Source organism: Marinobacter koreensis (assembly GCF_023156285.1).
GTDB lineage: Bacteria > Pseudomonadota > Gammaproteobacteria > Pseudomonadales > Oleiphilaceae > Marinobacter > Marinobacter koreensis.
In genome coordinates this window covers 628,642-686,312 of record NZ_JAKZAJ010000001.1, presented here as the reverse complement: position 1 = coordinate 686,312, position 57,671 = coordinate 628,642, and the positions used below count along the sequence as shown (strand labels likewise).

Below are 57,671 nucleotides of genomic sequence, written 5' to 3'. Positions count from 1 at the left end.
CGAATCCATGGCAAAACAGCTGAAAAATGGCATTACCATCAACGCCATTGCACCGGGCTTCATCGAAACCCAGATGACGGCCGCCATGCCAATCACTATCCGTGAAGCGGGCCGTCGCATGAACAGCCTTTCTCAGGGTGGCCAACCGGTCGACGTGGCCGAAGCCATTGCCTGGTATTGCAGCCCTGCTTCCAGCGGCGTCAACGGCAACGTGGTTCGGGTGTGCGGACAATCCTTGATTGGGAAATAACCGGAACGACGGGGCGGGCAACCGCCCCTTTTTTCAGACACAAAAAAAGAGGGCCGGTTAAAAACCGGCCCTCTTTTGAATTCTGGTGGGTGGTGCAGGGATCGAACCTGCGACCCTCGCCTTGTAAGGGCGATGCTCTCCCAGCTGAGCTAACCACCCGGGAAAAATGGCGGAGCGGACGGGACTCGAACCCGCGACCCCCGGCGTGACAGGCCGGTATTCTAACCAACTGAACTACCGCTCCGCATCAATTCCGGCTTTGAAGCCAGGAACCTGAAACCGGATGGGGTGATCCGGTGATGCCTGAAAGACTCTGAATTGGTGGGTGGTGCAGGGATCGAACCTGCGACCCTCGCCTTGTAAGGGCGATGCTCTCCCAGCTGAGCTAACCACCCCAACCGACCTTCTAGAGGCTTTCAAACGCTTGCTCTCTCAAGCAAGTGAGAGGCGCATTTTAAGCATTTCGTTGGCGGTGTCAAACCTTTTACGGAAATTTTCTCGAAAAATGCCCAAGCCATTAAAAATCGGACAATTTTCGGCTCATGGCCGCCTATTTATTGATCAGACAATCACGCCTGATCCTGCTCCGATCCGCTCTTCACCTGGCCCGCCCGGGCGGCTTTCTCCCGTAGCGACAGCTCACTCACCCTTGCCCGTCGTTCATCGGGTATTGCGCGACTGGCAAGTGACACATTGAGCTCATCGAGACGGCTGCGCCACTCACTGAGGCGCGCCGTGAGCCTCGGTATCAGATCTCCGGTCAGCCTTTCCACGCGCCCCTGACGTTCTGATTGGATTTTCCGTGACATTGTCTCAGCTTCCTGCACCACTTGGCTGGGCAGAGTTTAGTCAGGGATTGCCTTTACGACAATTGGCCAAAGCCGCACTCGAGTCGTCGCCCGGGCCAATGATCAGAAGATCCACCACCCGCCGGATTCTTCCTCTTCCCGCCGCTCTCGCTCTTTCTGGAGCTGGGCGTAATTGGACTTGAGCTCGCGGATTTTCCGGTCAGTTTCCAGCGGCACCGTCGGCCCGCCACCGAATGGCCAATACCAGGGCGCGGGTTCGTACTTGCCCTCCGCCTCAAGTCGCTGGATTTCAAGCTCACGTTCTTCCTGCAGGAATTCCAGGGTTTTCTCGTAATCCTTGTCTTCATTCACCTCGACAATGGACGCCGCGGCGTGGTTCGGTGCCAGCATGTCGCTGTTCAGGAAACGCGTCGAAATGAGTTCGTCGGCCTGCATGGCGTAATCACGGGTCACCAGCTGCAGGTCACCCTGCGCCAGCGGGTCTTCCGGATCGAGCGCAGGGTTTGGCTCCTCGGGCTCCGAAAGCTCATTGTAGCGGAGGTAATAGATGTGCCCGGGCTCCACCTTGAGCGAGGCGTCCGCAATTTTGCTGAGCGCGAATGAATTGACACCTTCGAGCCCCAGCAGCGGCCGTCTCATGGTGATGTGCCGTTCGCCGGGACTGACCTCCAGCCACGTGTAGCTATCATTGCGGATGTTGAAATAATGTACGTCGTCTATGTAAACGCTGGGCGCTTCCAGTTCATCGGCCGCCCACTGGGAATCCGTGCGGTAGAAATACAGGAGCGCGTTGTTCTGATTCCACTGATCGTTGGGGATATGCACGAAATCGTGCCCGGATACGGGATGCAGGAAAGACCCCGTACTCTTGCCGATTGACTGATAAACCGTGCATCCCGACATCGAGAGGGCAAGCATCAGCGCTACCGCCCACCCGGGACGGGTGGCCGGGGCAATCCCTCGCGGCAAGGCATTGGAGAATGACTTTCTCATTGTTCTGACTCTTCGTCCCAGTACGAGTGGGCCGATAATAACAACTGCCTGGCGTCAGAACTGAGAGCTACCGCAAGAGATGAATACAAACCGTTACAAAGCGAGCCATCTCTTGCGGCGACATGCGTCGACCTACTTCCCGGCGACCTGTGCCTTGAGGCGATCAACCTCGTCGGACAGGCGCACCAGTCGCGATGTCAGCTGCGAGCGCGACGCATCAATGGCTTCAACCGTCTTCTGCAGCGATGACAGTTCGCCCTTCAAGGCTTTCACCATTGACGCCTCTGCGACACCATTCGATTGCTTCTCGAGGGCAGAAATACGACTTTCCATGCCGTCGATGCCCAGCTTCTGCTCCTGCTCAAAACGTCGGATACGCTGATCGACCCGCTGGTCGACCTCCGCCATCTGCTGTTTCAGATCCGCAACCGTTGCGTTGATCTGGCCGGTCTTGTCCTCAACCGAGGCCAACGAGGTCTGGGTCTGCTTTTCCAGCGCAGCGATATCGGCTTTCAGCGAGGATTGCAGCTGTTCCAGCGAAGCCTCCAGTTGCCCGACCGACTTTTTGCTGGAAGCCAGGTCCGAGCTGAGAGACTTCAGGCGTTCCTCGTGGTCATCCAGACGGGGCTTGTTCTTCTCATTCGCGAGCACCCACAGTTTCCGGATCTCACTGTTTGCAGAGGCAACCGACTTCTTGTTCGAGGCAATCTGCTCCGAAAGCGATGCCCCCCTTTCCTGAAGATTTTCGCCGGTCTGGGAAAGCTCCCCCTCGAACCGGGCCAGCGCCAACTTGCTTTGGCGGGCCCAGTAGTCAGCTTCCTCCAGCTGCGACTCCAGCGCCTGGATACGCTGGTTCTGCAGGTACCAGCCGCCTGCACCCACGATTGCCAGCAACACCACAACCAGCCAGAGCATCGCACCACCGCCACGCTTATTCGCCCCCGCTACGGGTTGCTTTTTCCCGGGCGTAGCCGGCCTTCCCGGCTTCGATGGTGTTGGGCGTTTTTCTTTCCGGACCTTGTCGCTGGACCGACCAATCGGCGCATCGGCTCGTAACTCATCATCGTCTGGGCGGATGGGTTCCATTACTACTCCTGGACGTGGATATCAGACTGCGATAATACATGCAGTTATAAAACAGATGAAATGCAGACCACGCGGCTCCGAGGTTTGCAAGGTAAGTAGGCAAAACATACAATGGCCGGCTTTCCAATTATCTCAGGATGTTGCTTATGCAGCCGCTTGTAGGACTCATCATGGGCTCGAAATCCGACTGGCCCACCATGGAACACGCCGCCAACATGCTCGACAAGCTTGGCGTACCCTATGAGACCAAAGTTGTCTCCGCCCACCGTACACCGGACCTGCTGTTCGACTACGCCAAATCCGCTGCGGATCGCGGACTGAAGGTCATCATTGCGGGCGCAGGCGGCGCAGCACATCTGCCGGGCATGATCGCATCCCAGACACCGGTTCCCGTGTTGGGCGTTCCGGTCCAGTCCAAGGCCCTCAACGGACTGGATTCTCTGCTTTCCATCGTCCAGATGCCCGGCGGCGTTGCGGTCGGCACACTGGCCATCGGAAAGGCCGGCGCCACCAATGCCGGCTTGCTGGCGGCACAGATTATCAGCACATCCGACGACAGCGTCCGAAAAGCGGTAGAAGAGTTTCGCTCGACCCAGACACAGACAGTCCTCGATAATCCAGACCCAAGCGAGCAATAAGACCAGATCCTTCAGGCAAGGCTGATGCCCTGAACATGGGAGAAGGGAGTCTTGGGGGTATCCTTTCCAAAACACGCTACGAGCACATCCATGTGCGCTTGTTTCGGGCCATCCTTGGCCCTCTACAGTTTTGGAAAGGATACCCCCAAGACTCCCCGAACTTCATATAATAGGCGCACAGAGATAGAGCTGGGCACATCATCGCCAGAAGCCATGAAGCTGAAAGATTCTCTTGCAGTGCGAACTGGCGGATTTGCACAAGATCAGGTTGAGTGGTCCCCAACCCGCTCATACTCCCGAACTCAGGATTAAAATGCTAAACGGCCATACCATGGCAGGAGAACACAAATGAGAATTGGTGTACTAGGCGCCGGCCAACTCGGGCGCATGCTGGCCCTCGCCGGATACCCGCTGGCCAAGACCTTTGTATTCTACGACATGTCCGGCAGTCCGAGTGCCGGACTTGGCGAAGTGATCATCGACCGGGACGGCAAATACCTGGACGATTTCCTGTCCAGGGTAGATCGGGTGACCTACGAATTTGAACATCTCCCGGTCGAGGTTGCCGAGGCACTGGCAAAAGAAAAGCCGGTACACCCCTGCCCCCGCGCCCTGCAGGTTTGCCAGAACCGGGAAGCCGAGAAAAGCCTCTTCGGGCAACTGGGCATTCCAACCCCTCAGTGGAAAGTAGCCGACAGCGCAGAATCCCTGAAAGCAGCTGCCGAAGAACTGGGCTGCCCGGTGGTTGCCAAATCCATCACGGAAGGCTACGACGGCAAGGGCCAGGCGGTCCTGAAAGATCCTGAAGAGGCCACAAGCGCCTGGGAGAGCATCGGCCACCAGCGGGTAATTGTGGAAAAATTCGTCAACTTCAGCCGGGAAGTCTCCATTATTGCGGTGCGCGCCGAAGACGGCGATGTCGCCTTCTACCCGATGGCGGAGAACACCCATCACGAAGGCATACTGCGCTATTCCATCGCCCCGGCCCCATCACTGGCACCACACATCCAGGAAGACGCCGAACGGTATATCCGGGCTCTACTGAACGAAATGGACTACGTCGGCGTATTGACTCTCGAGCTCTTCGAAACCGACGATGGGCTGGTGGCGAATGAGATGGCACCCAGGGTCCATAATTCCGGACACTGGACGATTGAAGGCGCGATGACCAGCCAGTTTGAAAATCATATCCGGGCGGTCAGTGGCCACCCGCTGGGAAATGTGGCGCCTCGTGGTCTAAGCTGTATGATCAACATCATTGGCGAACACGGCGACATCGACAGGATACTTGAATTGCCCTACGCCCATGTCCATCTCTATAACAAGGGCGAACGCCCGGGACGAAAGCTGGGGCACATCAACATTCTGGCCGACAGTTACGAGGAGCTGGTATGGCGGGTAAGAAATTGCGCGCAGTTTCTGCCGGGCTGTCCCGAGTTTACAAGTTCCTTAACGCCAAGGGGTTGATTTGACTCAAATCGACCCTATATTGCGTAGTCGTACATTCACATAAACAGAGAGACAGGGAGAACGACCTCATGGCATTTGAACTTCCCGCACTGCCTTACGAAAAAAACGCACTGGAACCGCACATCTCTCAGGAAACACTCGAATACCATTACGGTAAGCACCACAACACCTACGTCACCAAGCTGAACGGCTTGGTGGAAGGCACTGACAATGCCAACAAGTCTCTGGAAGACATCATCAAGAGCTCCAGCGGCCCGCTGTTCAACAACGCCGCCCAGGTTTGGAACCACACTTTCTACTGGCACTGCCTGAGCCCGAACGGTGGCGGCGAGCCCACTGGCGCAGCCAAGGAAGCCATCGAGAAAGCCTTCGGTTCTTTCGAGGACTTCAAGAAGGAATTCAACGACAAGGCCGCCAACAACTTTGGTTCTGGCTGGACCTGGCTGGTGAAGAAGGCCGACGGCAGCGTTGCTATCGCAAACACCAGCAACGCCGAAACACCGCTGACCGGTGCGGACAAGCCGGTTCTGACCGTTGATGTCTGGGAGCACGCCTACTACATCGACTACCGGAACTCCCGCCCGAACTACCTCGAAGCTTTCTGGAATCTGGTCAACTGGGATTTCGTGAACGAAAACCTGGCCTGATCGATCCCTGATCGCCTTCTTGCGGCGGCCTTTCCAGGCTGCCGACGAAACGCCCGCCCAGCGCGGGCGTTTTTGTATCTATGGGGCACGAAAAGCGAACAAATTGAAACACGCGCGCCGGGACATCTTTGAAAAAATCTCCGATACTCAATGCAGTAACATTAAAAATAAACCATACTGATCTGGCTGGCGCGCCATGGGCCTCCCTCCCGGGATACGCGCACACGGATCACTGGATACGGAACAGCGGCCTGAAATGACGCATTCCTTTGAAACGGAACACCACCTGGGATATCGCATCCTCGGCTGGACACTGGCCATTGCGCTGGTCACCGGCGTGGTGGTGAGTGCCGTGCAAGTCGCTCTTGATGTCCAAAGGGTGTCCGATGAACTCGATGGCGACGCGCGACAGACCATTGCGATGGTTCAGGACGCCGCCACCCAGGCCGTTTTCAGCATCGATTCGGAACTGGCCCAACAGGTCGTTGATGGCCTGTTTGCCAAGGCGGCCGTTCACAGGGCCCGGATTACTCATCCGGACGGGCAGACCCTCGGCGAGCGCCGGAGCCCCCTGACCGAGGCCGGCTTTCGTCCCCTTACCGATCCGATCTTCGGCCATGAGCGCGAATACCGCCAACCGCTGATACGGCCAAGCGAACCCAACACTATCTACGGCTATCTGGATATCCAGTACGATACCGCGCCCGCGGCCAAAACCTGGCTCAACCGGTCCGCCGTGACATTTGGTTCGGTCATTGCAACTGCCCTCATCCTCGGCGTCCTTCTGTACGTGGTGTTCCACCTGCTACTGACTCGCCCTCTCCTGCGAATTGTCCGCTCGGTCAAGCAGGTCGACCCGGAGAACCCGGATGACCGGCTACTTGCAATGCCGGAGGGCCACAAACGGGATGAGCTCGGTTTGTGGATCAATGCCACCAACAATCTCCTGGTTGCCATTGCGGACAGCCAGAAGCGGCATCAAGAAGCCGAAGACCGGGTATCCCGGCTGTCGAAATACGATCAGCTCACGGGGCTACCAAGCCGGGACACGTTCATGGAGGTTCTCCAGCGAAACATCGACGAGGCCCAGCATCGAAACTACTCACTCGCCCTGTCTGTAGTCGGTATCGACGATTTCAAATCACTGAATGAACAAAGCGGTTTCCGGGTTGGCGACAAGGTGCTCCAGTCCATTGCCGATCGACTGACCAGCAAATTCGGCTCCGGCCGTTTTGCGCTTGCCAGGCTTGGCAGCGATCAGTTCGCAGTGCTTGAGAAGGAGCTCAATGACGGCTTCCAGGCAGCGGATTCAGCGGACAGGATCCTCAGCTGCATCCAGCTGCCCGTCTCGATTGATGGCCAGATGTTTTCCACGACTGCCACTATGGGCGTCGCGCTCTATCCTTCCGATGCGTCCGAGGCGGACCGGCTGCTACAGAGTGCCGAACAGACTATGACCCTGGCCAAGCAGCATGGCCAAAACCACTTCCAGTTCTATGTGGCCAGCATTGACCAGGAGATCCGGGACCGCAAGCTGCTGGAAAAGGACCTCAACAGTGCGCTGGACAAGCACCAGTTCCACCTGGTCTATCAGCCGCAAATCAACCTGGAAACCAAACGGGTGATTGGCGCAGAGGCACTGATCCGGTGGGAACACCCGGAGCGTGGACTGGTTCCGCCGGACCACTTCATTCCGGTGGCAGAAGCCAACGGATCCATCGTCGACATCGGTCAGTGGGTGCTGGATCAAGCCTGCTGGCAGGTCGCCCGCTGGGCAAAGGATGGTCAGCCCCTGAGGATGGCCGTGAACCTCTCTGCGGTGCAACTGGCACAGGACACTATCGTCGAGGATGTTCTCAATACGCTTGAGCGCCACCATATTCCAGCGGGCCGGCTGGAGCTGGAGGTCACCGAAACCAGCTTCATGACCAACCTGTCCGACGCGGTCGAAAAACTGCACGCGCTCCATCGGGCCGGCATCAGCATTGCTGTGGATGATTTCGGCACTGGCTACTCCTCTCTGACGTACCTGAAGCAGATGCCGGTGCAACACCTGAAAATCGACAAACAGTTCATCCGGGATCTGCTCATTAACGAGGAAGACACCCGGATTGCGAACACCATTATCGATCTTGGGCGCAGCCTCAACCTGACTGTCGTCGCCGAAGGCGTGGAGACGGAGGAACAGGAATACTACCTGTCACAACGTGGCTGCAAACTCGCCCAGGGGTACTTCTTCAGCAAGCCCCTGCCCGCGGATGAATTTGAGACTTTCGTTCAACGCTTCCACCAGCAGATCGTGGAAAATAACACCTGATTCACTACCCAGAGGAGCACCCATGGGCACGACCGTAATCGGCCTGGCAGTTATCGCCGTTGTCGTTATATACCTGGTATTTATCTACAACCGACTGGTTTCGCTGCGAAACGAGTTCAAGAATGGCTTTGCCCAGATCGACGTCCAGCTGCAGAGACGGCATGACCTGATCCCGAACCTGGTCGAATCCGCCAAAGCCTATCTCACTCATGAGAAATCCACCCTCACCCAGGTGATGGAAGCGCGCAACAACGCTGTCAGCGCACAAAAGGACGCGGCCAAGGACCCCGGAGACAGCACTCGCATCCAGCGTCTTGGCAGCGCTGAGAACCTCCTGACCAAAGCCCTCGCGAATTTTTACGCGGTGGCCGAAAACTACCCGGATCTGAAAGCCAACGAAACCATCCAGCAACTGATGGAAGAGCTGTCCAGTACCGAGAACCGGGTGGCGTTCTCGCGGCAGGCGTATAACGACGGTGTTATGAACTACAACATCTTCCGGGAGAAATTCCCGAACAACATCATTGCCGGAATGTTCGCGTTCAAGGAAACCGCCCAGTTGCAACTGGAGTCTCCGGAAGCCCGCCAGGCACCGAAAGTTTCCTTCTAAGGGCTGAATCATGGCCCACCCCGGTTTTTTCCAGCGCCAGGCCCATGCCCGGCGCAACACAGGGCTTCTGGTACTGCTGTTCAGTACTGCGGTGATCCTCATTACACTGGCGGTCTGCGTCGTCGGATATTTCGTGACGCGGAGTGAAACCTCCAATCAGCCCTTCCTCCACTGGCTGCTCTCCACCCACGGCCTGGTCACCGCGGGCGCGGTAGTCACACTGATCGGGATCGGCACCCTGGTTCGCTGGGTAGACCTGGCGGGGGGTGGTGAACGGGTTGCGAAAATGGTCGGTGCGCGGGCCGTTGCGCCGGACACCACCGATCGGGACGAGCGCAAGCTCCGGAACATAGTCGAAGAGATGGCCATTGCCAGCGGCGTTCCGGTCCCCGACCTTTACATCATGGACAACGAAACCGGCATCAACGCCTTCGTTGCTGGCTACACACCCGGGGAAGCCGTGATGGTGGTCACCCACGGCGCCATTACCCAGCTGACCCGGGACGAACTCCAGGGCGTGGTCGGCCACGAATTCAGTCACATCCTCAACGGCGATATGCGGCTGAACGTCCGCCTGATCGCGCTGCTCGCCGGCATCCTGATGATTGGCCAGATCGGCGGGTTCCTGTTGCAGTCCTCCTTCCATCGGCGCCACTATGTCTCACGCTCCAGCCGGGATAACCGGGGGCAGGCAGCGCTGGGGCTGGTCGGCCTGGCGCTTCTGGTCATCGGCTATGTGGGGGTATTTTTCGGCCGGCTGATCCAGGCAGCCGTCTCGCGACAAAGAGAAATGCTGGCGGATGCTTCCTCGGTGCAATTTACCCGAAACCCGGAGGGTATCGGCAGCGCGCTCTTCAAGATCGGACTTAAAGGCGGGTATCTGGATACCACGAGCCACGCCAGCGACATGAATCACATGTGTTTTGGCGAGGCCACCCGCATGAAGTTCAGCGCTTTGCTGGCCTCCCACCCTCCCATCGAAGAGCGTATAAACACGATCCAGCCAGGACTGATTGCACGGTTACGGAGCCGCCTGAGAGATACCCACCCGAGCGGAGAAATACACCGTGGGGCGGCGGCATCCAGCGCAAACCGTGCCGGTCTGACTCAGGTGGCCGAAGAGGTGTTTCAGCCGGTGCGGGGCCACCGTACAGCCTCAATCTCTGCAGCTGCCCCGGTGAACGCCGCCAACCTGTCGAAACAGGTCGGCACGGTCAGCGCCGAAGGCGAGGATTTTGCGATTCGTTTCCTGGAGCGGCTGCCCGCCACTTTCAAAAGCCTGCTTTACACCCGCGCTGGAGCCGTTCAGCTTTGCTACGCGCTTCTGGTTGCGAATTTGCCCCGGGAGCAGCAGAAAGAGCATCTGGCGCTGATTCCCCCGCATCCCATTCTCGGTTGCGAGCCGGAGCTGCTCGAAAAGCTGATACCCGCGCTGAAGATTATTGGTGACGGGGTACGCTTCCCCGCGCTGGAACTGGCGATGCCGGCCCTTCGCAAACTGGACCCGGAAGAGCGGGCCGGCCTGATCAGTAACGTCCGCAAACTGGCGGCGGCGGATCAGCGAATCAGCCTGTTCGAACTCACCCTGACCAGCTTCCTGTCACGCCATCTGGGCAAGAATGCCGGTCGCGTCGTACCGACACGCTACAAACGGTACAAACCCGTGTTGCCAGAGATCCAGCGCCTGCTGAGCCTGATGGCCCGAGCCGGCACTCAGGATCAGACCGAGGCCGAGACGCTCTATCGGCAAGCCATGGCAGGGTTCATTGATATGGGGAAAGGGGACGCAGCACCGGGCCTGGAGAAAGTCACCATGAAGCAGCTTCAGCAAGCGCTTATCGCCCTGAACAGCCTCTCGCCGCTACTCAAGCCAGCGATCATTGACGCCTGCGCCCACTGCGTCAGCCACGATGGAAAAGTCGAAATCAACGAGTACGAGTTGATGAGACTGGTGGCCGACCAGCTCGACTGCCCCATGCCTCCCATGTGAGGCCCGGGGCGGCCGGCGCCACCCAAATCTCTATTGAGCCTGAGCCCCCTCTTCGGATGAGTGGTCAAACAGGCGGTCGATCGCCGGTTGTTTGTCGCTCTTCGGAAGGCCAAGCTTCTCCCGGGTGCCCAGGTCCACATCCCAAAGCGCCTTGTACTTGCGGTTGGTTGCTGCGTGAGCCTCGCCTTTACCGAGCATGATCGTCGGACGCAGGAAGACCAGCAGGTTGCGCTTCACCCGGTTGCGGGATTCTGAGGAGAACAGCCTTCCCAGAACAGGAATGTCGCCCAGCAGGGGCACCTTGCTCTTGGTGACCTGAAGATCGTCGCGGGTGAGTCCACCCAGCACGATGGTTTCGCCATCGTCCGCCAGCACCGTCGTCTTGATTTCACGCTTGTTGGTGACAATGTCCGAGGCGTTCTCGATGCTGTCTGCCACGCTTTCTGTGGTCTGCTCCACAACCAGGCGCACCAGCCCGTCGGCGCTGATGGTGGGTGTTACTTTCAAGGTCAAACCCACATCACGACGCTCAATGGTGGTGAAGGGATTGGTGGCGCTGTCGCCGGTGGATGTGTACTGCCCGGTACGGAACGGTACGTTCTGACCCACCGTAATCTCCGACTCCTGATTGTCCAGGGTGATGATGCTGGGCGTGGAGAGCAGATTTGCGGCACTGGAGGTGGCCAGCGCCTGAAGCAATACGCCCCAGCTCACCCCGTTTTCGTTGCGTTCTCCTGCGCCAACCGTGATGCCACCCACTGCGGGTGTAATAACAGAGTTCGACAGGATGGCCGACAGGACATCTCCCAGGCTGCGCCCCACATTGCCGAAGTTGGTCCCGGCTACCGGTGTCGAACTGCCGGACTCATCGCCAACCGCTAATTGCACACCCAGGTCACGGCCCAGCTCGTCACTGATCTCGACAATGGCCGCCTCGATCATGACCTGCGCACGACGAACGTCCAGTTCGTTAACGATCTGTTCCGCTTCCTGCATCAGCGAAGGGTCACCGCGCACCACCAGGGCATTCAGCCCCTCGTCGGCGAAGACCGAGAAGTTGTTATTGGGATTGCCCGCGGTGCCACCGGAAGAACCTCCGGTGCCACCTTCCTTGATCACCTCACCCATGACGCCTTTCAGGATGTCGGTCAGATTCTTGGCATCCGCGTGCTTCAGACGGAGCACCTTGGTCGTCCCTCCGGTAGCAGAGGGCTGGTCCAGCTTGGCAATCAATTCCCGCATTTTTTCCCGGAACGACTCGTCGCCGCGCAGGATGAGGCGATTGCTGCGCTCGTCTGCAGTTACACTGTATTTTCGGGCCGCATTATCCGCCCCGGCCTTCCCGAGTTCATCCGGGGCCAGCTCTTTCAGGAGGGTCACCATGTCACCGACCCAGGCTTCCTTGAGCTGAATCACCTCTACTTCGTATTTAGAAGGGCTGTCCAGTTCACGGACAATCTGTTCGATGCGTTCAATATTGGAACGGTGGTCACTGATGATGAGGGCGTTGGCGGCGGCCACACCCGCCAGGTGCCCGTACTTGGCCACCAGGGGCCGCAGGATCGGCACCAGCTCAAGCGCGTTGGCATTATCAACCTGAATGACGCGGGTGATGAGCTGTTCCGAGGGCGTTGTCTTGAAGCGCTTCAGGGATTCGGCGGACTGCTTGGCATCCACCTGCTGAACGATCTTGATGACCTCTTCCCCGGGAATAGCGGTAAACCCATGGACATTCAGGACGGCAAGGAAGAGGTCGTAGATCTCATCCTTGGTCATGGGCGCACTGGACAGAACCGTCACCTTGCCCTTTACCCGGGGATCCACCACAAAACTGTACCCGGTGATGTCCGCCACCTGGGTCACAAATGCCCGGATATCGGCATCCTTCAGGTTGAGCCGCCAGGTTTCCTCCTGCCCGTGAGCCATGGACATCAGTGGAAGCAAAACAAGCAGAGCAATGGCTCGCAGAAAGTTGGTCTTGTGGTTATACATCTGGCGATTTGTCCTGTTTCGTTGAACCCGTTCAGCGCCACTGCTCGGGTATGGCATAACTGATAGTAAGAATACTTCCGTCACGTTCGATTTCGATGTCCAGCTGGGACTGGTTTTTCCAATCCTCGAGCAGTGACTTGTCCTGCTCGATATCTCCCAGGCGCTGACCATTGATCGCGGTAATCACGTCGCCAGCCTGGAGATTGACGGCGTTGAGCATGGCATTGGAGCCGTCGTAAACGTACCCCGACGTACCACTGTCATCGACCGGCTTGAGCCCATAAGGGCCCAGTGCCGCCGCTCCCCGGGTATCGAGCTGGGCCCTGGCGTCAGCAAGGAACGTTGCCGCATCAGATTCTGCCGGCTCGGGGCTTGCCTCTGCAACCATTCCGGTATCGGCGGCATCCTCAAACGTAAGCGACTCGTAGCGACCATTGCGCCGCAGCAGAATGCGACTGGCCTCCACTTCGACCAACTCTGCATTGCCCGGAAGCACATCCCCCACGCGATAGTAGGCCGTTTCCCCGTTGCTTCCTGCAACTATAGCACCGGACTCCTCGGAACGTTGGCCCACCAGGACACCCTCCAGCCGCAGACGAAGACCCGTTTCTGGCGCAGACTTCTTGACGACATCCGCCACGCCCGAATTCGCTGCGGGCCGCCCGAAAAAATCATAGCTTGCCATCGGATAGTCCAGGGAGGGGGCGGCGCCGGCGCTCGCTTGCGAGGGCGCGATCGGGACCGGCCTGTCATTCCATGCAAGCAACCAGGTCACCCTGGCCAGCGCAATGCCCAGATACAGGACCAGAGTCACGAGGAGCAGGTTTGCCAGTATTCTCGAGATGCGTTCACCGGCCGCAAGGGACACCATTCTACAGCCCTCCCGGCACAAGCGGTTGCCGAACCCGGAACACCACATCCCCGGGCCTGGCGGATTCCGACCACGGTTGACCCGCAAGATCCACCATTCGTTTGTAAACGCGTATTTCCATCATACCGTTCCAGAGAAGGCTTGCGTCTGCTGCGGGACCGGTCCCGCCCTGCTGCGCAACCGTCAGGGCAACGCCGCCATCGGTGGTGGAAAGGTCGGCGTCCATCGGGGGAAAATCAGCCGAGCCGGTCTGATTGCCCATTGGCCAGGTCACCCTGCCACCCGCCCAACGGGCATGGCCGTCGGCTTCCGTTACCCGATTATCCGCCCAGGTTGTCCGAAGCCGGTCGATCACAACGTCTCCCTCGATCATGGCGCCGCCACTCTTACGGATCAGATCCCGGAATTCCGCCACGCCGATCCGACCCGAGGCTTCAACGTCGACCTGACCAGGCCAGCCAAGGTTCACTGACCCGCGGAGCGAGGATTGGGAGGTATCCAGATGAAAATCGACAGGCAGAACCCATTGGCCGGACGACGGCCACCCGAGTTGCCAGTCGACCCGCACGGGGTAACCCGCAAGCACCACACCGGCGGCACCATCCCAGAGTTTCCCGGAGACCTGACGCACCTGCACCTGGCCTGGAAGGCGAACATGGGGTGACGCTTTTTGCCAGACCCAGCCTGCTGGCACAAACACCACCAACGCCGCCGCATAAACGAAAGCACCCAGCAGAATCAGCAATGCAAGCTTGCCCGGGCGAAAAAAGGATTTTGTTACGGCGTCGCTCATTAATTGACTACACACAAAAACAGACCGGAGACCGAGTCTAGCAAAGGCGTATCGCAAGTTCATGACAAAAAAACAAAAACCCCGCGCCAGCGTGAACCAGCGCGGGGTTTTCGAGGATTGCTCGGGCCGGGACTCAACAAGTGAGCCCCTACCGGGAGCGGGCGCGCATTACATCATGCCGCCCATGCCTCCCATACCGCCCATGCCACCCATGTCCGGCATGCCGCCGCCGGCACCTTCTTCCTGCGGCTCATCCGCAACCATCGCCTCAGTGGTGATGATCAGGGATGCCACGGAAGCGGCAGCCTGCAGCGCGGAACGGGTGACCTTGGCAGGATCCAGGATACCCATTTCCAGCATGTCGCCGTAGGTCTCGGTGGCCGCGTTGTAGCCGTAGGCGCCTTCGCCGTCACGAACCTTGGCAACGACTACGGAAGACTCGCCACCGGCGTTGAATACGATCTGACGCAGGGGGGCTTCCATGGCACGGCGCAGGATGTTGACACCGGCTTTCTGCTCTTCGTTGATCGCGTCGACCTTCTCCAGTGCCGCAATGGCACGGATCAGGGTGACACCACCGCCAGCCACGATGCCTTCTTCAACGGCAGCGCGGGTGGAGTGCAGTGCGTCTTCAACGCGGGCCTTCTTCTCTTTCATTTCCACTTCGGAGCCTGCGCCTACCTTGATGACGGCAACACCGCCAGCCAGCTTGGCTACGCGCTCCTGCAGCTTCTCCTTGTCGTAATCGGAGGTGCTGTCTTCGATCTGCTTGCGGATCTGCTCAACGCGGGCTTCGATGTCTGCCTGCGCGCCGGCACCGCCGATGATCGTGGTGTTTTCCTTGGTGACGTTGACACGCTTGGCGGTGCCCAGATCATCCAGGGTGGTGTTCTCGAGGGTCAGACCGACTTCCTCGGAAATCACGGTACCACCGGTCAGGATGGCGATGTCCTGCAGCATTTCCTTGCGACGGTCACCGAAGCCAGGCGCCTTCACGGCGTTGACCTTCACGATACCGCGCATGTTGTTCACAACCAGCGTCGCCAGGGCTTCGCCTTCGATGTCCTCGGCAATGATCTGCAGCGGCTTGCCAGCCTTGGCTACAGCTTCCAGCACCGGAAGCAGTTCGCGGATGTTGGAGATCTTCTTGTCGACCAGCAGGATGTACGGGTCATCCAGCTCGGCAGACATGTTGTCCTGGTTGTTGATGAAGTACGGGCTCAGGAAACCACGGTCGAACTGCATGCCTTCAACCACGTCCAGCTCGTCTTCCAGGCTGCGGCCTTCCTCAACGGTGATAACGCCTTCCTGACCCACACGCTCCATTGCGTCTGCGATCAGCTTGCCGATGGTCTCGTCGCCGTTGGCGGAGATGGTGCCGACCTGGGCGATGTTGCGGCTGTCGTTGCACGGAGTCGCCATTTCACGGATCGCTTTAACGGCCTCGGTGGTCGCCTTGTCGATGCCGCGCTTCAGATCCATCGGGTTCATGCCGGCAGTCACGGCCTTGATACCCTCGTTGACAATGGCCTGGGCCAGAACGGTTGCGGTAGTGGTACCGTCACCAGCGTTCTCGTTGGCCTGGGAAGCGACTTCCTTGACCATCTGGGCGCCCATGTTCTCGAACTTGTCTTTCAGTTCGATTTCCTTGGCCACGGAAACACCGTCTTTGGTCACGTTCGGAGCGCCAAACGACTTCTCCAGAACCACGTTACGGCCCTTGGGACCCAGGGTTACCTTGACGGCGTCCGCCAGGATGTTGACACCTGCGACCATGCGCTTGCGAGCGCTATCACCAAACTTAACTTCTTTAGCTGCCATGTCTTCTATTCCTGTTCGTTAAACCGAAATTCAACCAATCGGATTAATGAAATTTCGTGCGAATCGCGATGCGATTACTCGAGCACGCCGTAAATGTCGTTTTCGCTCATGATGAGCAGCTCTTCACCGTCAACCTTGACGGTGTTACCGGCGTACTGGCCGAAGACCACGGTGTCACCCACCTTGACCGCCAGGGCGCGGGTTTCGCCGTTGTCCAGGATGCGGCCGTTACCGACGGCAATCACTTCACCCTGGGAAGGCTTCTCTTTGGCGTTACCCGGCAGCACGATGCCACCCGCAGTTTTCTCTTCTTCTTCCTTACGGCGCACGACAACACGATCGTGTAGCGGACGAATTTTCATTGCTCGGCTTCTCCAATAGTCAGATTAATGTGGCAATGACAGTTCATGTTTAAGGTGGCCCGGGAGGTTGCCCTGCTCCGGACACAATTGCCCGGCTGGGAACCCGGTTGATTGACAACCGGATATCAGCCCGCAGCGAACTTGTGAGACCTTAATGGGGTTATCAGGCATGTTTTCAACACCCCCGATAAAAAAATTTTTCACTTTTTCCCGAGGCGATCGTGGTCGCGCTCGGTCTGGTCCTGATAGTCGCCTTCGATGATGTCTCCGTTGGCATCCCGATCGAATGGATTCTGCCCTCCAAAGGGGCCCTGATCGAAGGGACCGCGCCCGCCGGAACGGAAAACGAAGGCACTGCTTTGCCCGGAAACCACCAGGCGTTTCAGAGCCTGAGCCGACAGCCAATGACGAGTAACCGGAATCAGACAGAGGAATCCGATGGTGTCGGTGATGAACCCCGGCGTGAGAAGCAGCGCGCCACCAACGGCAAGGATCAGGCCTTCCGCCACTTCCTTGGCCGGCAGCTCACCGCTGTTGAGTCGCTGGTTGGCTTTGAGCAGCGTGGCCAGACCCTGCTGCCTGAGCAGCGCAGCGCCGATGACGGCCGTCAGAAGAACCAGCCCCACGGTATTGAGCACGCCAATCATTCCGCCCACCTGGATAAGCACCGCCATCTCGGCAATCGGCAGGATGATGAAAAGAAATAGGAAAATGGGCAAAATGCCTCCTGATTGCTTCCGCACAATAAAAACGTTCGTTTCAGGCGCACAGAAAACGTAACACCACCTGACAACTTGATTAGGGCAAACCATGAAAGTTCAAGATTCCGTGATTGCAATTACCGGCGGCGGCCAGGGTCTCGGCCGGGCCATGGCAGAGTTTCTGGCGGCCAGGGGCGCCAAGCTGGCGCTGATTGACCTGGTGCCGGAAAAGCTGGACGAAGCTGCCACCGCTTGTCGCGAAGCCGGCGCTGAGGCGCGCACCTACGTCTGTAACGTCGCCAAAGAAGCGGATGTGGAGAGCACCTTCGAGGCCATACTTAAAGATTTTGGCCATCTGAACGGGCTGATCAACAACGCGGGCATTCTGCGCGATGGCCTGATGGTGAAGGTGAAAGACGGCAAGGTCGAGAAGCGCATGGAGCTCTCCCAGTGGCAGTCGGTGATTGATGTAAACCTCACCGGGGTATTCCTGTGTGGTCGGGAGGCCGCAACCCGCATGATCGAGAATGGCGATCAGGGCGTCATCATCAACATCGCTTCGATTTCCCGGGCGGGCAACATGGGACAGAGCAATTATTCCGCGGCCAAGGCGGGTGTGTCGGCTCTGGTGCCGGCGTGGGCAAAGGAGCTGGCCCGTTACGGGATACGCTGTGCGGGGATTGCGCCGGGGTTTGTGGAGACGGAGATGACGGCGTCGATGAAGCCGGAGGCCCGGGAGAAGATGACGGCGGGTATTCCGCTGCGGCGTATGGGGCGGCCGGATGAGATTGCTCATGCGGCGGCGTTTATTTTCGAGAACGATTATTTGTCTGGGCGGATGATTGAGGTGGATGGGGCTTTGCGGCTCTGATTTCACCGCTGCCTCTGGGGAAGTCTGACACTTGAGGAAGAGCCGAAGGCGGGGGAGTCTTTTCTCTTTGAAAAGAACTCGCTGCGCTCGGACATCTTTTCTGGCAGAGAAAAGACTCCCCCACCTCCGGCTCCCAGGCAAAGCAGTTATTTCTTTTATGGGGTCCAGCGGTATTTGGCCATTCGGACCCTGCCGTCGATCACTTCTACGCCTTCCTCTCTCAACAATGACGTTTGGCGGATGTAGGCCGGTGAACCTTCCGGAAAAGCAATCTGGCCGTTGGTGCGAATAACCCGGTACCAGGGGACGGAGTGTCCGGCTGGCAACTTCCCTAGCGCTCGACCGACAAACCGGGCCTGCCGGCCCAGGCCGGCCATGTCGGCGACCTGGCCGTAGCTGGCCACCTTTCCCGCCGGGATAGCGGCAACGACTTGCCAGATTTTCTGTTCTCTGGTCGGTTCGTTCATGGCTGGACGGGCTCGGTGGATTTGGCGGGCGCGAGTTCGTCCAGCCGTCGTCCGTGGCGCATGAGGAACAGGACGAGCAGGATCGCGGGGACGCCCATGATGGCGGAGACGGTGAAGAACTGGGCGTAGCCGAAGTCGGCGACCACGATGCCGGAGAAGCCGCCCAGGAATTTGCCGGGCAGGGTCATCAGTGAGCTGAACAAAGCGTACTGGGTGGCGGTGAAGGAGGCGCTGGTCATGCCCGAGAGCCAGGCGATCAGGGCGACGTTGGCGATGCCGCCGCTGAGGTTGTCGGCGCTGACGACCACGGCGAGGGTGTAAATGTTCGGCGGATACTGGGCCAGCCAGACAAACAGCAGGTTGGTGGCAGCGGTGAGTATGGCGCCGGCCAGCAGGACGCGCCTTACGCCGTAACGAACAACCAGTACGCCACCGGCCAGGGAGCCGGTGATGGTCATGAAGAAGCCGAAGAGTTTGGTCACGTCGGCGACCTGGGTCTTGGAGAAACCCATGAAATCCAGATAGAACGGGTTGGCCATGACACCCATGGCAATGTCCGCCACTCGATAAAGGGCCACCAGCGCCAGGATGGCGATGGCGAGTTCCCGATAACGCTGGAAGAAGTCCACAAACGGGCCTGCGACGGCAGCATAGAACCAGCCTGCCAGTCTCGCCATGCGTGGCGTGAGGTGATTGCGTTTGGTGGTTTCCTCTTGCACGCGATGGGCAATGTCGGCCGCGGCGGCAAAGTGATTGACGGCCGGCTCTTTCACGATCAAAACGGTCAGGGCCCCGACCCCGACCAGCGCTGCCATGGTCAGGTAGGACACCTGCCAGGACCAGAATTCCGCCAGATACAGTGCGCCGGCTCCCGCCACCAGTAGGGCGAGCCTGTACCCGAAGATGTAGGTTGCCGCCAGGGCGGCCTGAAGGCGTTCCTCGGCGATCTCGATCCGGTAGGCGTCAATACCGATGTCCTGCGTGGCGGAGGAGAACGCGACGAGCAAGCCACTCAGGGCGATCAGTTCCGGATGGGCGACGGCGTCGATGTTCGCCATCAGGTACAGCCCTGTCGCGATACCCGTCTGGGCCAGCAGTATCCAGCTTCTTCGCTTGCCCAGGAGCCGGTCGAGAAACGGCAGCTTCAGGCGATCGACCACCGGGGCCCAGAACACCTTGATGGAATAGGTAATCCCCAGCCAGCTGAAAAAACCGATGGTCGCGGTGTCCACACCCACGTCTGCCAGACGGGCGTTCAGGGTGGAGAACACCAGCAGAAACGGAAGTCCGGCGGAGAATCCGAGAAACAGCAGCGCGATGACCTGCCAGCGGGTGTAGGTGTAAAGCGTTTCCCGGATCAGGGTAAGGCGGCTAGGGGTTTGGATAGGTCTGCTCCGGGTCAGTCGCGGAAATTGTTGAACTGCAGCGGAATGTCCAGCTCTGCTTCCTTCAGCATGGCGATGGCGCCCTGCAGGTCATCCCGCTTCTTGCCAGTCACCCGCACCTTGTCGCCCTGGATGCTGGCCTGAACCTTCATTTTCTGGTCCTTGATCATCTTGACGATCTTCTTCGCCATGTCGGTCTCGATGCCCTGCTTCAGGGTGAAGTGTTGACGCACCAGCTTGCCGGCCTTGCTATCGCCGTCTTCCGCCAGCGCCCGGGTATCGATGTTGCGTTTGGCAAAGGCCATGCGAAGCATGTCCTTGAGTTGCTCAAGCTGAAATTCCTGCTCGGAACTCAGCGTGATGCGCTTGTCGTCCAGTTCGATGTCTGCTTCCACGTTTTTGAAATCCCAGCGGTTGCCCAGTTCACGTTTGGCCTGATCCACCGCATTTGTGACTTCGTGCATATCAATTTCAGAAACTATGTCAAAAGAGGGCATGGTCGTTATTCTCCGGGCATGCGCAAGGGTATACTTGCGTGACATATTATGTTGGAAATTGCCGCCGATCATACCAAGTGCGGACATTCACCGCATCTGACAATGGACTGGTAAGAAGTAGAGAATAATGCCAAACCTTGACCTCCCCATTCTCGTAGTAGATGACGCCAAATTCAGTAGTATGGTGGTTAGCCGCACCCTGAAAAATGCCGGTTATCGCGACGTACGCATTGCCCATAACGCGCCCATGGCGCTTGAGCTGATTGAACAGCGCGCGGTCAGCGTGCTGATTGCCGACTGGCTGATGCCGGAAATGGACGGCCTCCAGCTGACCGACCGGGTACGACAGCAGGACGAGCAGAACAACCACTACACCTACGTGATCCTGCTGACGGCCAGGGAGAGTGTCGAGGCGCTGTCCGAGGCCTTCGACCGGGGCGTGGACGACTTCATCTACAAGTCGGACATGACCAAGCAGCTCATCCCCCGGATCTTCGCGGCCGACCGGATGGCCGACCGCCAGAACACCCTGCTGCGAGCCAACGCACTGCTGATCGAGAACAACCGGGAGCTGGAATCGACCAACATCATCGACCTGGAAACCGGCCTGTGTAACAACAAATACGCCCGGGAACGACTGCAGAAAATCCTGCGGCATTCAGAAGCCCGGGGCGGCGCCTCTGCCTATGTGTTGTGCGGTATTCGCAACTGGCAGGAACTCAAGCGCAAACATCCCCCTTCCATCATGAGCGAGCTGGCAATCGGTATTGCCCGGCGCCTGAGCGCCCTGATTCGCCCGATCGATACCCTGTGTCGGGTGGGCGACAACCAGTTCGCCATGGTTGCCTATTTCCCCAACAGCGATCTGTGCACCACCGCCGCCTTCCGGCGCGTGTTTGACGGCATCAACCACAAGGCGCTGAAAACCACCGCGGGGTATGTCTCGGTTGAGGCCGGCATGGTGCTGTGCAAGGCCGATGCCCAGAACGGCACGCCCTCCGTTCCGGACATGGAACGTGCTGCCGTGCAGGGGCTCGTGGACGCCTATGAGACGCGTCGGTTCACGGAAACTTCGCCCGACATCACCGCGAGTGCCTAAAAAACATTCAGTAACACTGAGACACACATCACACACAGACACGGCAGAGCGAAACGCCTATTCTGACATTGTGGATTCAAGCAGTATCCCCCAGGGCGGAGGAGCCGTGTAGTACCTCCGCCGCCAACTGGGACTTCCACAGGATCAACGAATTTTTCAGGCACTTTCGTTCTTTCCGAATTTTTTAGGCCAGCTTTTTAGCTGGCCTTTTTGTCGTCTACGTTCCGCCCGGAAATTTGTTGTCATCTGAAAAATGAAAAATCGGGTATCATTAACCCCGCCGTCAAAAAGCGCATTCAAACGGATTGCAACTTGGGCTTTGTATTGGCCATTGTAGATCAAATTGAAGAGGGTGGGTGACCCGGCCCCCTCTTATTAGGGTAACTCAGGTTATAAGGTGCTCACCTTTGCTTCTTCAGCCTTCTGCACGATTGTAAAAACACATATCGTATTTAAGCTTTTCTGGATTCACAAAAAGCAAGGAATCCAAGCGTCTAGTAGTAGCCATATTTCTTCAAATCCAAGTCAAAAACTCTATCTAGTTTTTCATTACTTTCGCGATACAAAGACATTATTCTTGCGTCGAGCTCTGGGGGAGACTCCCATTCATTTTGAGCAAACGTCTTCCTAAAAGACTGCGCTAGGTTTTCTCTTATCTTGATGTCAATTTTCACCGAGTTCCATACCGCACCACTTATCTCAATTTCATTAAGCCACTTCTTGAAAGTTGCGCTATCTTTAGCTACCAAATGAAGTATCGATTCAGCAATTGGTACAGAACCCAGCCCGGATCCGAAGAAATGCCTATTGTTAATGTTAATTATACTCCTAATTTTAGACTCATCAAGTGAATCACTGGCATGCTTTGGCTCAAAGTCAATTTCAGACACCTTAATATGCTGTTTAAAAAATTTGTTTACACGTGATAAAAATTCCGCCTTATCATCCAAAATCAATTCATATGGTATAATGTGGCACTCGTGTCCACGATCACGAAATAACGAGATGATGTACTCATAGTCCAAAACCCCTTGAAATCCAATTTGTAGGGGTAAAGCGAACATTTCAATATATTGTTTTTGCGACATAGGGTTACCCAAACCCTTCAATGAAGTAGAGTGTACTGATTTAAGGTAATCTATCTGTCGCCTTATAGTGATGTAGATCCTTATTTTCGGAAGAATCTCTGAGATACGTCTTATACGCTCCTCCAATGAGACATTGCCAAACTCCGGGAATAAGACCAATTCCTGACTTAGGATGTTATTCTTATTTTCGTCTAGAATTTTTCCACACTTCTTTTTAAAGTCTTCCCATTCTCTCAAGTTAGCCCTGTTCAAATATGTCCAAAAAAGATCATGTAGAGCGCGAGAGTCGACACTTTGCTGTCTTGCTGACGAAGGGTCATAGACATTACTCATACCCCTCCGACCACAAAAATTGACGTTTTTCATAACAGGAAACAGTTGATTTTGATGCCAAGTAGTCGATGTTCTTGGCATTCCGACGTGGAAAACAGAGTTATCGAACATTTGATAATACCCTCTAAAGGTGAGCCAGTTGTAGCGACACGGGAACTTATCTTCTAGTCATTTTATCATGTCTAATGACAAGCCCGCGAACACCTAGACGCCTGATCGCTGAATAAAATACGGTATAACATTGTCGACGTCGGACTACCCGCTATGTTTCCGTGGCATCGGGCTCAATTTTTGAGCATCTCGATCGAGTTGAAGTTATTGGGACTTAATGTTACTCAATCCAGTGGATCTTCTGTTACATTTTTTCTCTATTTATTAGAAGAAAGATTCACTCTACAACCGCATTATCACGACAACTGCCTCGACGACTCTGACCTGCGCTCAACGCTCCACTCCTTTCTCATCGTATTAATGTTCATCACTGGAGAGTATTCAGATTAGATGCGGGAGCAAGTCATATCCCCTGTGCACTGACCTCCTGCAGTTTAGCCCCCAGGAAGAGATGCTTTGGTCGGAATCATAGGCAAAACGCGGCGCTGAGTCGGTTAGGTGTCAACCTACACTCTTTCTTCTATTTTCGACACCAGTTCTTCTGTCCATTCAGGTATAGTCAGGTACTGACAACTTCCAAAAAATCTCTGCCATAATGAAAACTCTCGGAACCGCCTCCGTTGCTGCCCTTCGCCAATACATTCGTGCTGCCGATTCGGCCGGCATGGACATCAATCGCCTTTTCGACCAAGCCGAACTGGACCAGAACATCCTGGACACCGACGACGGCCGCATTAACGGCGAGCAGTTCCAGTACTTTATCCGTTTATTGTGCGAACAAACCGGCAACCCGATCCTGGGTCTGGAAACAGGCGACTTCGTTCAACCCGGCTCCTACAGCGTGCTTGGCTACATCACCATGAGCTGCGCAACCCTGGGCGAAGCCGTGGCACGCATTGCGCCGTTCGAAAAACTCGTTGGAGACATGGGCACCACCAGCCTCGCCATGAAAGGCGACGACATCAAACTGACCTGGAACTGCAACTACAACGACCCTGTCGTTCGGCCGCAACTGGTGGATAACGTGTTTGCCTCCTGGGTGAACTACGCCCGCTGGCTCGCGGACAATCAGGAGGCGTCACCGAGCCTGGTAAAACTGCGGCGCCCTTCCCCGGGCCCGGATCTTGAACGGGCCTATGAGGAACGATGGCACTGCCCGGTACAGTTTTCCTCCGATCAGGACAGTGTCACCCTCAAAAAGGATCTCCTTGAAACCCGCCTCCGACAGCCGGACCCCCTGCTCCGGAAAACCCTGGAAGCCCATGCGCTCAGTCAATTGGCCTCTCTGGAAACCGGCGACGACCTCCCTTCGAAAGTTCGACACAGCATTCAGCAGCAACTGATGCAAGGCATTACCCGACAGGACATGGTGGCAGAAGACCTGGGCATGACACGTCGCACCCTGCAACGAAAGCTGAGCCAGGAGGGCGTGTCTTACCAGCAACTCCTCGACGACGTGCGGCAGACCATGGCAGAGGACTATCTGCGGAACAGCGAACTGGCCATTCCGGATATTGCGTTGAGACTGGGATACAGCGAAACGACATCGTTTCACCGGAAGTTCAAAGCGGTGACGGGGAAAACGCCGGGGGAGTTTCGTGGGGGATAAAAATGGGGTCAGATGAAAAGTTCATCTGACCCCATGTTCATGCCTTAAAGCTTGCGGCCCTTACCAGCGGCGATCCGCAAACGCAGAGCGTTCAGCTTGATGAAGCCTTCCGCATCCTTCTGGTCATAGGCACCCTGATCTTCCTCGAAGGTGGCGATCTTCTCATCGAACAGAGAATCGTCAGACTTCCGACCGGCCACATCGACGTTGCCCTTGTAGAGCTTCAGACGAACCGTACCGTTCACGTATTCCTGGGTCTGATCAATCAGCGCCTGCAGGGCTTCCCGCTCCGGTGACCACCAGTAACCGTTGTAGATCACCTCGGCATAGCGCGGCATGAGACTGTCTTTCAGGTGCGCGACTTCACGGTCCAGGGTGATGGACTCAATGGCGCGATGGGCGCGCAGCATGATGGTTCCGCCCGGGGTCTCGTAACAGCCGCGAGACTTCATGCCCACATAGCGGTTCTCGACGATGTCCAGACGACCAATACCATTCTCACCCGCCAGCTTGTTCAGAGTTTCCAGAACTTCGTGCGGCTTCATCTCCTGGCCATTGATGGCCACGATGTCGCCCTTGCGGTAGGTCAGCTCAACGTAAGTCGGCTTGTCCGGAGCGGCCTCCGGGGAAACACTCCAGCGCCACATATCTTCCTCGGCTTCCGCCCAGGGATCCTCGAGGTTGATGCCCTCATAGGAAATGTGCAGCAGGTTGGCGTCCATGGAGTAAGGCGACTTGCCCTTCTTCTTCTCCACCGGGATGTCACGCTCGTCGCAGTAGGCCAGCAGCTTTTCCCGGGAGTTCAGATCCCACTCACGCCAGGGCGCAATCACCTTCACACCCGGCTTGAGTGCATAGGCGCCCAGCTCGAAACGGACCTGATCATTACCCTTACCGGTGGCGCCGTGAGAAATGGCATCCGCGCCGGTTTCGTTGGCAATCTCCACCAGTCGCTTGGCAATCAGCGGGCGGGCAATGGAGGTACCCAGCAGGTACTCACCTTCGTAGATGGTGTTTGCACGGAACATCGGGAAGACGTAATCGCGAACGAACTCGTCGCGCAGATCCTCGATATAGATTTCCTTGACGCCCAGCGCCTCGGCCTTTGCGCGCGCCGGCTCGACTTCCTCGCCCTGGCCGATGTCAGCGGTGAAGGTCACCACCTCGCAGTTATAGGTATCCTGCAACCACCGAACGATTACGGAAGTATCCAGGCCACCGGAATAGGCCAGCACCACCTTTTTGATATCAGACATGCCCTTGCTCCAGACTGAACAGAATGGATGTGTTGAAAATAAGGGCGCTATTGTACGGGAGTGACGGGGGATTGGCTATTGGGAGGGCAACCACACCAAAGCCTGCCCTCCGTGCGAGGGCGGCTTCGGATAGGTGTTTTGTTGGAACTCAGCCGACCGCTTGTTGCTGAGAGACCACTTCTTCGCGGATGCCGTCCCAGCCCTCCTTGATGGAGCGGAGCAGTTCCAGAACTTCATCAAGCTTGGCGACATCGTTTTTGGCGCTGCCTTCCAGAAGGGTACGCTCCATGTAGTCATACAGACCTTCAAGGCGCGCTGCCAGGTCTCCGCCCCTCTCGAAATCGAGGAAAGAGCGCAAGCCGCCAATGATCTCGATGGCCTTGTTCAGAAGCTGGGCCTTACCCGCGTAATCCTTCGCCTGCATGCGTGCCTTGGCCATGTTGATCCGCTCAATCGCCCCGTTGTACAGGAGTTGGATCAACTTGTGAGGATCCGCATCGGTGATGCTGGTTTGGGTGTTTACGCGCTGGTATGCCTGCAAACCGTTCATATCAAACCTCTTTTCGACACTCGAACTGTCCGTTCACCGGATCAGTTCTTTTGGTTGTTCTGTGGAGCCAGGGCTGCGAGCTGCTGGCTGACGTAATCCTGGGTGCTGTTGAGCTGGGAAATCAGTGAATCGGCGGCTGTAAATTGCGCAACCAGACGCTCACGATAGGACGCAATCCGCGAATCCAGTCGTGCACGGTCTTCCGCGATACGATCCAGATCCTTGCGCAAGCCCTCGGTCTTTGCCGAAATAGAACCATCTGATCCGACAACGTTGGTGATCAGATCGACCGTACGCTCACCAACACCCTGAATGAATTCGATCTTGCCCCGGTTTCCTGTGGTACCACCATTTACGCGAACTTCGATACCCGCTGCACCACCGGCGCCCTCTACAAACAGGTTTTGACCTTCTCCGGTTGCACGCTGGCCATTGATGGTTCCCGCCACGTCAACGCCAGCGGTGCCAGAAGCGACAGAGAGGCCCAACTGTGCCTGGGTGTTGGTATCCACGGAGGTCACGTTTACGTTCGAGTTGCTACCGTAGCTGTCCGACGTGAATTTGATCGCACCGGAGGTAGCATCAAACTCTGCGATCACCGATTTTCCGCTGGCGGCAAGGGCCGAACTGGCATTAAGCTGATTCTGGATCTCGGCGGCGAGGCCGTCACGGGTATAGGTTCCAGCCGTGAGCTGTACCGACACGGATGTTTCCCCATCGACGAGCAAGGAAAACTGATCGTTGTTCGCATCGATGGTGACACTGCCCGTGCCCACATTGGTACCGGTGTAGGCACCTTGAGTGGCCACCTGGCTGATATTGACCGAATATTCCCCCGGCTCTGTATTCACACCACTTCGCAGGAACTCGATCTGATCATCGGAAGTACGACCCTGCTCCGCAAACAACGCCGTTACGTCGTTCGGGTTGGCTTTCAGCTTTCCAATGAACTTCTGCTTATCGAAATCCAGGCCACCGGTTTCGTAATTCGTGGAAATGCCCACGTCGGCCAGGGTCCGTACCGAGGCATTTTCCATTCCCGGAACCACCCGTCCGATGATCTGCCGCAGCTGGTTCTGGATTCCACGAACGGTTGAATCACCGGAGAGGATCCCGCCCTGACCCGTTTCAGCGTTGTAACCTGCAAGGCCCTTGATGGTCTGCTGCAGCGCGTTGAAGCTGTCAACGAAGCTTCCGACGCGGTCCGCAACCTTGTTGAAATCCTGCGTCACCTTCACCGTTGACGTGATACCTTCCTGTGTCACGTCAAGCGAGACGCCATCAATCACATTGTCAATGCTGTTGGTCGGCCGGCTGATGGAGATACCGTTAACCTGAACAACCGCATCCTTGGCGGCGACGGTCTCCGTCAGATTGTTGGTCGTGCCATCAAACGCAAACTGCGAGAGTCCTGTCGCGTCGGTGTTATTCCCGTCGCTGTCGCTGACAGAGACGGAAACGGCGTTTTCCACACCGGTTTCATTTGCTGAGAAAACCAACCGATAGCCGCTACCGGTATCGATCACCCCGGCACTCGCACCAATGCCGGCATCATTGATTGCCGCCGCAATTCCCTGCAACGTGTTGTTGGAGGAATCGATGGTGATATTGGCGGTCTCCCCACCCACATTCAGGGTGAGCGTGCCACTGCCAATAGCCGTCGTGTCACGATCCTGGAAGGTACCGGATGCCAGCGACTGAGCCTGGGCCAGGCTGTCTACCTGGACTGTATAGGTCCCCTGGCTCGCTTTTTTGGAATCAACAGAAACGCTCACGCCATCGTTTGACGAACTCCCTGAAAACGCTTTGAGATTGTCCGGGGAGCTGAGCTGACGCATCGGCAGGCGGAGGTCAGTAATGGCACTTTTCAGTTTGCCATAAGCCGAGATCAGCGCTTCGGTTCGCTTCTGGTTGAAATCCAGACGCTGCGATGTCGGCTTTTTCTCGGCAGCCACCAACTGGTCAACAAGATCCGAGCTCAGGACGCCGGATCCGATACCAAGTGAAGATATACCTGCCATTTCCTTCCTCCTCAGGGGAGCGTTCAATCAGTCTATTCTAGTTAACGGCAACCGGCGGCAAAACTTTGCCCTCTATACCGATTAATTTGTAACCGTTCTTTTCTATAACCAGGGCTTCAAAGCAGAACACCGTCGGACCCTTTCGGATGCGACGGTACTGTTATCCCGCTGTTCTCACAAGCCTGGCGGCATTGCCTAAACCTTGATATTGAACAACGACAGCGGTTCTTCCTGCTGCAAATTCTCTGCCAACCTCAATGCCACCTCATCCGGAATCTGCCGAATCACTTCCTGGGTTTGCTGATCAACAACACGAACGATGGTTTCACCCCGCTCGTTATCGACCTCAAACTGCAGATCCCGCTGGACATTCTGGACGTAGTCGTTGAGCTGCGACACCGCATCATCAAGCTGGTCCCGCTGCAACTCCGCACGCTTCTCAAGCTTTTGAGCTTCGGAAACCTGCTTCTTTTGCGGCCCCAGCGACATTTCGCCCGGCTTGCCAGTGGATGAAGGAGCAAGGTCGGAGGCATTCCTGCCTTCGCCCTGAGATGACGACAGTGCCCTAGCCTGCGCCCGACCATTGGAGCTTATCAGCTTCAGATCTGCGCTATTCAGGTTAACGTCATTCATAGCTTACCTCGCTATCCTCAGACGGCGGAAAATCGGGATCCGGAGATCCCGACTTCCACCTGCGTCCCGATTACTGCAGGAGGGACAGAACCTGCTGCGGACGAGCGTTCGCCTGCGCCAGGACAGAGATGCCAGCCTGCTGGAGAACCTGGGACTTGGACAGCTTGGCGGTTTCAGCCGCAAAGTCTGCGTCCAGGATCCTGCTCTGCGCGGCAGAGAGGTTCTCGGAAGTGGTGGCAATCGCGTCGATGGTTGAACTGAAGCGGTTCTGGATTGCACCGAGGTCAGCGCGCTGGCTGTTGATTGAAGTCAAAGCAGCGTCTATGGTTTCAATCGCCTTGTTCGCACCAGCCGCATCACCAATATCAATTTCAGCGACGCTTTGGAGCTTCCCGCTGACCGGGGATGCATTATTAACAACCAGCGCATCGCTTCCCGTAATACTGAATGCCGAACTAGAGCTGAAACTGAGCTCCCCTGTCACTCTTGTTCCGGTGTCAGTACTTGTGAGTTTCGCTGTATCAGTATTGGTGCCGTCAGTGGTTGTCACATCAATGACGCCAGTAGAGTTCTCAATTACGATATCATCGCCCGCGCTGCTATTGAGCAAGACACTTCCGCTATCATCCAGCTTGGCAGTTATACCAGTGGTCGCAGACGCATCGTTAATCGCGGAAACAAGGGAGCTGTAGTCATTGCTATCAATGGTTGCAGAAATGCTTACCGCGTCCGTATTCTCGCCGGTCAAGTCAAACGAGATTGTGCCGGTGGTCATGTTCGACAGTGTAGCGTTTGTCTCAGCATCCGCTGTAACACCGGTCTTACCACTCAACTCATTCACCGATGCGGCGATGTCCTTCGCCGTCGCATTGACATCATATTCCGCTTTCAGAGTTTCTCCATTCCCTGATACTGTTAAATTCCCCTTGGCGATGCCATTGTCGGCGGGAACTGTAGCAGCGGCCGCAGTAAGATTCGCAGTGGCACTTCCGCTTGAAGAGTCGGCGGTGTAGTTACCAATATCGGTAGCGCGTGCGCTACCGAGGGTCACGTTAATTGTTTGATTTGCATTGGCACCAACCTGGAACTGAGCGTTTGTAAAATTACCATCCAGAAGCGTGCGACCATTGAAGTTGGTAGTATCTGCAACACGATTCAGTTCGGCCTGAAGCTGCGTCACTTCCGCCTGCAAAGACTTCCGGTCAGAGGCAGAGTTGGTGTCATTCGCGGACTGGACAGACAGCTCACGAATACGCTGCAGAAGATCACCCGCCTGCCCGAGAGCGCCTTCAGCGGTCTGTGCCAGGGAAATGCCGTCATTGGCGTTGCGCTGGGCAACGTTCAGACCGCGGATCTGGGAATCAAAGCGTGAGGAAATTGCCAGACCAGCCGCATCGTCTTTCGCAGAGTTGATACGCAGACCGGAAGACAGACGCTCCAGGGCCTGGTCAGACAGTGACTGGGACTTGTTCAGGTTGTTCTGCGCAGACAGAGACGCGACGTTGGTGTTAATACCGAGAGCCATTATGCTTCTCCTTCGACTGATGTCGTCATTTCATGGAAAAGGTCTGGCGCCCGTTTTTTGGGTTAGGAGCGCCGCCCTGTTACACCCCTTAACGGCGCTCCCCAAACAAGCTTTAGAAAAAATTACCAATAATTTGTTAACGATTGTAAAAGCGGCAATTTGCTGCCCTATTTCTGCCGGAATACCGGCATGCGGGATCGGACCAACCAGAACGAAACTGACCAAAAAATTACTTACCAGACTGTTTTCATTGTTTTTTTATTTTTGTGGCACAGGCTTCGCGTTAGCACTGGCAAACGAACAACTTTTTGCCGGTGCTTGTGCCTGATGTTTTTTCCGCCCGAGTACCGCTCAGCTGAGCAGGGAGAAAAACCATGCCACAAATTATCAATACGAATATTGCATCACTGAATGCGCAGCGTAACTTGAACGCCTCTCAGAGGGATGCCGACACAGCGCTACAGAGACTTTCCTCAGGTTTACGAATCAATTCAGCAAAGGATGATGCGGCTGGCCTGGCAATTTCTGAGAGATTCACCTCGCAAATCAGAGGTCTTAACCAGGCCCAACGCAATGCGAATGATGGTATCTCCCTGGCCCAGACGGCAGAAGGAGCGCTCGACGAATCGGGACAAGTTTTACAACGAATCCGGGAATTATCCATTCAGTCGGCAAACTCCACTAACTCAGCATCCGACCGAGCTGCCCTTCAGTCAGAAGTAAACCAGCTTAAACAAGAGCTCCAGCGAATTGCAGAGACCACGGAATTCAATGGCCTCAAGCTTCTTGATGGCTCGTTCCAGGCGCAGAGCTTTCAGGTTGGTGCTAACGAGAACCAGACGATCTCTGTGTCTGTAACCGGTGCGACAAACCAGGATCTCGGCAATTATCAGATCCAGAAGGCCAGCTCGGTCGATAATGTTGGAGCGGGCTCTCCCTCAACTGCAGAATCTAACCTCACCGTAGCTCAAGCCAACCATCCTGTGGGCACGCAAAACTTGACAGTCGCAAGTGCTTTGGGACAGGAAACCTTTCAGATTGATGCCGGGTCAAGTGCAAGGGAAATCGCCGCAGAAGTGAACAAAAGATCAGAAGCTACAGGGGTTTCAGCTACTGCGCGTACAACTGCCGAGATCACCACGGACACAGCAGGAACAATCTCATTCGACTTGATAACTCCATCAGGAGAGTCCTCTCGAATCACAGCAACCGTCAACGACCCCGAAGACCTGAGCGAACTCGCAACCGTCATCAATCGGGCCGCTGGCAAAACGGGAATTAACGCAGAAGTTGATGGTGGAACCATCAATTTGACACAAGATGGCGGCGACGACATCCAAATCGACAACTTCAGCCACAGCGGACCGGGGAACTTAACGGTTTCAGGCGCAGAGGGAAGCGGAACATCTACTGATCTTCTTGGTAACGATACCAGCAAAGACTCTCTTGTAGTGACAGGCGTAGTGGATTTCTCTTCCTCAGATGCTTATACGGTGTCCTCTGATGCAGAAAATAACGCTACTGATAAATCCATATTCGATGTCGCTGCCGATACCCCGGTGGGCTCACAAAAACTTACGGTGGCATCCATAGATATCAGCACGATTGAAGGTGCAGGCGCTGCAATATCTGTGATAGACGGGGCTCTTGCGGTTGTAAACGGGATTCGTGCAGACTTGGGCGCAGTTCAATCTCGTTTCGAGTCCACAATTGCCAATCTGAGCACGACATCAGAAAATCTCAGTGCTGCACGATCGCGGATTCAGGATGCTGATTTTGCCGCAGAAACGGCTGAGCTGGCACGAACTCAGGTACTTCAGCAGGCAGGGCTCTCGATACTTGCGCAGGCAAATGCCCGTCCGCAGCAGGTCTTGCAGCTATTACAGGGATAATCTAGTCTTTGCGGGTGGCATGCACCCACCCGCCTTGTCAGCTTTGAGGTTCACAGCGCAGTGTCGATTTTTTCTCTAGAAAAAAAAATGTTTACAAAAAACGAAGAAGCGCTCAAAAAAGAGCTTTTTGAGTTACTTGATGGAATTGAACGTGGAAAAATCGTTCTAGGTGGACAAAAACTCAGTAATGAAAAGCAGACTTCAGGCATTCCCCCACTAGACATATCGGCTTCATTTTTCGAGAATCAAAACTCAGTACAAAGAATAGCAACGGTAATTACGGCATTCTTATGCTCTCCCTCACTTACGCTCAACCAAAGTGAGCTATACAAGTTACTCCTTTACAAAACTCATTTGACTGACATTTTCTATTTGTCCGATTTCGGAAGCATGGATCACATCCTCTTATATCGAGACCTTTGGAGCCCAGAAACTGGTCTCACTTTAAAAAATGATTCGGATGTGCTTTTTCTGCTTGTGTGCTGGACGATAAATAGTCAAATCCGTATGCCATTCGATGTACTCCAGAGCCAAGTACCACAGTACTTGATGCTCACCCTGACTGCAGCACTGTACCAATTCGAGCAAATTCAAACCGAACGCGGATTCTCGAACTTCAGAGAAGTATACGACCAATTTCTTACTTTGCCTGAAAATCTGGATATATCAATTTGCAAAGTTATGCTCATCAATATTTGGATGGGCTGCTCTTATTGGGATATCCCAGATCGACATGCAATAAAAATCAAAATTAATCGTTTAATTAAAGCGTCGTTGCCAAATCTTAGTACTCGCCGCCCTGGAACTATCAACAAGAATCCCAAAATCGCCATTATGCTTGAGCGGTATCGGTCGGAACATGCTGTGTATCGCTGCTTTCATTCTCATATCGCAGAGCTTAAGAAAAATTACCAAGTTTGTTTCTTTGTTAACGAAAACGACGTTGATGATATTAGCAAGAAAGATGCCCACCACTGTGTCTACGTCGAGAGCAACCCTAAAGATCTAAAAAAGTTGGCAAATCAGGTGAATGATTATCGACCTGATATAATCATTTACCTCTCACTGGGCATGAACATCTGGACGGTACAGCTCGCAAATTTTCGATTAGCGCCAATTCAAGTAATGGGTTATGGTCACCCTGCCTCAGCATTTATGGAGACTATCGATTACGGTTTCTTGGTTGGCTGGCTTCCCGGCCCTGACTATCAATCAATGTGTAAAGAGAAGGTTATAGAGTTCGAAATAGATTTGGGAAATGACATCGAATTACACGCGAATACGGATCTATCAATCCGCTCACCTTCGATCAAACCATCAACAGAGAGCATTAAGATTGCGATCAATAGCTCTTTGATGAAAGTAAGCGACCGAGTCCTCCACGCTTGCAAGCTTTTGAGGGATAACTCTGACAAATCTATCGAATTTCATTTCTTCCCTGCACACCAAAGGGCATTCAAGCCACTTGCATTCGAGCGAAAACTTTTCGAAATATTCGGAGAAGGGTTTACGATACATGCTCCGTGTGCTTATAGCGCATACATGGAAAAATTATCCCGTTGCCATTTCGCAATAGGAACATTTCCATTTGGAGGAACCAACACGAACACCGATTCTGTAATACTTGGACAGCCCAAACTATATCTCAAAAGTGAAGGTGATCTTGCTGAGCTAACCGATTATTGTAACTTCATGCGTTTCGATGAAACCGGGGGATTTTCCTTCGATTCAGAACTAGAATTAATTGCCACCGCAATCATCTGGATTCACAATCCGATTGAGCATGAGCAGGCGCAAAGAAGGGTTGAGAAAATGAGGGATAGACTCCTCACTATGCTATCCACCACAAGCTCTGAAAATCGCGCCTGGAATCTTAGCTATCTTCATGGTATTGAGAAATTGACCTTAGGTGAAATTGGTCAGGTTCAGAACTGAGAGACGAAGAAACAGATGCAACTTAACCGAAACGTCGAATATGCCCGTCGCTTTTGTCATGACTTCATAAATTCCACTCGGCCCAAATATATTCTGGGGACAAACGATTATGCCGTGAGTGTCTCCGAGTTAATCGACATTGATGGTTACATCAACGACTTCACCCAAGATTGCTCGTTTAATGGTAAACCGATTGTTTCCATGTCCGAAGTGCCAGAAACAGCGCTAGTATTGATGGCGGTTGTGTACCGGCCCAAGTCAGCGCTCCAGAGAGTAAAACATTTTAAGTTTGACAGCCTTGACTATTTTTCCTTTGTTAAAAATTCGTCTTTAAATATCAAGGATATAGAATATTGGAAAGGCTTTAATCACGAACTGAAAGCTCACCAAGAGTACTACTCATGGTTGCGTACCAGATTGGCGGATGAAGAGTCCAAAGACTGCCTGGATAGACTCATAGCGTTCCGAACAACATACGACATCCAGCACATGGAGCCATTCGATTGCAGAGAGGCTCAACAGTATTTTGAACCATTCCTCAACCTGAATAAGCAAGACGAAATTTTCGTTGATGTCGGAGGTTATGATGGCCAAACGACCTTTGAATTTATAAAGCAGTGCCCCGACTATAAAACGGTTCACTATTTCGAGCCGGCAAGAGACAATATGGAGGAATCTCAACGGAGACTCACTGGGGTGCGAGACATCGTGTTCCATCCAGAAGCATTGTCTCGACGAAGTGGCCACTCCACGTTCGTTGCTGACGGAAGTAGCTCCAGATTAGCAGAGCCAACCCCTTCAGATGTCACTATAGAGACTGCACGACTCGACGACATTATTGAGAAACCTGTTAGCTTTATCAAAATGGATATTGAGGGCCACGAGTTATCTGCGCTTGAAGGAGCAGAGCTGCAAATTCGAAAGCACGCTCCCCGCCTGGCAATCTGTGTCTATCATCGAGCCCAAGACCTCAGGGAAATTCCGGAACTTGTCTTATCATATTATCCGTATTACTCACTTTATTTACGGCACTACATGGAGGGCTTCACAGAAAGCGTCATGTATTTCATTCCGCCGCCTAAACAACATTGACCCTTATTCTGGTTCCAAAGAGCGTTTTCGGGCAATAAGATTCGCCAAGCCACCGACCGTTCTGAACTCGGCACTATCGAAATCACTGTCGGAAAATGCAATATTGAACGTCTCTTCCAAGCCGACAATAAACCCAAGCAGAGATAAAGAATCGACGAGCCCCCCCGCAATGTAATCGTAATTCGTAATGTCATTATCCGATGGCAATGGTCCTCGTGACTCGAGCGCTTTACAAACCACACGCAGAATCGGCTCACCAGAGTAGGTCTTTAACTCAAATTCATTCATTTAATTGCCTTCCATCTCACACAGCTCACCCACTTCTGATCTAAAGCGGATTCTACAATTGCCTCAAGAAGCTGAGCGCCACCTAAAGCGGTCTCCAAGCCAAAAACATAATCTGATTCCAAAGCTTCACCTTTGTTAAAAAGCTCAAGTGAATCAGCCATATCGACATACAAGTTTGCGAAGGCTTCTACAAAGCCTGCCGGGTGCCCAGCCTTGAATCGCTCATAGCGTCTGTCGCTGGCCAGGTACACATTACCTCCTCTATCAAGTAACTCGCGTTGCCCAGAGGCATGATTCAGCACAAGTTCTTCTGGATTCGTCTGGACCCATTCCGCGCTAGCCTTTCGCCCAAACACCCTGACTCTCAAACCATTACGGTAACCAAGCGCCGATTTACTAAACCACATCTGAGACTGCATGCCATCTTCGTAACGAAGCAGGCATGATACGTTATCTACCACTCCGTTAAACCAACCGTGACTATCTTGGTCTGACACTACTTTGACAGGATGTCTTCCAGTCAAGAAGTAATTTATGTGGTGCAAGTGGACAGCAAGATCCAGGTAAATGGTTGGGATACCTCCATCCACCAGCCTCCAGGATTGGGGTTTTCGCAGCTCACCGCATACTCCAGAGCGGATGAAACCCTCTTGGGGCATTTCAACAATTATCTGGAAAATATCTCCCAGATCACCAGCCTGAATCTTCTGCCGTAGCTCTCGGAGCATTGGGTAGCCACTGTAGTTGTAGGTTACTGCGAGAAAGCCTTGAGTAGACTTCAAAATCTGCTGAATACTCTCCACCTCCTCCAGGCTGGTCGCCAGCGCTTTCTCACAAATCACCGGGAAGCCTGCCCTCAACGCAGCTTTAACAATCTCGGCATGGGAGGGCGTCGGCGTCAGAACCACCACGGCATCCACCCGCCCCTTTTCTTTACGAAGCAGTGTCTGCCAGTCTGCATAGACTCGGTCTGGAGATACCCCCCAACGTTCTCCTGTCTCCTGATTGATCACCGTCCGCTTACTGAAGCATCCTGCAACAAGTACCCAACGGTGGTCCATCTGGCTAGCGACATTGTGGGTATAGCCCACCGCAGAGGCAATCGAACCGCCTATAAAGGCTAATGACAAGGGTTTTGGCTGGGGTTGCGACACGCTCATACCTCAAAGACAGGTTTCATCTGACCAGCAATTTTCTCAATGGCTCGTCGGTCCACTTTTGAAAGACCGCTACGGGGAATCACTTCAAACCGGTAAAATCTGCGGGGCTGCTGGTAATCACTGAGTTCACGAGCGCAGAGAAGGCGCAGTCTGCGAATCAGGCGGGAGTCGAGATCATCGGTGACCACCGCGACGGCGACGGCCTCACCCAGAACCGGGTCCGGAACAGCAAATGCAGCGCAGTCACGAACATCGGGATCACTGCTGACCAGATCCTCGATATCGCGCGGGTAAACATTGATGCCACCGGTGATGATCGTATGTTTCTTGCGCCCCAAGAAATACAAGAAGCCGTCCTCATCAAGGTAGCCCAAATCTCCAGTCCGGAAATAGCCTTCATGATGCGCGGCAGCCGTCTCCTCCTGTCGCTCATAATAACCACTGAACGCCAGGGGAGTGCGGACCTCGATCTCCCCAGATTCGCCAACAGGAGCCACGTTTCCTTCGGAGCTCACGATTCGGAGATTCACTCCCGGCATTGGCAACCCGACCGAGGCCCATTTTTCCGGATTGGCGTTGGCATTGAGATCCGACACTGTCGCCACCTCTGATGCGCCGTAGCATTCGTGAAACTGACCACGGAACAGTCTCAGAACGCTGATCTTACTGTCCACAGATAGTTGCTCTGAGGAGGACACCAAGGTCCTCAGGGTCGCTGGAAAACAGCGATCACTCGCCTGACAATACTCAAGAATGCGTCTCACCTGGGTCGATACAATGATTGAGAACGTCACCCCATATTGCTCCACATCGTCTAGCCAGCGCTCGGCCGTAAAGTGAGGCTGGAGAACACAGGTGGCACCGATCATCAGGGGTAATAGCACAAGCCGCTCAGCTAGAGAGTGATAAAGTGGAGTAGCTGCCACGATGACATCCTGGTCAGTTAGCCCATACGCATCGATAGCACTCCTGGCTCGGGCGATCTTGGTTTGCTGGCTCAAAATGATCGGCTTGGGTTCACCCGTGGAACCCGACGTTAGGGTCAGGATATAGGGGATGTCGTTGACAACCTGACTGACCTGGGGCGCGTCGGTTGGGTCTGTCTCACCACCTCCCTCAAGCTCCAGATGCGGATAGCCTGCCCTTTGGCCTCCTGCCACAAACCAGGCGAGCCCGCTCTCCCCGAGGACGGATTCCAGGTCCGGCAGGCGAGCGTGCCAGATCACGCAACGCCGAACCCGTGTATGTTCGAATACTGTCGATAACGCTCGTGCTCCGAGACTCATGGAGTGAGGCACCAGTACCAGCTCCATGCGAGCAGCAGCTAACATCAGAACAACAAACTCACGACAATTCGGCAATAACACGCCAAGGTGATCACCCCTTTGAAGCCCCCAGCCGGCGAGCTGCCTAACACACGCCTCTACTGCTCGGTGAAGTTGCCTATATGAATCGGTTCCATTAATAGCGACCAGAGCAGTTTTGTCCGGCTGGCGCACAACTTGCCGCATAAACCGGCAGTAAATCGGGCCACTCATACCACCCCCAGCAGTCTAAGAAAGGTTTCGCTTTTGAGACGATGCTTGATTGCCCGCTCAGACAGGAAAACGGCTCCTTCAGATGAGCTGTCGGCAAGAAAAGTGTTGGCGGCCACGAACGTTTTTTCTCCCACGCTGATTCCATGTGCTGCTGACGCATTCATTCCGAACACACAACCGTGCCCCAGCCGCACCTCACCACCGATGGCAACACCGCTATTGAGCCAACAACCATCCGCCAGCTGGGTGCCATGTCCCAGGTTAACGTTGCTGCCGATAAAGTTGGCCGAGCCAACTTGGCTCCCGGGATGCAACACCGCATACTCCAGAATCACATTGTTGTCGCCGAGATCAGTAGAGGGATACAGACGCGCTGATTTATCGATGTAGTTAATCAGCTTATAGCCTTTAGCCCGTGCTTCAGCTGCCCGCTCCAACCGAATACTGTTCATCCCCACGTAGCCGACGGCAATCAGCATCGAGTATTCCGCAGGTAAAAAAAGGGTGTCGATCGCATCGAAGGGCAACAGAGGAAGGCCGCAGAATTCAGGCCGTGAAATCAGGTCCCTGTCGACGGTAAAGGCCACTGTCTCATAGGATGGCGACACAATCTCTGCCAGCATCCGGGCCATATGGCCGTTCCCGTATATGACCAGTTGAGGACGTTTCACAATGCAGGTTCCTGGGTCGGGGGAATGGCACAAACAAGATCGCAAATGTGGTCAACCTGTATGGTCGAAAGTCCGAAAAAAATCGGGAGGCAGAGTATTCGGTCCGCGAATTCGACACCAGCTCCAGTGATTTCTTTGGTATACAGGCCAAGTGACCCCAAAGCGGGCGAAAAATAGGCACGGCTTTCTATGCCGTTTGCAAGCAGGTGGCGCTGAACCCTTTTCCGATGCACCGCGTTCCGGCATAGCACCGGCATATAGGCGCCGTTGGCGCTGGCATCGGCCGAAAATACCGGGAGTTCTATTCGTCCTGAAAGCCGTTTGCGGTAATGGTCCTGAATAGCCATTCGGTAATCAATGATTTCATCGATAGCCTCCAGCACCGCTAACCCCATAGCGGCGTGCATTTCGCTCATTTTGGCGTTGATTCCAATCCTCACGGGCGAGCCGTTATCAAGACCAAAATTAATCATTGAACGAGCCTCTTCTAGAAGGTGTGAATCTCGGAAAACAATGCCTCCACCCTCCGCTGTGTGAAAGAGCTTGGTTGCATGCAGGCTAAGAGTCGCCGCATCGCCCCAGTTCAGCAGACTCTGGCCGTTGAGTTGAACACCGAAAGCATGGGAAGCATCATAAACTAGGGGTACGCGAATTCTGTTCGCCAGTGCTCTGAATCGTTCAACATCACAGGGATTTCCGTATGTATGGACCGGCAAGATGACCCGAGTATCCGCAGTCACTGCATGATCAGCAGCGAGCGGATCTAAGTTCAGCGTTTCCGGATCAATATCGGCATACTGCGGCTCTACTCCCTGCCATGAGAGAGCTGAGCTAGTGGCAGGAAATGTGAAAGGGGTGGTCAGCCCTCTCCCTCGCTTTACTCCGAGGGTTGCCAAAGCCAACTGGATTGCCAAGGTACCGTTTGCAACCAACAAGAGATTTGTGACACCGAGGTAATCCTCCAGGCGACGAGTAAGCTCACGCACCAGAGGGCCATCGTTCGTAAGGCGATGGGAAGCGTACACCCGGTCCAGGTAATAGTCCAAACGACCACGGGGGGGGAGATAAGGCTCAGTAACTGGAATCATATTCCGCCACAATTTCCCTGACATACTGACCATAGCCATTACCGGCGGCAAAAGCCCTTGACTGACGCAGATAGTCAGTGGATATCCACCCTTGATTCAAAGCGATCTCCTCCAGGCAAGCGATTTTAAAGCCTTGCCGTTTTTCTATCGTTTCGACGAACTGCGCCGCCTCCAGTAAGCTTTCATGCGTCCCGGTATCGAGCCAAGCAAACCCTCTAACCAATCTCTCTACTACCAGCTTCTCCCGTTCAAGATAAACTTGGTTGATGCTGCTGATTTCCAGCTCCCCTCGCTCGGATCGCTCCACATGCCTTGCGATATCGACGACGTCATTATCATAGAAGTACAGCCCGGTAACTGCGTAGCTTGAGCGAGGCCGTAGCGGTTTTTCCTCAATAGATATTACCTGCTGTTTTTCATCGAACTCCACTACGCCGAAACGCTCCGGATCACGCACCTGATACCCGAAGATTGTCGCGCCCACTTCCCGAGCGGCAGCATTACGCAGCTTTGGCGAAAACCCTTGGCCATAGAAAATGTTGTCACCGAGAACAAGGCAAACTCTATCCCTCCCAATAAACTTCTCTCCTATCAAAAAGGCCTGCGCCAATCCCTCTGGCACCTTTTGTACAGCATAGGAAAGCCGAATTCCGAATCCGCTACCGTCACCCAGCATGCGTTCAAAGCTGCCGCGGTCCTCTGGCGTAGTAATAATCAGGATGTCCCTTATACCCGCCAACATCAAGACGGACAAAGGGTAGTAAATCATCGGTTTGTCGTACACGGGCAGAAGCTGCTTGGAAGCCCCCGTAGTAATTGGATATAGGCGGGCCCCGGTGCCGCCAGCCAGAATGATTCCCTTCATACCCTGATATCTCCGCCAAGTCCCAGACGCTCACCGTTCGTCTCTTTGGCTTCCAGCCATCGGAAGTTTTCCAGATACCAGCGGACTGTATTATCCAGCCCGCTTTCGAACGACCTTAGCGGCCTCCAGCCCAGCTCCCGCTCCAAACTTGTCGTATCGACCGCATAGCGGCGGTCATGCCCCGGCCGGTCACCCACGAATGTAATCAGTTTTTCGTATCCGTTTTCCCTCGGCCGATACTTCTGGAGAGCCTGACAAACACCCCGGACGACCTCAAGATTGGTTCGCTCTTCCCGCCCACCAACGAGGTAGGTTTCGCCATTTCGACCATCAATCATGATTTTCTCGAGAGCGAGTGCGTGATCCTCCACATAAAGCCAGTCACGAATCTGTTGACCATCGCCATAGATTGGCAACGATCGGCCCGCCAATGCCCGCATTGTAGTAAGAGGAATCAACTTTTCCGGGTACTGGTAGGGCCCATAGTTATTGGAGCAATTGCTTATAACGAACGGTACTCCATACGTACGCCCCCACGCTCGTACCAGGTGGTCCGCACAGGCCTTACTTGCTGCGTAAGGTGAACTCGGACGATAGGAAGAATTTTCGCTGAACGGCACATCTCCCAGACCGAGATCACCAAAAACCTCATCAGTGCTCACATGATGAAAGCGACGAAGCCGGCCCGTTTCCCGCTGATAGCGGAGCGCAACATCAATCAGATGAAAGGTACCCATTATATTGGTTTGAATACATGTCTCAGGGCCATCAATTGAGCGATCCACATGAGATTCAGCAGCGAGGTGTACCACCATATCCGGCGAATGCTCAGCAAAAACCCGGATTAGACTCGCACGATCACAAATGTCGACCTTCTCGAACACATAGTCCGGAGACTCACTGATGTCGGCTAACGAATCAAGACTTCCCGCATACGTCAGCTTGTCGACATTTACAACCTGATAGGCCCCATCACTGATCAGGTGACGGATAAATGCAGAGCCTATAAACCCAGCTCCACCAGTTACGAGGACTTTCATAAGCGACGGCCATTTGACGGTAAAGTGACATCCTGAACTCTACATGCAAATAACACGCCTTTTCCAGACTCGGTAACTTGGCACGCATTTCGCCTGATCACTTACAAAGCACGGCAAACCGTCAAAAAACTGCAGATCTTTGCCGCTTCCCATTGCGGCGGATTTCACGAGGTATTCCATGCAAGCCAAGCATCAAGTTCAGGTATCCCAGTCCCGGCACGCCGAAGTCGCTCGGCTGCTTCTGCAAGCCAATCTCGCCTACGGCGAATCCAACAGCCCGTCATTGTCGTTCGTGCAACGGCTCAAGGCCCGCCACGAATGCCGGGATTACCTGACTGAGGCACTGGCAATGGAGCCTAACAACGCCGCCGCTCTGGGCCTGCTGGGCCGGGTGGAGATGGACGACGGAAACCGTGAGAAAGCGCACACGTTGTTTAACGCCAGCCTGGATCAGCAGCCAGCGCAAGCCCAGCAATACTGCAACCTGGGTTACTGGGCTATCCAAACCGAGCGTCCGGCTCTGGCGGAGCAGTATTTTATCCAGGCACTGGAATACGACCGGCAATCGGCCGCCGCTTTTTGTGGCGTTGCCCATGCCAAGCGTTTGCAGGGGCAGTTTGATGTAGCTTTTCTGCATTACCGCAAATTGCTTGAAAGCGGTGCGGAGTGGGCGTCGATCTACAGCGGCATGCTGAGCTGTGCTCAACACCTCGCAGTGAACAGTGCCGACTTGGCCCTTGCCAAAGACGCAACTGCATTGCTTGAACGTGACGGCTTACCCCATCAGGAGCTTGGTCGATTTGTCGGCGCCATTCTTCAGCATCATTATGATCTGGATAATCCCGATGCACAGGTCTCGCTGGAGGCCGCAGCGGAAGACCAACTTCTTCTCCTCGCACTGCAGAAGACGCTGATGCCGAACCCGGCCGTTGAGGAACTGGTGACTCTGCTGCGCCGCGCCATTCTGGCCGAAGTGGCGCAGACGGTGAAACTGAGGGATGAGCTTCAGCCGCTGACTCTGGCGATTGCCCAGTACGCGGACAGAACCGGCTATGCTCTCGCTGCCGAGGACGATGAAGAACGCCTGATCGCCGCCATCAATGACAGCCTTCAGGCGCAATTTGCGCTGGGCGATGAGCAGGATGCCCTCGTCGGCTCCCTGATGATCAGTGCCATGTACGGCGCCCTGTTTCATCAGAGCTTTGCCGTGCAGCTTGGCCAATGGGGTCTCGCAGACTGGCCTTTGGCGCTGCAACCGGTTCTTGCCGCCAGCTACTACGATCGGGCCGAAGAAGAGGCCATCAAACAGAACTTCCAGGAAAAAACGGACGAACTGTGTCTTGAGAAGATGGACGTGCCTCAGGCCTGGCCAGCCTGGAGCCAATTGGCTTACCAGGCAGAAAGCAGCCTGAAAACCATCATGGCCACGGAACTGGGGCTGCAAACAGACAACCTCCCGGGAACGCTTCGAATCATGGTTTGCGGTGCCCAATCCGGTCAGCGCGCCATGGAGCTGGCCCGTTACCTGGACGATGTCGAAGTGATCGCGGTAGACGAGTCCCTGGCCAACATCGCAAAGGCCACACGCATGGCCAGCGAGATAGGCATGGACAACATCGTGTTCTGGCCCTGGTCCATTGCCCAGAACTTCGTGTCGGATGGCCATCAGGTTCACTGGATCGAAGTGGGACGGCTCCCCTCTCCTGCCATGACGACACTGTCACTGGCGGCACTGATCAACACCGCCACCAACGCCGGAGGTATTGTTCACGTGCACAGCGCGCTGGACGAACAAACGCCGGGCGACAAGCAGATCCGAAAACTCATTGCCGAACACAAGTTGCAGCCCACGCGTCAGACGCTCCGCCAACTGCGCCGCATGGTGCTGGCAAACCGGAACGACGCAAGCTGGGAGTTGCTGGTCGCCGAACCGAATTTCTACAGCCTGGGAGGCTGCCGCGACCGCTGGTTCCGCCCACAGGACGAGAAGCAACTTCGCGAAGCGCTCGCGCTCCTCAGCAACGAGGTAGACTGGAAACTGGTCAAGGCCCGGGATACCGATGGCCACACCCTGGCCACGCTGCCGGTGCAGCGGCAGATCCAGGCTGAAGCCCTCGGCAGCGAAGTGCAGAGTCTGATGGGGCAGAACCTGAGCGTATATTTCCAGCGCAGGCGGTGATCGAGAAATCGGGGTCAGATGAAGATGGCGTCAGGTGAAATGTTCATCTGACCCCGTTTTAGCACCAGTTTCAGATATAGGGCATCAAAGACTCGCCGTACAAATGCAGATCCTCCAGAACGTGCCGTTTCTCCGGCGTTAGCTCAGGATCTGTAGCTAAACGCTGCAATTCGTGCGCATAGGCTTCCAGCGACCGCCATCCGGATTTCGGATGCATGAGCCGCTCCGACCGAAAGGCTTCCCAGCGCTCCATCTCTTCGCCGATCAGGGTGTTCGGGTAATTCCTGGCTCGATACCGGAACAGCAACTCCTGCAGGCGCTCGTCTTCAAAGCGCACTTCCAGCTCCCCCAGACTTTCCGGTGGCTGGGAGATCACCCAGTTCAGTTTTTCCCGATCTCCCTTGCTGATAAACCCGCCGGCGTAAAGCTGTTCATCCGGATCGGTCAGGTCCGAGCCCTCAAAAGACTGGTCAAAAGCCTGGGCTATTTTCGAGGCCACCTCCGGCGCCTGCCGCAAACGGGAAAGATTGCTCCGCAAGGCATCGCCGTCCAGTTCCAGCTCCGCCAGACGCTCTTTTGACAGGGTAGACAGCATGTTCGCGGGAGCAAGAACCGGACACTTGTTCAGCTGGACGCCCTTGAGCGGGAAACGAGTGACGCCCTCACCCAGATCCGCCTGGGACGTAAACACCCGCTCACGGATCTGTTCCGGGGTCGCATTGATCAGCTCGGAAGGATCTTCCCGCAGGTCGTACACGATAACCATGTTTTTGTTGGTCGGGTGTTCGGCAACCGGCGCCACAAGGGCACAGCAGCCGCGACTGGCCGGGTATTTCGCCGACACATGAAACACCGGCTTCATGGTCGCGGTATCGAGCATCTGTCGCGTGGAATGCTTGTCCTTGTGCTCCAGCACGAAGTTGAAGAGTTTTGGGTGCGTATCCTTGATCAGCTTGGCGACGGCAATGGTCGCCGTCACATCCGACATCGCATCGTGGGCACTCTCGTGGGCGATGCCATTGGCCACAGTCAACTCCTCCAGCCGGAAGCTGGGAGAACCGTCCTCCTTTTTCGGCCAGTTGATGCCCTCCGGGCGAAGCGCATAGGTCAGCCGCACCATGTCGATGATATCCCACCGGGAATTCCCGTTCTGCCATTCGCGCGCGTAGGGATCACGGAGGTTACGGTAAAGCGTGTGACGGGTGACCTCGTCATCGAATCTCAGGCTGTTATACCCCACCACGCAGGTACCGGGCTGGCTGAATGCCTCGTTGATCTGCGCAATGAACTCGGCTTCGGGGTAACCATCCTCAAGCGCTTTTTGAGGGGTGATACCGGTAATCAAGCAGGCCTCCGGAGAAGGCAGATAATCATCGGCGGGCTTGCAGTAGATCACCAACGGATCTTCGATGATGTTCAGGTCTGCGTCGGTACGGACACCGGCGAATTGAGAGGGTCGATCGTGAATGGGGTCCACGCCGAAGGTTTCGTAATCGTGCCAGTAGAACGAGCGGATCAAAAGGAAGGACTCCTGCCGGTGACTTTCAACACTGGCAGGAGTTTACCACTTAAAACAGTTTCGTCCCCATATCCACCTGGTGTGTCTGCAGGCGGGGAACACCGTTCGGGCCGGCCAGCTGGCTCATGTCGATTTTCGTGCTGCTGGGCAGATTGATGAAAACGCCTTGCCCGGCGTTGATGGTCGTACCGGAACCATCTGGACTCAGCCAGTTGACCCCCTCGCGCTGAAAGCCGATGAAGAAGTCTTTGGTGAACCCCGTGGTGCCATCGGTGTTACCGGAACCGACAATCAGCGACTGCAGGTGCGTGAGCGGCGCGCAATTAGTGCTGGTTGAGCAGTCTACTGCCACACTACCATCGTCGATGCCGATGTGGGTAGCACGGAGGTTTGTCGCAGTGGTGGTTGAATCAAGCAGGGTCGCGTCGTGAGGGTTGCCAGCGTCATCAACCAACTTGACGCCAATGTTGCCACTGAAACTGGAGGTAACAGAGGAAACCGAACCGCGGGCCTGCTTGAAGCCCATCCGGAAACCGGACAGCTTGCCGTCCACCGGACTTTCAGCAAGCTCGATATAGGGCTGGTACGCCTGAAAAGGAACTGTGTCCCCGACCGCGTAGGTATTCCCATCGTATTGCACGGTCGTGGCGTCCCGCGAAATATGCCCCAGAGCCATATGTTGCGCAGAAAAATCCGTGCCGCCGTTAATCTGGCCAACTTCAATGTCGTCGATGTTGACCCGGGTTTCCACGTCCATTCCCAGAGTCATGCGCGTGAAATTGTGAGTGGTACCAGGAACATCCTGAATATTCTCAACCTGCATAAACCCCTGCCCCGTTACATCGCTCATGGCCTTGTCGGAGATGGGTTTGAGTTCTGCCTGTGCAAAGGGCGCACCGCCCAGGCAAATTACAGCGAGGGCAGCGCATCCGTACGCGTACTGTCTCATAATCTGTGTCTCTGATTGTTGGTGTTAGAGCCTGTTTCGACGCCCGGCTCTACTGCCGCCCCGGTTTTTCTTGTTGTTCCGGTGGCCACAGGTGGCTTTTCCTTTGTTTGTTATTTGCCACAAACCCACTATATCTGAGTCACTCTGGCCAATAGAGTGCGGTTGTTCACAATCAGAAACAAATCAATCAGAGTGCGGTAACATTTGTTAACGATTTCTCAACCACCCCCAATTTGCTTCCAAAACTGGCCTCATCAGATTAAAGATCTGTATGACTCATATACATAAGACTGATTGCTGATATACTGTTGAATTCGCTGACAAACTGGCAATGGCCATATCAATGACCACTCGCATCCTGATTTGCGACGACTCCTCACTGGCCCGAAAACAGATGGCCCGAGCCCTGCCCCAGGGACTCCACGACACAGTGGATTTTGCTCAAAACGGGGTTGAGGCGCTTGAAAAACTCAGAGCAGGCACCGCTGATCTGATGTTTCTGGACCTGAACATGCCAAAGCTTGACGGCTATCGGGTGCTTGAACACATCCGGTCAGAAGATCTCCCGATACTAACCATTGTGGTCTCCGGCGACATCCAACCCGAAGCCCGAGACCGGGTCCGCAAACTGGGCGCCATAGATTTCATCAAAAAGCCCACGGATTCAGCGGTGATCGTTGAACTGCTGACCCAGTATGGCCTCTACCGGCCCGGGGAGCTGGAAGATACCGCGCTCAGTGATACGTCACTGACGGCAACGGGCAGTCAGATTCCGGAAATTTCGGTTTCGCTGAACGACTACCTGCAGGAAATTGCGAACGTTGCAATGGGGCGTTCCTCCGACCTGCTGGCGAGGTTGCTCAATGTTTTCGTGAAGCAGCCCATCCCCCGCGTCGCCTTTATCGCCAACTCCGAACTCCACATGGCTATCTCTGCCGCAAAAGACAGAGACACCTATTCGGCCGTCTGCCAGGGGTTTACGGGTGCAGGCATCGCCGGCGAGGCGCTGCTTCTGTTTGCCGATGCCAGTTTCCGGAACATGGCCGAAATGCTCCAGTACGAGAATCCGGATGACGACGCGGTGAATGTGGAAGTACTGATGGACATGTCCAGTATACTTTTCGGCGCTTTCCTCAAAGGGATTGGCGACCAGCTCGACATCAAACTCGGCCTTTCACACCCCAGAGTGCTGGGACAACATCGCCAGATTACCGACCTCCTGGAGCATCACAGGGGCCGGAACGAGCAACTGCTTTGCATTGAAATCAGCTATGTTCTTGAAAACCGCAATATTCAATGCGACATGCTTATTTTGCTCACCGAATCCTCCATCCCATTTCTGGAACAACGCCTGCAATACCTGGTGGACTGAGCCATGCCCATGAACGACCTTGAAGCAACCTCCTTTCACTGGCTGGTGGACATGCTGGAATCCATTGAAGTGGGCCTGGTGGTCCTGGATCTGGATTTCAGGGTTCAAACCTGGAACGGCTTCATGGAAAACCACAGTGGCATCACGGCCAGCCAGGTTCACAATAAGGTTCTGTTCGATGTTTTTCCTGACATTCCAAAGGCGTGGCTGACCCAAAAGGTCGATGCCGTGGCCATGCTGAACACCCGCGCCTTCATTTCCTGGGAACAACGCCCGTACCTGTTCAAATTCCGGAACACCCGTCCGATTACCGGCATTGAGGAGTATATGTTCCAGAGTCTCACCATCAACCCGCTTAACGGCCCAACCGGCGAGGTCGAGAAAGTGTGCTTGATGGTGTATGACGTCACCGACATCGCCACCAGCAAGCGGGCCCTGGAACGCGCCAACGAACAGTTGGAAAAGCTCAGCATGACCGACCGACTCACCGGTCTGCTCAATCGTGGAACCTGGGAAAATCTGGTCGACGCAGAATACGAACGTTTTCGCCGATATGGTCATGCCACCAGCCTGGTGATGTTCGATCTCGATAATTTCAAACCCATCAATGACACTCATGGGCACCTGGCAGGCGATAACGTCATCCGGCACGCGGCCAACGTTACCAAGGAAGCCATCCGTCAGTCAGACAAGGCGGGGCGATATGGAGGGGAAGAGTTCGGAATCATACTGCCGGAAACCGACCAGGAAGGGGCCCGGATCATTTGTGAACGTATTCGGGAAACGATCGTACAAAGCGTCGTGCAAACAAATACCGGTGACATTCGATATACAGTCAGTATGGGCGTATCCCAATTGAATGCAGATCCGGAGAACTATATGCAGTGGCTACAAAAAGCCGATGAAGCTTTGTATCGAGCGAAGGAAACGGGGAAGAATCGGGTCGTTATCGGTTAACGACCGGGAAGGTTTCAACCCGGTCCCCAGGACCGGATTGAAATACAAATACGACCGACAAATAATCAGTCCTGCTGCCAGCTCTGGACCGCTTCTTTACCGTACTTGTCACGCCATTCGTTCAGCGTTTTGTGATTACCGCCACGGGTTTTAACCACTTCACCGGTGTGCGGGTTCTTGTAGGTTTTCAGCGGACGCTTGGGACGGCTACCAGAACCGACTTCGGTTTTTGAACCTGCAATTGAAGGATCGATGGCCGACAAGATCTGAAGTACATCTTTCGGGGATTTATCATACTCCTTCATGAGGTCGCGAACTTTGTTTTCGAAATCCAGTTCTTTTTTCAGAGACTGGTCTTTTTCAAGTTGCTCCAGCTCGTTCGCGAGCTTTTCCATAAGCTGTTTTTTCTGATAATAGTCGTTGATCTTTGCCATGGAAATAGAAACCTTATTAAAGATAGGGTTTAAAAAAACAACGAGGATTGACGTTTCGCCAGAGGCAATACTAATAAAACCAAAGTTAAATGGCAAAAAAATCATTTAAGAAAGTAAATAGTGAGCTCGTTTTTTTAATCTTGGCCCAACCAAATTTACGAAGAACTTAAATTGATGTAATCAGACTTCAAATTAAGGAGCATCTCACTTCGTTCAAATCCATGGGATGAAGGCCTGACAGAAATTTGTAACCATCCCCTAAAATCGGTGCATGCGTAATTAGAGTTCTCCGGCCACAATGAGGCAAGCGGAGAACGACATGAAGAAATCAGGGTACAGCGAGTCACAGATCGTCAAGATCCTGAAGGAGGTCGAGGGCGGCCGCTTGGTCAAGGAAGTCTGCCAGGAGTACGGCATCTCCGATGCGACCTCCTACAACCGGCAACGACCTCACGCATTCAACGACGGCATTTCACCTGTTGCTGATGAGGAAAACCTTAAAACACTGTCCGGGATTAGTTGACCACTACACCGTCGGCTAAAGCAGATGTACGCCGAGCTGAGTCTGGATCACAAACTGCTGAAGGATGTGATCGAAAAAAAGCTGTATAGCCAGCCGTTCGACGAGAACTGGTGGATTACCTGAAGCAGGCGCATGGTGCAGAGCCTGCCGAATTGCTGGCATCAGTGACTCTGTGTACCGGTATCGGCCGGATACCTCGCGGGATGAACCGGTGATTGCCGCGCTTCAAAGTGCAACTGAGCGCTATCCCGCCTATGGTTTCAGCAAACTATTCAAGGTGCTGCGACGCTGGGGGCACGGGTGGAATCACAAGCGGGTACATCGGCTGTATTGTGCGCTCAACCTGAACAAACGACGACGGGGTAAGAAACGACTCCCGACACGAAATCCGGAGCCATTAAGCGTACCAGCTACCGTCAATCGATGTTGGTCCATAGATTTCATGAGCGACAGTCTGCTCTGTGGTCGCCGCTTCCGTACCTTCAACGTGGCGGACTACTTTAACCGCGAGGTACAGGCTATCGAGGTTGGTCTGAACCTGCCAGCTCCGAGGGTCATACGGGCTCTTGAACGCATCATCGCTTGGCGAGGCTACCCGGCCAAACTACGCATGGATAACGGCCCGGAATTCATCTCGATCGCCTTGGCAGATTGGGCCGAGCAACGCGGCATTGAATTGGAATTTGTAAAACCCGGAACACCCACTCAGAACTCGTATGTTGAGCGCTTCAATCGAACTTATCGGGACGAGATCCTGAACATGTATGTCTTCCGGAACCTCACCGAAGTCCGAGAACTGACCGAGTCCTGGATGACGGAATACAACGATGAGCGCCCACACGATTCACTGGAAGATCTGACGCAATGGGAATACCTGGCGAAACACCAACGGGCGGAAAACTTTAATCAACGTTGCAACTGAAACAGGGATGGTTACACAACGGCATTTTTGAAGAAGTGTTGATGAATGGCGGGCCGCACAGTGTTACCGTCAAAATCACCGATTCAAATGGTGAATCCACCTCAAGAGACTTGTCCTTCCAGCTCGATACCCTGAGCACTTTAGAGGTCATAACCCGAATTGACACCAAAACCCGACAGCTCTGCGCCGACACACCACTGGAGTGCGGCATCGACACCGACGCCATACGTCAGGACGGATACAACACGGGTTACCAGGTCGCCACCGAAGACTGCACGGCTGACCCGGAGGCATGCGGAGTTGATCTCTCGCCTTACCTGGAACAGGGAAAGCAGCTGTGCATCGAAGATCCAACTGGAAACTGCGGCATAGCGGTACAGGATGGAGCCTTTGATAGCACCCTCATTCCGAATATGGGTGCGGCCTGGAAACTCTATGGTACCGGTCAGGATATTACCGATCCCAGCACGGTTTTCGCAGGAGCATCTATCGGCTGGGCCAGACAAAACAACGAATGGCGCGAGTGGTGACACGGCGGCTAATGATTCCGACACATCGCCACAACAACAAGTCCCCAATCAGGGTGACGGCGCAGGGGGAGAGCCTACCAGGGCAATTGAACTAGCCAAAGCCCCTTCATTCGAAGGGTTTGATGCACTGACACCACCTGGTGTGCCCAAAATTAACTAATGCCTTACGAAAAAGCCGGCCAAGTATGGCCGGCTTCCTGATTGCGTTTCCCCACGGATCTCAGATCCACTTGAGTCAAATACAGTCAATCAACGCCTCAGCGATCCGGAAATCCATCTTCGTGTCGATATCCACGGAATGCCACGGGCTCATAATGTATGCGCGAGAAGTGAAGCAAGGCTCATAGAGCATCTCAAGCTTCAACGCGGCTTCTCTGCTGCAGAAATATATGGCACCGTTCAAACGATAGAAGGTCTCCTGATCCTGCGAGCGGATATTCTCTGCGGCTTTCACGAACCCCTGCAAACTTCCTGAAGGGCCCAGAGGACCGCATAGCTGGTAAGGATGTTCCATCTCACATACTGAAACAACGGCATCCACTTCCTCTTCCAGGAGCAGCTTTGCAGCCTCCCTGATATCGTTCACCGTCCTCAGAGGAGAAGTCGGTTGAAGCAGGCACACTGATTCAGCGATTTCATGTTTCAGGGCCTCGTACCTGTGAATGAAGTCGCGGACTACATCCGCCGTGGTCGCAGTATCAGTCGCCAGCTCTGCCGGCCTCAGAAATGGCACCTCAGCCCCACCGAGTTGCGCCAATTCAGCAATTTCCTCAGAATCCGTGCTAACGCATACACGATCAAAAATTCCACTTTCAAGCGCGGCGTCAATGCTCCATTGAATAACTGGCTTGCCAGCAAGCGGTTTGAGGTTCTTCCCAGGCAAACGTTTGCTGCCCCCACGCGCCGGGATAATGGCTACTCTCATAAAATAAGACCAACTTCACTTTGGGCTCGTTGAAAGTCATCCATCTTTCCAATATCCAACCAATATTCGTGGACAGGAAACATTGAGACCTTTTCCCCTTGAGCCATCTGCTTTTCCAGCAAGGTTGGCATATCAATTCGCGTACCCTTTTTCACCGAACGTACGATCTCAGGTGCAATTACATAAATACCCGCGTTAATAAAGCATTTCTGAACCGGCTTTTCGTCCATGCTCTGGATATAAGCGCCGTCCGTTTGGACTACCCCATACGGAATCTGATGTTCATATTGCCGAACACACATAGTGGCGATGCTGTCGTGATTTCGATGAAAGTCCAGCAGTTCACGGTAATTGATTGTCGTTAACAGATCTCCGTTCATCATCAAAAGAGGCAAATCGATATCATTGCTCGGCAATAGGCCCAACGCACCTCCAGTTCCAAGGGGCTCTTCCTCATGCACGTACTCAATCTTTACACCCCAGAGGGAGCCATCTCCAAAATACTCCTGAATCATTTCCGGCAAATAATGCGTTGATATGTAGAAATGATGAAAGCCGGCATTCACCAGACTCTCCAGTATCAACTCCAGAATTGGCTTATCACCAACCTTCAGAAGGGGCTTCGGGCAATCGTTCGTCAGAGGGCGTAAACGAGTTCCGAATCCACCCGCCATGAGAAAGACCGGATTATCCAGGGTCCGGCGCTCCATCAGCCCATGCAGCGTTTCAAGTCCAATAAGCCTTGAATCTTCATCGACAACGGGAATCTGAAGCAGCTCAAGATCTTCCATAACAGCCAAGATCCGATCTTTGCTCCAATCACTGCCCGCAGAGTGTGGGTGCTTGCACATCACGTCCCGGACCGGAGAGTCCAGGGGTCTATGCTTAAGAAGTGCACGCCGAATATCCCCGTCCGTAACGGTGCCCACCAGGCGTTGGGCGGCATCTGCGACCAACACAATCCTGAGACCACCACGGTCCAGAATCTCAATCGCCTTTTCCAGCGGCATTTCCGGCTCAACAACGACATCTTGCCACCTTTTCTCAAAACGATGAGTCTTCATATAGAACCCACGACCATAATACAGCGAAACTAAATTCAGCAGGCTACACCCTGTCTTTAATGACAAGCGAGCCGGCCTTGATAAAACAATTCGCGGATAAAATAACACCCTGAATGATGGTCGCACCCGCGCCAATAAAGGCATGCTCACCAATAGTGACGTTGCCACATACAGTCACTCCGGGAGCAACATGTGCGTGTGCACCAATGCAAGAATCGTGATCGACAGAACTTGCTGAGTTGACGATAGCGTTGCAGCCCACCTCAGCTCCAGCCTGAATAATAGCACCCGCCATAACCTGTGATCCCTCGTGCACGACCGCACTGGGAGCGACGCTCGCGCGAGGATGAATCAATGGTGGAAAACGGAAGCCTGACTCGCGAAATCGAACGTAAAGAGCCGCTCTTGCCTTATTGCCCGGCATTTTCCCCACGCCGTTCAACAGCCAAACATCTTGCGGCAATACTGACAAGAGATAGTCATCACCCCCAAGAACTGGGAAGCCCTGCCAATCCCGGTGATTTTCGTTTACCAAAACCGGGTCGCAAACGCCAGTAACATATCCTCCCAGGGCAATAGCCAAGTCGGCTACAACCTTCGCATGTCCGCCGGCGCCCAACAATACGCAGGGCCTTTTAGCGAGATCCAGCGTATCGGAGCTCACTCAAGTACCTCGCCAGCCTCATAATCGCGAACAGCCGGCATATCAATCAAATCCCAAAACCTCATCGGGGACAAGCCTCGTCCACACCGTGCTGTACTTAATGATTCGCGATTCACAATGTCACCCTTCTTCACCGCCCCAACAAATAATAGTTGCTGCCTCGCCGCCTGCCGCGTATCCCACTCGCTCGCTTGTGGTCGTTTAATACCATCACCAAGAGCCAACTCGACGCCCCGAATTTGACTCACCATGGCTGTCAGTTCTCCAGGCTCCAGAGAAGCCTTATGATCTGGCCCAGGCAAATCACGATCAAGCGTGAAGTGCTTCTCAATGATCGCAGCTCCGCGCGCAACTGCAGCAACCGGAATAACAAGCCCCTCAGTGTGGTCCGAATAGCCAACGGGCAAACCAAAGGCGCATTGCAGTGTATCCATGGCCCTGAGGTTCACTTCGGGCATCGGGGTTGGGTATTGGGAGGTGCAATGTAGCAGAGTCACCTTTTTCTCAATGGCTAGGCGAGCATCCGTCGTGCTCCAGAACCGCCAGACATCCTCCTGCGAACGCGGCTCGCTTTCATGGCAATATCCGTAGGCGACGACCGCCAAAGCTTGCTCGATTTCAGCCAGGGTGGACATCCCAGTAGAGATAATCAAATCTTTACCAGTCCTTGCAAAGGCGAGAAGGAGCGGACCATTCGTAATCTCGCCAGAGGGAACTTTGTAGAATGGCAAATCCAGGGACTGCAAAAAACCGAGGCTTTGAGTGTCGAAAGCAGTTGAAATAAAAACGAGGCCAAGTGACTGAGCATAATCCTTGAGATCTTGATGCCACGCCTCGGGCAACTCAAGACGCTTGAGCATTGCCAACTGGGACTCTTGGGAGTCCGTCGTCTGCCGCTGATAACTGGCTTTTGGCGCACTCAGGGCAGCCAATCGCTCAGCATTAAACGTTTGAAACTTCACTGCATCGGCGCCAGCATCTGCCGCTACCTTAATAAGATCAAATGCCATTTGGCGATTACCGTTATGATTAACGCCTGCCTCTGCAATGATTTTGACCACTAGACTCCCCCGCCCTGAATTAACGCAAGATCGTAGAATACTTTGGCATCCGGAGGGTCTAAGCTGCAAAGCACTTCCATGATTTTGCGGCTTGTATCTCCCTCTCCATACGGATTTTTCGCAGACCGGGCACGTTGTTTGGCTTCAGTGGTTAACGCCTGCTGGATACCCGATTTGATGTCAGCGACGCGTGTACCAACATGGACGACCGAATCTGCCGAAAGTCGCCCCTTTTGTCGAACCCCCACATTCACCGCGGTAGTGCCAAGTGACGGCACTTCAATAATTCCGCTTGAAGAATTTCCAATCACGGCAGCACTTTCCTGGACGACACTCAAATACCTGGCAAGCCCAAGTGACGGTATAGCCCAAGCCCTGCCCGGTTGTTTCGTAACATACTGCTCTATCAACCTTATGAGTTGATCGGCACCATTGTCGGAATTGGGGTATGTGAACAACACTTGATGGTCCGGGAACTCATTTAAGGCCGCCAGAATATTGCCGAATGTCTTTCCAGGATCTTCATCTGCCGCCGTCACGGGATGATAGGTAACCAAAAAAAATGGCTTGCAGAGGTTCAAAGCCAACTGCTGATTGATTGTCTCAAGTGGCACCCTGGGAATATTTCGGATATTTTCCAGTCCTAACGCCCCGACATTCCAGACACAAGCAGGCTGCTCTCCCAACTGAATCACGCGCCGCCGGTAGGCCTCACAGGAGACAAAGTGGAAATGTGCAAGCTTGGTAATCGCGTGGCGGATCGAGTCATCATAAGCGCCTTCGGTCACTTCACCACCATGCAGATGCACAATAGGAATTCGCATGACCGCAGCAACTTGAGCCACAGCGAGTGCTTCAAATCGATCTCCGAGAATGACGAGAAAATCAGGCCGCAACCTCTCAAGCGCATCAGCGAAACCCAAGGTGCCCACACCCATCGATTTGGCTATACCACAGGCAGTATCCGACGCCAGCAACATCTCAACTTTGGCGTCAATCGCAAATCCGTCCTGCTCAATTACCCGCCAGGTTTCTCCAAAACGAGGAGACAAGTGCATACCACTGACGATGAGTTGGAGATCAAATTCAGACGATCTCCTGAGTTTGATCATCAAAGGATGCAACAGACCGTATTCAGCACGGGCACCGGTAAAGACCGCAACCTTCTTAGCCATTATCCGGACTTCACACTACTGGGCAAATTCACCAATCGATCCGCAATATAGCGAGAGTTCTTCAAACCGTCGCTCATGCAACGTTGATACATGGGAAGATCCTTCATTAGCTGCCAAACGGGTCGTGACATCACACCACTTTCATTGGTCTCCTTCAGCAGTTGCTCCCGGTCTTCTCGTGAAGGGCAAAGCACTGCGTTCAACCAAAAGTTACTCGTGCACTCAGCTGGCTCATCCACAAATTCGAACCCACTTCCGCTGAAAAAGGCCCGATACCTTTCCGCCAACGCCCGCTTTTCTTCTAGAAAGCTTTGCAGCTCTTGCATCTGGGCTACTCCCAAAGCGGCGTTGATGTTCGGCAACCGATAATTGAAGCCAACTTCATCGTGAACGTATTCGTACGCGTGGGCTTTCTTTGCAGTAGTGGTCAAGTGCTTGGCCCGGGCGGCCGTTTGTAGATCACTCAGAATCATACCGCCGCCGCCAGTCGTAATGATTTTATTGCCATTAAAACTGATGGCCGCGCTCATTCCGAAGGTGCCGGTATGCCGCCCCTTGTAAAAACTCCCCAAGGACTCAGCCGCATCTTCGACCAAGGGAATACCCCACTTCTTACAAACTGCTACGAGCCGGTCAAGATCACAAGGGTGGCCAAATGTGTGCATGGGCAAGCAGGCACTTATTCGCTTACCGGATTCTCGCTCAATACAAGCTCCCTTTTCACTGAATGTAGCCCGCTTTTCTAGCCAAACAGCCAGTGAATCCGGACACATACCAAGGGTCGATCGCGATACATCAATAAAAACCGGTTCTGCGTTGCAGTAATGAATAGCGTTGCAGGTGGCAACAAAAGTCAGTGCCTGGGTAAGAACAAGATCCCCCTGGCCAACTCCGGCCAACTTTAGGCAGATATGCAAAGCCGCTGTTCCATTCACGGTTGCAACGGCCGCCTCGCTCCCGGTATAACCAGCAACATCCCGCTCAAACTGGCTTACAAATTCGCCGACACTGGACACAAAAGTCGATGAAATTG

At 54.5% G+C, this 57,671-nt stretch carries 52 protein-coding genes, 3 tRNA genes and 1 pseudogene (2 of these 56 only partly in view); 19 read left to right on the top strand and 37 right to left on the bottom strand.

From position 1 onward, the window contains the following. Nucleotides 1–250 carry the 3' end of a 3-oxoacyl-ACP reductase gene (locus tag MLD04_RS03250; protein ID WP_248154724.1) on the top strand. 1,157 nt of this gene lie to the left of the window's left edge, so only the last 250 of its 1,407 coding nucleotides appear in the window; the start codon falls outside the window, past its left edge; its stop codon occupies nt 248–250. 83 nt (nt 251–333) lie between these two features. On the opposite strand, the gene MLD04_RS03245 is transcribed toward MLD04_RS03250, so the two are convergent. The 6 genes from MLD04_RS03245 to MLD04_RS03220 all read right to left on the bottom strand — a co-directional run bounded on the left by MLD04_RS03245 (nt 334) and on the right by MLD04_RS03220 (nt 3,138). Further along, nucleotides 334–409, bottom strand: a tRNA-Val gene (locus tag MLD04_RS03245). Between the two features lie 8 nt (nt 410–417). Further along, nucleotides 418–494 (bottom strand) — tRNA-Asp (locus MLD04_RS03240). Nucleotides 495–569: 75 nt separating this feature from the next. Next, a tRNA-Val gene (locus tag MLD04_RS03235) sits at nt 570–645 on the bottom strand. Nucleotides 646–819: 174 nt separating this feature from the next. After that, nucleotides 820–1,059, bottom strand: a complete 240-nt coding sequence (locus tag MLD04_RS03230) for a hypothetical protein (protein WP_248154722.1) — start codon at nt 1,057–1,059, stop codon at nt 820–822. A 102-nt stretch (nt 1,060–1,161) separates the two neighbouring features. Then, a complete protein-coding gene (locus MLD04_RS03225; RefSeq protein ID WP_379883600.1) occupies nt 1,162–1,977 on the bottom strand; it encodes a DUF2846 domain-containing protein in 816 nt (271 codons plus the stop codon). Nucleotides 1,978–2,184: 207 nt separating this feature from the next. Beyond that, complete coding sequence (locus tag MLD04_RS03220) at nt 2,185–3,138, bottom strand: hypothetical protein (RefSeq protein ID WP_248154718.1); 954 nt, start codon at nt 3,136–3,138, stop codon at nt 2,185–2,187. A gap of 146 nt (nt 3,139–3,284) precedes the next feature. On the opposite strand from MLD04_RS03220, the gene purE reads away from it, so the two are divergent. From purE to MLD04_RS03190, 6 genes are all read left to right on the top strand, one after another. Then, entirely contained in the window at nt 3,285–3,776 is a 492-nt protein-coding gene (purE, locus tag MLD04_RS03215) for a 5-(carboxyamino)imidazole ribonucleotide mutase (protein WP_248154716.1), read from the top strand. A 348-nt stretch (nt 3,777–4,124) separates the two neighbouring features. Then, the gene (locus MLD04_RS03210; protein WP_248154714.1) at nt 4,125–5,243 is read left to right on the top strand and encodes a 5-(carboxyamino)imidazole ribonucleotide synthase; all 1,119 of its coding nucleotides are present in this window, start codon (nt 4,125–4,127) and stop codon (nt 5,241–5,243) included. Between the two features lie 71 nt (nt 5,244–5,314). Beyond that, nucleotides 5,315–5,893: a superoxide dismutase [Fe] gene (sodB, locus tag MLD04_RS03205; protein ID WP_248154712.1), complete on the top strand. Its 579-nt coding sequence runs from the start codon at nt 5,315–5,317 to the stop codon at nt 5,891–5,893. A 256-nt stretch (nt 5,894–6,149) separates the two neighbouring features. Further along, complete coding sequence (locus MLD04_RS03200) at nt 6,150–8,210, top strand: putative bifunctional diguanylate cyclase/phosphodiesterase (protein ID WP_248154710.1); 2,061 nt, start codon at nt 6,150–6,152, stop codon at nt 8,208–8,210. Between the two features lie 22 nt (nt 8,211–8,232). Beyond that, nucleotides 8,233–8,820, top strand: coding sequence for a LemA family protein (locus MLD04_RS03195; RefSeq protein ID WP_248154708.1), 588 nt, complete (start codon nt 8,233–8,235; stop codon nt 8,818–8,820). Nucleotides 8,821–8,830: 10 nt separating this feature from the next. Further along, entirely contained in the window at nt 8,831–10,810 is a 1,980-nt protein-coding gene (locus tag MLD04_RS03190) for a M48 family metallopeptidase (RefSeq protein ID WP_248154706.1), read from the top strand. A gap of 30 nt (nt 10,811–10,840) precedes the next feature. Here the strand turns inward: MLD04_RS03190 and gspD are convergent, their stop codons facing one another. The 6 genes from gspD to MLD04_RS03160 all read right to left on the bottom strand — a co-directional run bounded on the left by gspD (nt 10,841) and on the right by MLD04_RS03160 (nt 17,368). After that, nucleotides 10,841–12,802, bottom strand: coding sequence for a type II secretion system secretin GspD (gene gspD, locus MLD04_RS03185; protein ID WP_248154704.1), 1,962 nt, complete (start codon nt 12,800–12,802; stop codon nt 10,841–10,843). A gap of 31 nt (nt 12,803–12,833) precedes the next feature. Beyond that, on the bottom strand, nt 12,834–13,673 hold the full coding sequence (locus MLD04_RS03180) for a type II secretion system protein N (protein WP_248154702.1): 840 nt from the start codon (nt 13,671–13,673) through the stop codon (nt 12,834–12,836). 1 nt (nt 13,674) lies between these two features. Next, the gene (gspN, locus tag MLD04_RS03175; RefSeq protein WP_248154700.1) at nt 13,675–14,466 is read right to left on the bottom strand and encodes a type II secretion system protein N; all 792 of its coding nucleotides are present in this window, start codon (nt 14,464–14,466) and stop codon (nt 13,675–13,677) included. A gap of 168 nt (nt 14,467–14,634) precedes the next feature. Beyond that, the gene (gene groL / locus MLD04_RS03170) at nt 14,635–16,287 is read right to left on the bottom strand and encodes a chaperonin GroEL (RefSeq protein ID WP_248154698.1); all 1,653 of its coding nucleotides are present in this window, start codon (nt 16,285–16,287) and stop codon (nt 14,635–14,637) included. Nucleotides 16,288–16,361: 74 nt separating this feature from the next. Further along, entirely contained in the window at nt 16,362–16,649 is a 288-nt protein-coding gene (gene groES / locus MLD04_RS03165; protein WP_011785505.1) for a co-chaperone GroES, read from the bottom strand. A gap of 200 nt (nt 16,650–16,849) precedes the next feature. Further along, nucleotides 16,850–17,368 (bottom strand): FxsA family protein, encoded by a 519-nt coding sequence (locus tag MLD04_RS03160; protein WP_248154695.1) that lies wholly within the window; start codon nt 17,366–17,368, stop codon nt 16,850–16,852. 91 nt (nt 17,369–17,459) lie between these two features. Here MLD04_RS03160 and MLD04_RS03155 point away from each other — a divergent pair, with 91 nt between their 5' ends. Continuing rightward, nucleotides 17,460–18,221 (top strand): SDR family oxidoreductase, encoded by a 762-nt coding sequence (locus MLD04_RS03155; protein WP_248154693.1) that lies wholly within the window; start codon nt 17,460–17,462, stop codon nt 18,219–18,221. Nucleotides 18,222–18,376: 155 nt separating this feature from the next. Here MLD04_RS03155 and MLD04_RS03150 read toward each other — a convergent pair whose 3' ends face one another. The 3 genes from MLD04_RS03150 to MLD04_RS03140 are packed head-to-tail and all read right to left on the bottom strand — an operon-like array spanning nt 18,377 to nt 20,570. After that, nucleotides 18,377–18,688, bottom strand: a complete 312-nt coding sequence (locus MLD04_RS03150) for an MGMT family protein (RefSeq protein ID WP_248154691.1) — start codon at nt 18,686–18,688, stop codon at nt 18,377–18,379. After that, nucleotides 18,685–20,046 carry an AmpG family muropeptide MFS transporter gene (locus tag MLD04_RS03145; RefSeq protein WP_379883599.1) on the bottom strand — a complete coding sequence of 454 codons (1,362 nt, stop codon included), beginning with the start codon at nt 20,044–20,046 and terminating at the stop codon, nt 18,685–18,687. The genes MLD04_RS03150 and MLD04_RS03145 overlap by 4 nt, the downstream gene beginning before the upstream one ends. 41 nt (nt 20,047–20,087) lie before the next feature. Continuing rightward, on the bottom strand, nt 20,088–20,570 hold the full coding sequence (locus tag MLD04_RS03140) for a YajQ family cyclic di-GMP-binding protein (RefSeq protein WP_248154687.1): 483 nt from the start codon (nt 20,568–20,570) through the stop codon (nt 20,088–20,090). A 127-nt stretch (nt 20,571–20,697) separates the two neighbouring features. Here MLD04_RS03140 and MLD04_RS03135 point away from each other — a divergent pair, with 127 nt between their 5' ends. After that, a complete protein-coding gene (locus tag MLD04_RS03135; RefSeq protein ID WP_248154685.1) occupies nt 20,698–21,669 on the top strand; it encodes a response regulator in 972 nt (323 codons plus the stop codon). Between the two features lie 494 nt (nt 21,670–22,163). Here MLD04_RS03135 and MLD04_RS03130 read toward each other — a convergent pair whose 3' ends face one another. Next, complete coding sequence (locus tag MLD04_RS03130) at nt 22,164–23,090, bottom strand: hypothetical protein (RefSeq protein WP_248154683.1); 927 nt, start codon at nt 23,088–23,090, stop codon at nt 22,164–22,166. 706 nt (nt 23,091–23,796) lie between these two features. Here MLD04_RS03130 and MLD04_RS03125 point away from each other — a divergent pair. Then, entirely contained in the window at nt 23,797–24,810 is a 1,014-nt protein-coding gene (locus tag MLD04_RS03125) for an AraC family transcriptional regulator (RefSeq protein WP_248154681.1), read from the top strand. A 44-nt stretch (nt 24,811–24,854) separates the two neighbouring features. Here MLD04_RS03125 and MLD04_RS03120 read toward each other — a convergent pair whose 3' ends face one another. The 5 genes from MLD04_RS03120 to MLD04_RS03100 all read right to left on the bottom strand — a co-directional run bounded on the left by MLD04_RS03120 (nt 24,855) and on the right by MLD04_RS03100 (nt 30,795). Beyond that, nucleotides 24,855–26,066, bottom strand: coding sequence for an argininosuccinate synthase (locus MLD04_RS03120; RefSeq protein ID WP_248154679.1), 1,212 nt, complete (start codon nt 26,064–26,066; stop codon nt 24,855–24,857). A gap of 148 nt (nt 26,067–26,214) precedes the next feature. After that, the gene (fliS, locus tag MLD04_RS03115; RefSeq protein ID WP_248154677.1) at nt 26,215–26,616 is read right to left on the bottom strand and encodes a flagellar export chaperone FliS; all 402 of its coding nucleotides are present in this window, start codon (nt 26,614–26,616) and stop codon (nt 26,215–26,217) included. A 41-nt stretch (nt 26,617–26,657) separates the two neighbouring features. After that, complete coding sequence (gene fliD, locus MLD04_RS03110) at nt 26,658–28,637, bottom strand: flagellar filament capping protein FliD (protein WP_248154675.1); 1,980 nt, start codon at nt 28,635–28,637, stop codon at nt 26,658–26,660. Nucleotides 28,638–28,832: 195 nt separating this feature from the next. Then, the gene (locus MLD04_RS03105) at nt 28,833–29,270 is read right to left on the bottom strand and encodes a flagellar protein FlaG (RefSeq protein WP_248154673.1); all 438 of its coding nucleotides are present in this window, start codon (nt 29,268–29,270) and stop codon (nt 28,833–28,835) included. A 70-nt stretch (nt 29,271–29,340) separates the two neighbouring features. After that, nucleotides 29,341–30,795, bottom strand: a complete 1,455-nt coding sequence (locus tag MLD04_RS03100) for a flagellin N-terminal helical domain-containing protein (RefSeq protein ID WP_248154671.1) — start codon at nt 30,793–30,795, stop codon at nt 29,341–29,343. A 1-nt stretch (nt 30,796) separates the two neighbouring features. On the opposite strand from MLD04_RS03100, the gene MLD04_RS03095 reads away from it, so the two are divergent. The 4 genes from MLD04_RS03095 to MLD04_RS03080 are packed head-to-tail and all read left to right on the top strand — an operon-like array spanning nt 30,797 to nt 35,714. Beyond that, nucleotides 30,797–31,123, top strand: coding sequence for a hypothetical protein (locus tag MLD04_RS03095; RefSeq protein ID WP_248154669.1), 327 nt, complete (start codon nt 30,797–30,799; stop codon nt 31,121–31,123). A 46-nt stretch (nt 31,124–31,169) separates the two neighbouring features. Beyond that, a complete protein-coding gene (locus MLD04_RS03090; protein WP_248154667.1) occupies nt 31,170–32,687 on the top strand; it encodes a flagellin N-terminal helical domain-containing protein in 1,518 nt (505 codons plus the stop codon). Between the two features lie 60 nt (nt 32,688–32,747). Beyond that, complete coding sequence (locus MLD04_RS03085) at nt 32,748–34,622, top strand: hypothetical protein (protein ID WP_345799599.1); 1,875 nt, start codon at nt 32,748–32,750, stop codon at nt 34,620–34,622. Nucleotides 34,623–34,637: 15 nt separating this feature from the next. Further along, entirely contained in the window at nt 34,638–35,714 is a 1,077-nt protein-coding gene (locus MLD04_RS03080; RefSeq protein ID WP_248154663.1) for an FkbM family methyltransferase, read from the top strand. Nucleotides 35,715–35,717: 3 nt separating this feature from the next. On the opposite strand, the gene MLD04_RS03075 is transcribed toward MLD04_RS03080, so the two are convergent. From MLD04_RS03075 to rfbB, 7 genes are read right to left on the bottom strand one after another with little or no spacing between them, the layout of a single operon-like run. After that, on the bottom strand, nt 35,718–36,002 hold the full coding sequence (locus MLD04_RS03075) for an acyl carrier protein (RefSeq protein ID WP_248154661.1): 285 nt from the start codon (nt 36,000–36,002) through the stop codon (nt 35,718–35,720). Continuing rightward, on the bottom strand, nt 35,999–37,156 hold the full coding sequence (locus MLD04_RS03070) for a Gfo/Idh/MocA family protein (RefSeq protein ID WP_248154659.1): 1,158 nt from the start codon (nt 37,154–37,156) through the stop codon (nt 35,999–36,001). The genes MLD04_RS03075 and MLD04_RS03070 overlap by 4 nt, the downstream gene beginning before the upstream one ends. Nucleotides 37,157–37,158: 2 nt before the next feature. Further along, nucleotides 37,159–38,673: a class I adenylate-forming enzyme family protein gene (locus MLD04_RS03065; protein ID WP_248155391.1), complete on the bottom strand. Its 1,515-nt coding sequence runs from the start codon at nt 38,671–38,673 to the stop codon at nt 37,159–37,161. A 23-nt stretch (nt 38,674–38,696) separates the two neighbouring features. Beyond that, nucleotides 38,697–39,332 (bottom strand): DapH/DapD/GlmU-related protein, encoded by a 636-nt coding sequence (locus tag MLD04_RS03060; protein WP_248154657.1) that lies wholly within the window; start codon nt 39,330–39,332, stop codon nt 38,697–38,699. 35 nt (nt 39,333–39,367) lie between these two features. Then, nucleotides 39,368–40,459, bottom strand: coding sequence for a DegT/DnrJ/EryC1/StrS family aminotransferase (locus MLD04_RS03055; RefSeq protein ID WP_282451712.1), 1,092 nt, complete (start codon nt 40,457–40,459; stop codon nt 39,368–39,370). Further along, the gene (gene rfbA / locus MLD04_RS03050) at nt 40,443–41,324 is read right to left on the bottom strand and encodes a glucose-1-phosphate thymidylyltransferase RfbA (protein WP_248154653.1); all 882 of its coding nucleotides are present in this window, start codon (nt 41,322–41,324) and stop codon (nt 40,443–40,445) included. The genes MLD04_RS03055 and rfbA overlap by 17 nt, the downstream gene beginning before the upstream one ends. Beyond that, nucleotides 41,321–42,364: a dTDP-glucose 4,6-dehydratase gene (gene rfbB, locus MLD04_RS03045; RefSeq protein WP_248154651.1), complete on the bottom strand. Its 1,044-nt coding sequence runs from the start codon at nt 42,362–42,364 to the stop codon at nt 41,321–41,323. The genes rfbA and rfbB overlap by 4 nt, the downstream gene beginning before the upstream one ends. 178 nt (nt 42,365–42,542) lie before the next feature. Between rfbB and MLD04_RS03040 the strand changes: the two genes are divergently transcribed. Beyond that, nucleotides 42,543–44,543 carry a tetratricopeptide repeat protein gene (locus MLD04_RS03040; RefSeq protein ID WP_248154649.1) on the top strand — a complete coding sequence of 667 codons (2,001 nt, stop codon included), beginning with the start codon at nt 42,543–42,545 and terminating at the stop codon, nt 44,541–44,543. 70 nt (nt 44,544–44,613) lie between these two features. Here MLD04_RS03040 and sbcB read toward each other — a convergent pair whose 3' ends face one another. Then, the gene (gene sbcB, locus MLD04_RS03035) at nt 44,614–46,062 is read right to left on the bottom strand and encodes an exodeoxyribonuclease I (protein WP_248154647.1); all 1,449 of its coding nucleotides are present in this window, start codon (nt 46,060–46,062) and stop codon (nt 44,614–44,616) included. Between the two features lie 49 nt (nt 46,063–46,111). Next, on the bottom strand, nt 46,112–47,011 hold the full coding sequence (locus tag MLD04_RS03030; protein WP_248154645.1) for a hypothetical protein: 900 nt from the start codon (nt 47,009–47,011) through the stop codon (nt 46,112–46,114). Nucleotides 47,012–47,354: 343 nt separating this feature from the next. Here MLD04_RS03030 and MLD04_RS03025 point away from each other — a divergent pair, with 343 nt between their 5' ends. Together MLD04_RS03025 and MLD04_RS03020 are read left to right on the top strand one after the other, a co-directional pair. Beyond that, nucleotides 47,355–48,383 (top strand): response regulator, encoded by a 1,029-nt coding sequence (locus tag MLD04_RS03025; RefSeq protein WP_248154643.1) that lies wholly within the window; start codon nt 47,355–47,357, stop codon nt 48,381–48,383. Between the two features lie 3 nt (nt 48,384–48,386). Continuing rightward, entirely contained in the window at nt 48,387–49,340 is a 954-nt protein-coding gene (locus MLD04_RS03020) for a GGDEF domain-containing protein (RefSeq protein WP_248154641.1), read from the top strand. 65 nt (nt 49,341–49,405) lie between these two features. Here the strand turns inward: MLD04_RS03020 and MLD04_RS03015 are convergent, their stop codons facing one another. Beyond that, a complete protein-coding gene (locus tag MLD04_RS03015) occupies nt 49,406–49,774 on the bottom strand; it encodes a histone-like nucleoid-structuring protein, MvaT/MvaU family (RefSeq protein WP_248154639.1) in 369 nt (122 codons plus the stop codon). 319 nt (nt 49,775–50,093) lie between these two features. Here MLD04_RS03015 and MLD04_RS03010 point away from each other — a divergent pair. Together MLD04_RS03010 and MLD04_RS03005 are read left to right on the top strand one after the other, a co-directional pair. Further along, nucleotides 50,094–51,219 (top strand): annotated as a pseudogene (locus MLD04_RS03010) (IS3 family transposase). After that, nucleotides 51,210–51,749, top strand: a complete 540-nt coding sequence (locus MLD04_RS03005; RefSeq protein WP_248154637.1) for a hypothetical protein — start codon at nt 51,210–51,212, stop codon at nt 51,747–51,749. The pseudogene MLD04_RS03010 and the gene MLD04_RS03005 overlap by 10 nt, the downstream one beginning before the upstream one ends. Nucleotides 51,750–51,984: 235 nt before the next feature. Here the strand turns inward: MLD04_RS03005 and MLD04_RS03000 are convergent, their stop codons facing one another. The 6 genes in view from MLD04_RS03000 to MLD04_RS02975 are tightly spaced (at most 43 nt apart) and all read right to left on the bottom strand, a layout consistent with a single transcriptional unit that may run on beyond the window. After that, nucleotides 51,985–52,674 carry an acylneuraminate cytidylyltransferase family protein gene (locus MLD04_RS03000; RefSeq protein ID WP_248154635.1) on the bottom strand — a complete coding sequence of 230 codons (690 nt, stop codon included), beginning with the start codon at nt 52,672–52,674 and terminating at the stop codon, nt 51,985–51,987. Next, on the bottom strand, nt 52,671–53,738 hold the full coding sequence (locus MLD04_RS02995) for a nucleotidyltransferase family protein (RefSeq protein ID WP_248154633.1): 1,068 nt from the start codon (nt 53,736–53,738) through the stop codon (nt 52,671–52,673). The genes MLD04_RS03000 and MLD04_RS02995 overlap by 4 nt, the downstream gene beginning before the upstream one ends. 43 nt (nt 53,739–53,781) lie before the next feature. After that, nucleotides 53,782–54,402: an acetyltransferase gene (locus tag MLD04_RS02990; protein ID WP_248154631.1), complete on the bottom strand. Its 621-nt coding sequence runs from the start codon at nt 54,400–54,402 to the stop codon at nt 53,782–53,784. Then, nucleotides 54,399–55,463 carry an N-acetylneuraminate synthase gene (gene neuB / locus MLD04_RS02985; protein ID WP_248154629.1) on the bottom strand — a complete coding sequence of 355 codons (1,065 nt, stop codon included), beginning with the start codon at nt 55,461–55,463 and terminating at the stop codon, nt 54,399–54,401. The genes MLD04_RS02990 and neuB overlap by 4 nt, the downstream gene beginning before the upstream one ends. Then, nucleotides 55,463–56,638: a UDP-N-acetylglucosamine 2-epimerase gene (gene neuC / locus MLD04_RS02980; RefSeq protein WP_248154627.1), complete on the bottom strand. Its 1,176-nt coding sequence runs from the start codon at nt 56,636–56,638 to the stop codon at nt 55,463–55,465. The genes neuB and neuC overlap by 1 nt, the downstream gene beginning before the upstream one ends. Beyond that, nucleotides 56,638–57,671, bottom strand: partial view of a LegC family aminotransferase gene (locus MLD04_RS02975; protein WP_248154625.1) — the 3' portion only. Its footprint extends 118 nt past the window's final position; the window shows 1,034 of its 1,152 coding nt (coding positions 119–1,152); its start codon lies beyond the right edge, outside the window — the gene reads right to left on this strand; the stop codon is at nt 56,638–56,640. The genes neuC and MLD04_RS02975 overlap by 1 nt, the downstream gene beginning before the upstream one ends.

Bases quoted from the DNA above. Each gene is read 5' to 3' on its own strand.
- gspD (WP_248154704.1), bottom strand. From the start codon at position 12,802: ATGTATAACCACAAGACCAACTTTCTGCGAGCCATTGCTCTGCTTGTT.
- MLD04_RS03000 (WP_248154635.1), bottom strand. From the start codon at position 52,674: ATGAGAGTAGCCATTATCCCGGCGCGTGGGGGCAGCAAACGTTTGCCT.
- groL (WP_248154698.1), bottom strand. From the start codon at position 16,287: ATGGCAGCTAAAGAAGTTAAGTTTGGTGATAGCGCTCGCAAGCGCATG.
- MLD04_RS03105 (WP_248154673.1), bottom strand. From the start codon at position 29,270: ATGAATGACGTTAACCTGAATAGCGCAGATCTGAAGCTGATAAGCTCC.
- MLD04_RS03095 (WP_248154669.1), top strand. From the start codon at position 30,797: ATGCTTCTCCTTCGACTGATGTCGTCATTTCATGGAAAAGGTCTGGCG.
- MLD04_RS03020 (WP_248154641.1), top strand. From the start codon at position 48,387: ATGCCCATGAACGACCTTGAAGCAACCTCCTTTCACTGGCTGGTGGAC.
- sodB (WP_248154712.1), top strand. From the start codon at position 5,315: ATGGCATTTGAACTTCCCGCACTGCCTTACGAAAAAAACGCACTGGAA.
- neuC (WP_248154627.1), bottom strand. From the start codon at position 56,638: ATGGCTAAGAAGGTTGCGGTCTTTACCGGTGCCCGTGCTGAATACGGT.
- MLD04_RS03120 (WP_248154679.1), bottom strand. From the start codon at position 26,066: ATGTCTGATATCAAAAAGGTGGTGCTGGCCTATTCCGGTGGCCTGGAT.
- MLD04_RS03130 (WP_248154683.1), bottom strand. From the start codon at position 23,090: ATGAGTAATGTCTATGACCCTTCGTCAGCAAGACAGCAAAGTGTCGAC.
- MLD04_RS03025 (WP_248154643.1), top strand. From the start codon at position 47,355: ATGACCACTCGCATCCTGATTTGCGACGACTCCTCACTGGCCCGAAAA.
- fliS (WP_248154677.1), bottom strand. From the start codon at position 26,616: ATGAACGGTTTGCAGGCATACCAGCGCGTAAACACCCAAACCAGCATC.
- MLD04_RS03135 (WP_248154685.1), top strand. From the start codon at position 20,698: ATGCCAAACCTTGACCTCCCCATTCTCGTAGTAGATGACGCCAAATTC.
- MLD04_RS03100 (WP_248154671.1), bottom strand. From the start codon at position 30,795: ATGGCTCTCGGTATTAACACCAACGTCGCGTCTCTGTCTGCGCAGAAC.
- MLD04_RS03195 (WP_248154708.1), top strand. From the start codon at position 8,233: ATGGGCACGACCGTAATCGGCCTGGCAGTTATCGCCGTTGTCGTTATA.
- MLD04_RS03090 (WP_248154667.1), top strand. From the start codon at position 31,170: ATGCCACAAATTATCAATACGAATATTGCATCACTGAATGCGCAGCGT.
- purE (WP_248154716.1), top strand. From the start codon at position 3,285: ATGCAGCCGCTTGTAGGACTCATCATGGGCTCGAAATCCGACTGGCCC.
- MLD04_RS03015 (WP_248154639.1), bottom strand. From the start codon at position 49,774: ATGGCAAAGATCAACGACTATTATCAGAAAAAACAGCTTATGGAAAAG.
- MLD04_RS03055 (WP_282451712.1), bottom strand. From the start codon at position 40,459: ATGATTCCAGTTACTGAGCCTTATCTCCCCCCCCGTGGTCGTTTGGAC.
- fliD (WP_248154675.1), bottom strand. From the start codon at position 28,637: ATGGCAGGTATATCTTCACTTGGTATCGGATCCGGCGTCCTGAGCTCG.
- MLD04_RS03150 (WP_248154691.1), bottom strand. From the start codon at position 18,688: ATGAACGAACCGACCAGAGAACAGAAAATCTGGCAAGTCGTTGCCGCT.
- rfbA (WP_248154653.1), bottom strand. From the start codon at position 41,324: ATGAAGGGAATCATTCTGGCTGGCGGCACCGGGGCCCGCCTATATCCA.
- MLD04_RS03225 (WP_379883600.1), bottom strand. From the start codon at position 1,977: ATGCTTGCCCTCTCGATGTCGGGATGCACGGTTTATCAGTCAATCGGC.
- MLD04_RS03075 (WP_248154661.1), bottom strand. From the start codon at position 36,002: ATGAATGAATTTGAGTTAAAGACCTACTCTGGTGAGCCGATTCTGCGT.
- MLD04_RS03210 (WP_248154714.1), top strand. From the start codon at position 4,125: ATGAGAATTGGTGTACTAGGCGCCGGCCAACTCGGGCGCATGCTGGCC.
- MLD04_RS03140 (WP_248154687.1), bottom strand. From the start codon at position 20,570: ATGCCCTCTTTTGACATAGTTTCTGAAATTGATATGCACGAAGTCACA.
- MLD04_RS03125 (WP_248154681.1), top strand. From the start codon at position 23,797: ATGAAAACTCTCGGAACCGCCTCCGTTGCTGCCCTTCGCCAATACATT.
- MLD04_RS03220 (WP_248154718.1), bottom strand. From the start codon at position 3,138: ATGGAACCCATCCGCCCAGACGATGATGAGTTACGAGCCGATGCGCCG.
- MLD04_RS03180 (WP_248154702.1), bottom strand. From the start codon at position 13,673: ATGGTGTCCCTTGCGGCCGGTGAACGCATCTCGAGAATACTGGCAAAC.
- MLD04_RS03080 (WP_248154663.1), top strand. From the start codon at position 34,638: ATGCAACTTAACCGAAACGTCGAATATGCCCGTCGCTTTTGTCATGAC.
- MLD04_RS03155 (WP_248154693.1), top strand. From the start codon at position 17,460: ATGAAAGTTCAAGATTCCGTGATTGCAATTACCGGCGGCGGCCAGGGT.
- MLD04_RS03230 (WP_248154722.1), bottom strand. From the start codon at position 1,059: ATGTCACGGAAAATCCAATCAGAACGTCAGGGGCGCGTGGAAAGGCTG.
- MLD04_RS03030 (WP_248154645.1), bottom strand. From the start codon at position 47,011: ATGAGACAGTACGCGTACGGATGCGCTGCCCTCGCTGTAATTTGCCTG.
- MLD04_RS02995 (WP_248154633.1), bottom strand. From the start codon at position 53,738: ATGAAGACTCATCGTTTTGAGAAAAGGTGGCAAGATGTCGTTGTTGAG.
- MLD04_RS03190 (WP_248154706.1), top strand. From the start codon at position 8,831: ATGGCCCACCCCGGTTTTTTCCAGCGCCAGGCCCATGCCCGGCGCAAC.
- MLD04_RS03060 (WP_248154657.1), bottom strand. From the start codon at position 39,332: ATGGCCCGGATGCTGGCAGAGATTGTGTCGCCATCCTATGAGACAGTG.
- MLD04_RS03065 (WP_248155391.1), bottom strand. From the start codon at position 38,673: ATGCGGCAAGTTGTGCGCCAGCCGGACAAAACTGCTCTGGTCGCTATT.
- MLD04_RS03200 (WP_248154710.1), top strand. From the start codon at position 6,150: ATGACGCATTCCTTTGAAACGGAACACCACCTGGGATATCGCATCCTC.
- groES (WP_011785505.1), bottom strand. From the start codon at position 16,649: ATGAAAATTCGTCCGCTACACGATCGTGTTGTCGTGCGCCGTAAGGAA.
- rfbB (WP_248154651.1), bottom strand. From the start codon at position 42,364: ATGAAAGTCCTCGTAACTGGTGGAGCTGGGTTTATAGGCTCTGCATTT.
- gspN (WP_248154700.1), bottom strand. From the start codon at position 14,466: ATGAGCGACGCCGTAACAAAATCCTTTTTTCGCCCGGGCAAGCTTGCA.
- MLD04_RS03040 (WP_248154649.1), top strand. From the start codon at position 42,543: ATGCAAGCCAAGCATCAAGTTCAGGTATCCCAGTCCCGGCACGCCGAA.